A 57,671-nucleotide genomic window follows, 5' to 3' on the forward strand; every position below is an offset into this window, starting at 1 on the left:
CAAAAAAGGAATGCAGCTTCCTTATGATTCTGACAACAAACTTCTGGCTATGCTTGATTCGATTGAACAGACTGTATTCAGAAATGGTGCTTATTATTCAGAAGTTACCGGTGTTCAGAAAGAGCTTTTGAATGCTTTAGATATTCCTCTGCCAACACCTGAACCATATGGAAAAGTCGGTAAAGAGGAAGAAGACGTAGATGAGGATGATGACATCAGATCTCTTGATGAACTGGAGATCGTTTTAAACAAGCTCGAGGCTCAGGCAAAATAAAGGCAGGAGTTTTAGTCCTGCCTCTACTAGAAACCTAAACATATAAAAATTAACAAAGTTTAGGCATAAGGTTGCCTTTTGCTATTTTGTTGCATCTGTTTTAACATATTTTGTATTTCTTCCTTGTCCTATTCTTATTAAGAAGCCATTTTCGACAAGTTTTTTTAATGCAGCTTCAACAGATGAGCTTCCTATACTAGGGCATGAGACTAAGGCATCCTGTTTTGAAAATGGTCCGATCCTATTATCAGTAAAAGCCTTAACGATTTCGAAAGCGCTACTCTTTATTCCTGATTCATTTACTATAGTTACTCTTTTTTCAAATTCTCTGTAACAATATAAAATGATACCAAGCATGTATTTTATAAATGGAGTGGGATCGTTTCTTCCTTCATGCCAATTTACGTCAGCCTTCTGGAGTGCTAGGTAATAATCGTTCTTTGTATCGGCAATTGCTTTTTCAATACTTATATATTGTCCAACAAGATATCCAGATCGATACAACAGAAGTAGAGTTAATAATCTGCTCATTCTTCCGTTGCCATCATTAAAAGGATGAATACATAAGAAATCAAGAATAAAGCAAGAAATTAGAATCAGGTCATCGACAATTCCTAAACCAACTGTTTTTTGGAATGTATCGCAGAGATTTTCAATTGCAGTTGGTGTTTCGTATGGTGCAACTGGAGTGAATAGAATTTTTTTCTCTCCGTTTTTAAGAATCATGTCAATCTCGTTGGCAGTGTTTTTAAAGTGGCCTCCGAACGATAAGCTTGTAAATTGAAGCAAATCTCTATGCATTTGAAGAAGATAATTACTTTTAACAGGAATATATTGGTAATTCTCATGAATCAGATTAAGAACATTTCGATAACCAAGTATTTCTTCTTCATCTCTGTTTCTAGGAGTTGTTTTGTCAGATACAAGCTGTTTTAATCTGGATACTGTTGTAACAATACCTTCAATCCTATTTGATGCTTCAGTACTTTGAACTTTTGCAATATCAACCAGTCTTTTTAACTCTACCGGTTTTTGTCTAACGTAAAGTTCTTGCTTTCCTTTGTATTCGTGGATTTTTGTTAGATAAGATAGTATTTCATTGTCCCACGTGCAGGTTGAAAGAATAGTGTAATCGAAGGTTCTCATCTTAACGATTCTCCCAAAATAAAACTTATTCTCCCAAAAATATAAGTATTTGGGAGAATAATATCATGTTTGGGAGAAAAGAAATATGATCATCTCTTTTTTTTGTGCTGCAATATCTGAATTCAGGGATAAAAAACATACAAACAAGGAAATATAATCTCTAAAAGATAGATAGGCTCGATAAAGAAAGATAGAGCTCAAAAACGTGTAAAACGGATACAAAAAAAGCAACCATAAGGTTGCCTTCTAAGATGGTGCGTCGTAGTGGACTCGAACCACCGACCCCCACCATGTCAAGGTGATGCTCTAACCAAGCTGAGCTAACGACGCAAAAAGTGGTTCACATTATAGCAATAAATTCAAACTTATCAAGTACTTCGTGAATAATATTTTTTAAATGCGATATAAGTCGAAAATAAGAGTATAATCTGTCTGTTCGTTGCTCTATGCAAGGCCTTGTCGAGTGGTGCAAGGATAGTCATAGGGGACAATTTCTTTTTTTTATTATATGGAGCCTAGAGATGCAGGGTATGCATCGAGGTTTAGAAAATGCCAAAAATTACACTTCCTAACGGCGATATCAAAGAGTTTGATAAGCCAATCTCAATTTACGAATTAGCTTCAAGCATCGGTCCTGGTTTAGCACGTAACTGTGTTGCAGGAAAGATTGATGGCGAGTTACATGACGCATGTGATTTAATCGAAAATGACGCTACTGTTTCAATCATTACCCCAAAGGATAAAGAGGGTATTGAGATTATCCGTCATTCATGCGCTCACCTTTTAGGTCACGCAATCAAGCAGCTTTGGCCTAATACTCAGATGGCCATCGGTCCTGTTATCGACAACGGTTTCTACTATGATGTTGATATTGACCATAAGCTGACTGCTGAAGATCTTGAAGCTTTAGATGCAAGAATGCACGAGCTTGCAAAAACTGATTATCAGGTTATCAAGGAAGTTGTAGACTGGCAGAAAGCCTATGATACCTTTGAGTCTCGTAATGAGCCATATAAGAAACTGATCCTTGAAGAGAACATCGACAAGTCAGACAAGACCATCGGTCTATATCACCACAATGAATACATTGATATGTGCCGTGGCCCTCATGTTCCACACATGGGCTTCTGTCAGCACTTCAAGCTAACTCACTTTGCTGGTGCTTACTGGCGCGGTGATTCTAAGAACAAGATGCTGCAGCGTATCTATGGCTGTGCATTTGCTTCAAAGGAAGAATTAAAGTTATACATTCAGCGTCGTGAAGAGGCTGCAAAGCGCGACCATCGTGTATTAGGTAAGAAACTTGACCTGTTCCACTTCCAGCAGGAAGCTCCTGGTTTAGTATTCTGGCACAACGATGGCTGGACCATCTACCGCATCGTAGAAAACTTCATGAGAGAGATGCTTCACAAGTATCAGTACATCGAAGTTAACACTCCACAGATCATGGATCGTGTTCTATGGGAGCGTTCTGGTCACTGGGATAAATATGCTGAGAACATGTTTACCACCAAGTCAGAGAACAGAGATTACGCAATTAAGCCAATGAACTGCCCAGGTGCAATTCAGATCTTCAATTCACGTACCCGTTCTTATCGTGATCTTCCAATCAGAATGGCTGAGTTTGGTAAGGATCACCGCAACGAGCCATCTGGCTCTCTACATGGTCTGCTACGTGTAAGAGGATTCGAGCAGGATGATGCTCATATCTTCTGTACCGACAGTCAGATTCTTGATGTAGTTTCAGACTGTATCCGCATGGTATATGAAGTATACGATGTATTTAATTTCCATAATGTTGATATTAAGTTATCAACTCGTCCTGAGAAGCGTATCGGTTCAGATGAGATCTGGGACCGTGCAGAAAACGATCTGATCAAGGCTCTAGAGGCAAATCATCTTGAGTATGAACTACAGCCAGGTGAAGGTGCATTCTATGGCCCTAAGATTGAGTTTACTCTTCATGATTCTCTAGACAGAGCTTGGCAGTGCGGTACTGTTCAGCTTGACTTCTCATTACCTGCAAGACTAGGTGCAGCTTATATCGGTGAAGATAATCAGGAACACGTTCCAGTTATGATTCACAGAGCTATGTTAGGTTCTCTAGAGCGTTTCATCGGTATTCTAACCGAGGAGTACGCTGGTTCATTCCCAACTTGGCTATCTCCATGTCAGGCTGTAGTAATGTCAATTACTGATGATCAGGCTGATTACGCAAAAGATATCGTAAGAAAGCTGGATGAAGCTGGCATTAGAGCTAAATCTGATTTACGTAATGACAAGATTGGCTTTAAGATTCGTGAACATACCTTAATGCATGTTCCTTACCTTGTAGTCTGTGGCGCAAGAGAAGCAGAGCAGGGTAAAGTTGCTGTACGTACCAGAAAAGGTGCAGATTTAGGATCAATGTCAATTGAGGACTTGATCAATCTTGTAAAATCAGATATCATACAGCGCAAAAATATGCCTGATGCAGACGTAGAGATTGAAAAATCACGAAAAGCTGCTCAAGCAGATTAAGAAATTCGTTTCTTAATCATGGTCTTAAACTTATTTAGGAGTACTTGCTATAAACAACAACAGAAAAACCGGTAAGACTTTACAGAAGAACCGGATTAACAGTGACATTAGATGTCGTGAAGTGCGTGTTTTAGATGCTGACAATGAGCTGCTTGGCGTGATGCCTACAGCCGATGCATTAAAGATGGCTCAGGAACAGGGTATTGATCTTGTTGAGATTAGTCCTAATGCTGAACCGCCTGTATGCAAACTCATCGAGTATGGCAAGTATCTTTATCAGAAGAGTAAAGATCAGAAGAGTAAGAAACAAAAGGTTGTTCAGGTTAAGGAAATTAAATTCCGTCCTGGAACAGATGAAGCGGATTATCAGGTTAAACTACGCAACCTAATTCGCTTCTTAGAAGAGGGCAATAAGGCTAAGGTAACTCTGCGCTATCGCGGTCGCGAAATGGCTCATCAGTCCTTAGGTTTAGATGTTCTCAAGCGTGTAGAGAAAGATCTATGCGAAGATAGAGGCATTGCCAGTGTTGAGTCTGCTTCACGTGTTGAAGGTAGACAGGCAACTATGGTTTTAGCCCCTAAAAAGAAATAGTTACAGGGTTACAAAGTCCTAGAAATAGGCTCCTGTATCGTGTTTATTTATATGCAATAATGCGGAGTATACAATGGCTGGAAAAGTCAAGGTCAAGATGAAGACCGATAGAGGCGTTGCAAAGCGCTTCAAGAAGACTGGTAGTGGTCACTACAAGTGCCGTCACCAGAACTTACGTCATATCCTAACTAAGAAAACCTCAAAGCGTAAGCGTCAGCTACGCAACATGGTTTGTGTAAAGACTTGTAACCTACGCGCAATTGCACGTCAGTTACCATACGCATAAGTTGGAGGATTTGACAAATGGCTAGAGTAAAACGTGGTGTTACCGCACATGCTCGTCACAAGAAGGTTTTAAAGGCTGCTAAGGGTTATTACGGTGCAAGAAGCCGTACTTACCGTGTTGCTGTTCAGGCTGTAACCAAGGCTGGTCAGTATGCATATCGCGATCGTCGTCAGAAGAAGCGCCAGTTCCGTGCTCTTTGGATCGTTCGTATCAATGCTGCTGCTCGTCAGCATGACTTAAGCTACAGCCAGTTAATCAATGGCTTAAAGAAGGCTAACATTGAAATCGATCGTAAGGTTCTTTCAGATCTTGCAATCAATGACAAGGTAGCATTCCAGGCTATTGCTGAGCAGGCAAAAGCTGCTTTAAATGCATAAGCTAAAAGCTTCTGTATAAAATCTCAAATCTTGAGTTAAGTTTTAGCTCAGGATTATCTAAAGCGCCCTTCGGGGCGTTTTTTGATTATTCTGTCCTTTCTATTTTCAATTCTCATTTTATCCTCACCTTTTGCTTTAATTTTTGCAAGCAAATGCTTGTAGCTCTAAAAGTACATGAAAAATGTGATTTGATCTGCAGGTTTGATCAAAAGATACGATAATCTAATGTAGATACATTACAACATACAAAAATTCAGCTATACTTGTAGAAAAGTTAATCAGTAAAGGTTGACTTGATTTGATTAACAGTAGCAACTCTATCGGTAGTAATTTTTTAATACAGGCAAATCCTGGTAATCATGATTTATCTGAGTTTAGAAATAAGTCTAGATTATTATCGAGGATGGGAAGGAATAAAAGATGATTCTATTTTGTTTATTGTTATCACATTTTCTTCTAAACATGAAGGCTAAAAGAAATAAGAAACTTATTTCTTTATATAATAAAAATGAAATCCCTTGTGTTTAGGAGTAGTTTATGAGTCTTCAACAGTGTAGGCTTATTTTTGCAGAAACATTAAGACAACTTCAGGTTGAAGAAGGTGATCTTGGCGATGAAGGTATGTGGCAGATGCGTCTGAAGTACGACTGGATGCCATCCTTAAATTTCTGCTATATAGAGTCTAAGGATTCTTTACTGATTTTCTCGGAAGCTGGTTATATAGACTTTGACGGGGAAAACGATGTTTTAAAAGATGTTATGCACCGTCAGTTTCTCTTTAACAAGAGTAAGGGCGTTACTTTTTCTCTTGCAGGAGATAATAATGCTCTTACTGTTCAGCTGATGCTTGATGTTGGGAATCTTACTGTTAACTCATTTTCTGAGGCACTTCAGAATTTTGTTGAAGAAGTTCGCTTTGCGGTCTTTAAAATAAACGATATTCATGAAGATGATTACGGTTCAAGCTACGGTACAACCTATACAAATTCAATAATATTAGGGTAAATATTTCGGAGGTGGAATATGTCTGACCCAATTGGAAGAATCAGAGGATCTAATGTTTATAATGTTATCGAAAACGGTATTGATAATAACAATGAATCCGTAAAAGTACAGGGGGATTTAGGACCAAAAAGAGCTCCTAATCCTTCTGAGAGAAACTCTGAAATATCTTTCAAAGGCGGAGTTGTATACAATAACGCTCCAATTCCTGATAACTATAAGGCTGCCATTGAAAGCATAAGACAGGATAAACCAAGCAATACCTTTAAATCTGCGCTAGGTAGAGCTGTTCTATGGATAGTTAACCTATTTAAAGGGGTAAAATCTTCAAGTTCCCTTTCAACTGCGGCTAAACTTGAGGTTTTAAGAGGCAAAAAGCCAAATCCTTTACCAGATAATGTACAAAACAAAAACAGCCCATATCTTTTCACTAATGAACAGTTAGGAAATTTATGTGGTCTTACTAACGGCTGTAAGATTAAGTATTTTCACAATAATAATGATGATAACAAAGGGTATAAGGAAATTCTTTTCCCTCATGGAGAACCAAGATTATCTGATATCAAACAGAATCCTGAGCTACAGGACTGCTGGTTCCTATCTTCAATTTCATCTATGCTTCAGTCTGAAGGTGTGGAATCTATCTCAAGATTATTCTCTGAGAGTAAAGTTCCTGGGAATGTAGTTGTTCGACTTGGAACTAACCTCTATGATGTACCAATGGGTAGAATTACTGACAGCAGTGGAGACAAGTTTGGAAGTAACAGTGCCAACTGGGTTATCGCTCTTGAAAATGCTATGCTGATGCATCAGGCTCTATCTTCTGAGACTCCAGATATAAATAATCCCCGCTCTGTTGAAGACTATAAGTCTCAGATCAGAATGCCAATGAGATATCCTTCAGAAGGTCTGAAGGCATTGCATGGATACAAGCCTGATGGTGCACATGTTGAATTTAAGTCAATGGACTGGGAATTTCATACTGTCGAGAATGGTGTTTATCGTATCTCAAAATTGCTGGAGCTAGGAAAGCCTGTGATTATTGGTCATAGCAGACCTAATTCAGGAAAAATTGCTTTAAGAGATGGTATTGCTCCTGGTCATGCTGTTACTGTGCTGGAGGTTGTTCCTAACGGTTTTAAGATCCTTGATCCATATGGTCAGGTAAAAACTCTGGCAAAAAATAGTATCACTGATTACGTAATGCATTCAATCAGAGATATCAGTGAGCCTGATGATAAATATTCATTCTTGACTGCTGCTGTTCCTAAAGAGCCAGAACCAGAGATGCAGCCTGAAGTTAAACAAGCTGTTGAAAACGATAAAGACGATTTCTAAAAACATCATTTTTTAACAACTTTTGAGCCTCTATAATGTCGAGGCTCTATTTTTTGAAAACAATGAGAGGGCAGAGAGTTACAAATCAATAAAAGTGAGCTGATTCAATATTTTGGAAAAAAAACAGAAATAATTACAACAAACTCTCAATTTTCTAAATTGTAATTATCGTTATGACTGTATTTTTATCTAAAATGAAATTAGGGAAGAATTTTAGGGAGCTTGATTATTTATATAAACATTTAGAATTTATTTTCTGGTTTATATATAAAGCAGATTTCTGATGTTTGCATATGCTGATAAAAGAATAATGCTTTCTTCTAAGTTCTCCTGTGGTTTCTTTGTTCCTAGAAGAATCTATTCTGCGTAAGTTATGTATTCTTTAGGATTGGAAATTATTGTTTTAGTTTTGAATAAGGATATATAAAGATGTTTACTGAAGAAGAGCTGAATCAGAGCATTTTAGAAATCAATGAAATCGAAGAAGAGCTAAAGCGTCTTGATGCTCTTTATAACTCCGTAAAAGAACAGCTTCCAAAGGATGTTGCCAATATGGATACAAGAGATCTCCCTCATGACGCTGTGCTGGATAAGATGATTGATGAGGCTAAGCGTAAGGCTGAAGCTGAAGGAAGACAGCGTGCAGCTATTTATGAGGATAAGATTCGTCAGAAAAAGGGCGGTTCTGCAGCTAAGCCTAAGGCTGGTTCAAGACGCGGCATGATGGCCTAGTAGAAATTTTGTTTTATATGAAATTAAGGGGCAACTGCCCCTAATTTTTTTACCTTAATCAAATAGTTGAACCATTATGTTAAGTATATTTCAGGTGTCTTGCTATACTTGAAGTGTGTATGTTTTATTTAGGTGAAAAGAATGGATCCTGCTGTTATTGAGCTGATTAGACAATCAATGTTTCTGGTACTGATGCTTTCTTTGCCTCCTATTTTCGTGGCATCTATCGTCGGTCTGTTATTCAGTTTATTTCAGGCTATCACTCAGCTGCAGGAACAGACACTTTCATTCGGTATTAAGCTGATTGCCGTGTCAATCACGCTATTTCTTGCTGCAGGCTGGATGACCGGACAGATTATGCAGATTGCTCAGACGATCTTTGATAAGTTCTATCTGATTCAGTAAAAGAATGTAAAAGAATATGAACGAATTAGTTGTCTTGCTATTGGAATCTGGAAGCAGAGAGCTTGTTATCTTTGTTCTTCTGGCCATGGCAAGACTTATTGTTCTTATTTCCTTTACTCCTTTTTTCGCCCCAAAGATTGCCATGATCGTCAAGCTGCCTTTGTGTGTATGTTTCATACTGCCGGCTATTCCGATTTTTATGGTTCAGGCTGATCTTCACAAGAACATTGATTTATCTGCAGCTGTGATCTGTGCTCTACTGTTCAAGGAGATTGTTATCGGTTTTCTGATAGCCTTCATCTCGGGTGTTTTTTTCTACGCGGCAATGTCTGCCGGAATGATTATTGATAACCAGAGAGGTGCCAGTCAGGCACAGGGCGGTGATCTCCTGGATGAAGTTCAGAACTCACCTTTTGGCTCTGTACTGATGCTTTCTCTTGTGATTCTGTTTTATTCCACCGGTGCAATTATCGCGTACCTTACCTTTATTTTAAGTTCGTATACAGTGTGGCCTGTATATGAGGTACTGCCAGGAATTACCGGAGCCAAGGTTGCTGAATATGCTGGAATGGGACTGAATACACTAATGGCAACTGCTATGGTGATATGTTCACCTTTTGTAATCGTGGCGCTGATGACGGATATTTCGTTAGGTCTAATCAACAGATTCGCGCCTCAGCTGAATGTGTTTATTCTTTCAATGCCTATTAAGAGTGGATTGTGCGCAACATTGATTGTGCTGTTTATTCAGCCTTATATGGAAATAGGTGAAATCTATCTTAATAAGATGATAACAATGTTGACGTATCTTACTAAGCTGTTTTAAACAGGTAGGAGCCTTATTATGTTTTTTCAGATCTCGAATCATAGATTACAGATGAACTGGATTGGCTATTTTTTTAAGCTGGTTCTTGTCTTTGTAATCAGCTTCTGCTTTATACCTGTATCACATGCTGAAAATAGGGGTGAAGCCTGTCCACTTAACAAACCTCTTAAAGTAGCTGTTATGGCAGTGGGACTGCAGAAAAATACAACTACATACTTTACTCAGATTCTTAAGAATTTAGGTGAAGAAGGGATTGTTTCTAAAAACAGTATCCCTAGAACCATTGATCTGAGAAATAATGATGATTACAAAAAAAATATAACAGAGGCTGTAAAAGGAAAATGTCTGGAGTTTCCTGCTGAATATTCTTATATCTTCAACTGGGAGATAACAGCATTTAAGGAAAAAATAGGAGAGATTCGTTCTCTGATAAAAGAAAAAAAGATTGATTTTATCATTGCTATGGGAGATCTGACTTCAAAGTATCTGATTGAAGAAAAGCTCAATATTCCTATTATATGTTTTGATACTAATTCAACCAAAACTCTCAAGGAAATGGTCAGAAAGAACAGACTAGTTTCGATTCTTGACGATTCAAGAAATATAAAGGATGACATTGATCTTTTTTACAGGATGTTTAGCTATTCCAATATAGGATATTTAAGAGATAAAAATCATGAGTTTGATATCTATACCGCCTATGATGATGTCATGAATTATACAAAAGAAAAAAATATTCCAATTAAAGTTTGCGAGGGGGATTTCTTTATTCCTGATGTTGAAAAATCACGTTCCGAATTTTCCCGCTGTATGACTGAGCTTGCCGGCTCAAATATTAGCGCTGTATTTATTCCTGAAGTTGGAAATGGAATAGATATAAAACAACTTTATACTCAGATTCGACCTGTTTTATCAAAGAAAGTAGCAACCATCTCATACGATTCTAAAGAGCAGGTTGCAGCAGGCAGTCTTCTGAGTGTTTACGACCCGGATGAATTTACACGTGCTTCCTATGCTGCGGATTTAATTGGTGAGCTGATTTTTAATGCTTTTGACTCAAGCATTGTTATGAACAGAAAGGAGCTTTCGGTTCCGCTGTTTTTGGGTGTGAATCTTAAGACAGCTGCTCTTGTTCAGTGGCGTCCTGAATTTGATGTGCTGGTAGCTGTGGATGATGTTTTCCACACAACTAACAGTAAGTAACCTGTTTGCTGGATATTTCGGTGTGCATGAGAGATTCATAAGAATATGGATATAGGCTCGTTATCCTACGGAGGAGTTTATCTCCTCGGTTTTGTTCTGTATCTGCTGATGCCATCACTGGTTTTCCCTTTTAGCTTAAAAGTTAATTATTCTCTGTTTGCTGCCAATGGCGCAATTATAGGTGGACGTCTGGGATACGTGTTTTTTTATGAGCCTGTTTATTACCTGAATAATCCATTTGAAATCATTGAGCTGTGGAAGGGGGGAATGTCATTTCACGGTGGAGTGCTGGGGCTGGTAGCAGGATGTCTTCTGTGTACGTACCTTACAAAAAGCTCACGTGAACTGTTTTTCCGAGCTTTGGACAGAGCCTGTCTTATTGCTCTCGTGATTATACCTCTTGGCAGATGCTGTAATTACCTGAACGGGGAGCTTTGGGGAAGGATTACGCAGGTTCCATGGGGAGTGTTTTTTGAAGGTGCTGATGATAATCCTCGTCACCCTGTGCAGCTTTATGAGGCTTTTTTTGAAGGCCCTATGCTTGGTCTTTTGCTGTATTTTATGTATCAGAGAAAACTATTAAAAAGGCCTTTAACCATTTCCTGCTATTACCTTTTGGGGTATAGCTTATTTAGATTCTTTACAGAGTTTTTCCGTGAAGCTGATTCAATGGTGGGTTATTTTCATGGCTTTACTTTAGGGCAGATACTGTGTATTGCCGGTATTTTTATAAGTGTTTTTCTTCTGAAAAAAATCGGTCGTGAATTTGTTGAAAGCAGCTAATAATTTGATCTTAAATCATTTGTTGCAATTCACATTTACGAAAATAATACAGTCTCTGACTGTATATGGCATCTATAATCTAAGTGTATTTACCTTTTATAGCGTAAAGAGGGTTACAAAGTGGAAATTGTTATAAACACTTCTCCTGATAACGGAAGCATTTCTGTTATTGAAGTTGAGGGAAGAATGGACGCTTTAAGCGTTGGTGAATTTGAGGAAAAGGTAATTCCTCAGTGTTCTGTTGAAGGTATATCCGGCTATATTATCGACTTTGCAAAACTGGTTTACATCAGTTCTGCCGGCTTAAGAGCAATTCTGAAGGTTGCAAAACTGTGTAAGGAGCAAGGCCGAAAGGTAGCGATCTGCAATTTATCTCCTGATGTTCATGAGGTTTTTAAGATCTCTGGTTTCGATTTGATTGTAACTGTCTGTGATAATTTGGATAGCGCCAAGTCTGCAGTTATTTAGCACAGAGGTAATTTGCAATGATAACAGTTAAACTTCCTGCAAAGATTGAACAGCTCGAGAATATAAACGAGAAACTCAGAGCCTATATGACTGGTGAATTGGAGCCTCTGCTAATGAAGACTCAGCTGGTTGTAGAAGAGCTGCTTGCCAATATCTGTAATTATGCCTACGACGGTAAAAGCGGTAATGCTGAGTTCTCTGTCGGAGTTGTTACTTTTGACGGTGAGCCTTATATCAGGATTTCCTTTGTGGACGGAGGAAAACCATTCAATCCTTTCAAAGAAGAAAGAGATCCTCATGTTAAGGATTCAGTTGAATCAAGACCGGTGGGCGGTTTAGGCATTCATTTTGTAAAGAACATGTCTAATCACTACATATATTCCCGTCTTAAAGAGTGCAATGTTGTTGATATCTTCATTGAAGCTAAGGGATATAGCGGGAACAAGTAGTTGCTAAATGCAGATTGCAGTATTTAGCATTTCTTTACTATTGGATTGGATAAATGGGTAAATCTGTAGCAGCAAATGCTGGTATTAGAATGAGCTTCAAAACAAAGGTAATGCTTTTATCTTTGTGCCTACTCATTGTTCCTTTGCTTTTATTCTCATATTATTCCTATGGTACCCTGAAGGCCAGCATAGTTCAGGAACAAAGAGAATCCATATCTTCTGAGTCTGCTGTTTTAAGGGATTTTGTTCAGGAAAATTTTCAGTGGGTATTAAGTGAGTCAATTGTTCCACTCCTTTCCATCAGAAAAACCAATGAAGAGCAGCTGTTCATTGTAAAGAAAGGTATTAACCAGGCTATAACCTTCAACGATAATAATCTTATTGATATTGCCGAGTCATACATCTTAGGCGCAGCTAATTCAGAGAGAATTCAGACATTTATCTGTAAGGTTTCTAATCCAAATGAAGGTCTGTTCCTATCTTCAGAAGTTCGAGAGCTGTTAAATGCAAAACTTGGAACCCTTACTAGAAAAACTCTTGGAGAGCTGATTTACGAAAGAGATTTCGAGCTGAACAAATATTATCATTACTATTTTGTTCAGGGAAATAAGCACTATCTCGGTTCTTTAACCAGATTGAACTCCAGTTATGTCATCGTTCTTTTTCACGATATTTCTAATATCAGAGCCGATTATGACGCCAATGCTCTTGAAAGAGCATTTGCTGTTGACCTGGTGGGAACTATTTCCGCCATCAACAGAGTTGATCCTGAATCGACCAATATCTATGTTTTTACAGAAGACCGTAAAACAATCATCAGAAAGCTTGCATACAAACTACCAGATACTCTAACGGATGAATACCTTGAAAAGGCAAAAAAGGATGAGGTCTGGGAAGGTTATCTGGACAAAATGAACTATGCTTATATTTTCTATTTTAAACAGACAGGCTGGTTCTTTGTCTATACTATCAATTTCTCTAACAGTATTTCAGCATTGAACGATTCAATGACTCTCATCTGGGTAATATCTGTGCTCCTTGCGGTCTGCTGTGTATTTCTGTGTTCGAAAATTATGGGAAAGCCACTTAGTGCTTTATCTCAGATAGCAAAAACCGCTGGGTATATTGAGCGCGCAAACCTGACAAATAAAGATGAAATAGAGAAAATCTCCGGTATGCTGCAGTTCGATTCCAAAGATGAGATTGGAAATCTTGCCGAGACTTTAAAGGAAATGTCCAGCTCTGTTTCTGACAAGGCAATCGAACTTCTGTCTGCAAATGCTCAGAAGCGTCAGCTTGAAGGTGAGCTTAATGCGGCAAAGGAAATTCAGATGGGGATTCTTCCTGAATCCCTTGATCTTCGTGAATTCAGTCCTCTTAAGATTTCTGCAATGCAGTTTGCTGCAAAGGAAGTGGGAGGAGACCTTTATGATGCAATTTCCTTTGATGAGGACAGAGTCGCACTGGTAATCGGTGATGTTTCTGATAAGGGAGTACCTGCTGCTCTGTTTATGGCAATGACGGTTATTCTGATAAGAGAGTGTATTTCACTGAAAATGCCTGTAGAAAGGATTGCTCTTGAGTTAAACAAGAACCTGTGTCAGCACAATCCTAATATGATGTTCGTTACTCTGTTTGTGGGAATTTTAAATAAGAAGAGCAGAGAATTATCCTATGTTAACTGCGGTCATTGTCTTCCTTACATAATCAAGAATGGCAAGGTCGAAGCTATTAAGGGGCTTAGTGGCCCTGCTATAGGTGTGGCACCGGAATTTGAGTACAGGTCATTCTCTGTAAGTGTGCCTTCTGAGAGTAATCTGTTCTTCTACACTGATGGTGTGAGTGAGGCTCAGAATAGTGCACAGGAGCTTTACGGTGAAAACAGAATTGTTGAGTTTTTAGAAAATGTCAATGAAATGGATCCAGCTAAAATCTGCAGCAGAATGATGAATGAGCTTGTTTTATACAGAAATAAGGCTCCTCAGTCAGATGACATTACGATTCTTGGGGTAAAGATTTAGGATTTAAAGGGATATTTTTGTGTTAAGGCTTCCTTCTATGAGTTTTAAATCAAGACTTATAAGCTTGATACTGGTATTTGCTATGCTGCCTATTCTGGTGGTCGTAGCGGTACTCTACTACACTCAGACCGAGGCTTCATTTGAGAAGAACCACTTCTATCAGACTTCAAACAACATTATGTATTCTGAGATTTTTGACAGCTACTATTATCGTAATGTTGTTGCAAATCTTGTAATTCTAAACGGAAGAAGAGAGAAGTTAAGACTGATGTCTAAGGCTATTATGGATGCCTATAAGCTTAATGATGAAACATCAGGCATGATTGGCAGCAGCTCGATTATCCGTAACATTATGTTTGAAAGTACCAGAGCTGCAGGTCTTATGTCTTTCATTTTTGACAAGGCTAATCCTACTGAATCCTATTTTGTCAGAGCTGATTTCAGACGACTTTTAAAATATAAGACTATTCTCGGTGAAGATCTGGGAACTTATATCCGACAGCGCGAGTTTCATAATCCAGGCACTTTTCATGTTCTATCCGATGTAAAAACCGGAGATGTGTATCTTCTGAGCATGACCGCCATGGATTCACATCGTATTCTGGTAGTAGGCGAATTACAGAATGATCTCAAAGATAGTTTTCGTTCTGTGAAGAATCAGATTATTGAATCTCTTAATAATGTAATACAGCCTGAGGGTAGACATCTTACTTCCCAGAAGACTTTATTAACCTACATTGCTGATTTGGATGGTAAACAGGTAGCTCCTAAGAGCGCTGATGGAAGTGAACCTATGTATCTTGATGATGAGATACGCCAAAAGGTACAGAGACTCTTCAATCAGAAGTATAACGTAAGATATGATCATAGACTCAATGACATTGATTACCAGATGCTTATAACCTTTTACAATCAGATGGGGCTGCATATTGTATCAGCAACCCCAGTAAGTGAGATTCTGAGTGCTCAGAGAAGGGAAACCAATAAGTTTATTATGATCGCCTGTATTGTTGGTTTCTTTGCAATTCTGATTGCTCTGGTTCTTGTTTCTGATCTTGTAAAACCTCTTACTGTTGTTATCGCCAATACCAGGAATATTGCAAAGCTTGATTTAAGAGATATTGTCAGCGTAAGACGCTTCATCAACAGATTTGACCGAAACCGTAAAGATGAGGTTTGTGAAATATCCAATGCTATTGCCAAGATGACCACTAATCTTTCCTCCAATATCTGTAATCTTCTTGAAACTCAGGATCGCCAGCGCAAGATTGAAGGTGAGCTTAACACTGCAAAGGATATTCAGCTTGGTATTCTGCCTGATAATCTGGATAATCCTTCATTTGCGCCTCTTAAGATTAGTGGCAGTATGATCCCGGCCAAGGAAGTTGGAGGAGATCTGTATGATGTCATTGAACTTGATGAGGACAATGTGGCCTTTGTTATAGGAGATGTTTCAGACAAGGGTGTTCCTGCTGCGCTGTTCATGGTGATGACCGTTACCGTTATAAGAGAATGCTTCTCTCTTAAGATGTCGTCTGCCAGGGTTATGAACGAGGTTAACAAGGTTCTATGCTCCCATAACCCTAATATGATGTTCGTAACTCTGTTTGTATCGGTTTTAAACAAAAAGGATGGTACCTTTACCTATGCCAACGGCGGTCACTGTCAGCCTGTTCTATGCCATGACGGAAAGATAAGTCTGCTTGATGGATTAAGTGGTCCTGCTCCTGGAGTTGCGGCTGATTTTGAATACAGGGAATTTAGCTGCTCTATTCAGAAGAATACCAGACTGTTCCTGTATACTGACGGTGTCAGCGAAGCTCAGAATGAGTCTAAGGAACTCTTTGGTGAAGAGCGAATCAACAGTTGTGTACTGAAACATTCAGAGCTGGATGTAGCAGGCTTCTCCGAGAGTATGTTAAATGAGATTTCATCCTACAGAGGCACAGCTCCTCAATCTGATGATATCACCATGCTGACGATTGATTATCCTGCCTAGTTTTCTTTTCTCTGTGCTTCACAAATCAGTGATATCGGTGTTTGACCATTGCGATTTTCATTTTGAAAACAAAAAAAAGAGAGTGATATTAAATACCACTCTCTTAGCATGATTATAATGAATCTTAGCTCTTCAGGATGCTCTGCTGCAGCTGAGCGCCTGTCTTAATCATATCTGATGAGCCTGATACAAAGGCATTGTACTGACCCATCTTATCCTGCAGCTTAACCATCTGAGTCTGGTTGTCTGAGTTGCAGTTCTCAGCCTTATGCTGAAGGGAGGTAACCAGGTTGTCAATCTTGGTAGTATCCAGCTTGCCATTGAAGTCTGATGTTAGACCGCCTGCTTCCATTGCAGCAATTGCAGCGCTAAGTACTGACTTGTACTTCTGAATCTCATTTAGACCGCCCTTAAGCTCGTATTCCATATGAACGTTGTCATCACCACGAGTCATGTCAGGGAAGTTCTTCTTACCTACACGATCGGTCAGAGTCTTCATATCATTGTAGACATCCTTTGGCAGATTAAAGCAAGGATCCTTACGCTCATTGATATAAGGCTTTAATGTACCGTCCTTAATATCAGTTAACATCTTGTTGTAGGTTGCTTCTGCCTTATTTAAGGTTTCAAGCTCTTTTTTCATTGATTCAATATCTTTTGGAAGATTATAGTCACCGATGCTCTTGTCTTCCTTGAACTGTCTTAACTTGTCGGCAGCTTCCATAATTCTTTTTGCCTGATCGTTCTGAGACTTCATTTCGCTGATATATCTTGTTGCAGTATCTTTATTGGTTTTTGCAATCTCAAGCTGAACAAGAGCAGCTGCAGCAAAAGGGCTCATCTTTGTCAGATCAAGTCCTTCAATATTCATTGAGCCCATTGAGTTATTAATGCCGTTAATCTGTGCCATATTCTGTACCTTCTTAAATAGTTAGAGGTTATAGAACCTGTATAAAATAATTTACCTTTGTCTTTAGTATAGAAGTTAATCAGTTTTTGTAAAGTATAATTTTTACTCTACATTATAAAACTACGTTATTTGTTCAAATTTGTGACAGATGACAGATTTATAAGCAGTTTATTTTAAATAATACTCAATTAACTAAACAGAATTATTCTGAAAAAAGCGCTTTTGGGCTAATGGTTCTATTTTAGATTCCAGATTTCTTCTTTATGTTTTCCTCTTTTAATAGGATTTGTATTCATGAGCATTTCTGGTGTAGTGGAAAAATACAATGTCGTCGGAGGATAGTATTGTGAAGATGATTATGTTCTCATAATTCATGTGAATTACTTTAAAAACAGCCAAAAAAAGTGAACCAGGTAATCACTTAATTGATTATCTTTGAGTGTGCTGTCGATTCTATGATGGAATAGACTTTCTTTTACAAATATAATTGAATCTGTATAGACGTATATGAGAATAGGGAAGTACCAGGGAGAAGCTCAAAACAAAGGCTTCACCTTTTAGGAGAAGCCTTGTGTAATACGGGTAACTAATAAACTGTATTAGTTTCTCAGGATGCTCTGCTGTAGCTGAGATCCAGTCTTAATCATATCGGATGAGCCTGATACGTAGGCGTTGTACTGACCCATCTTATCCTGAAGCTTAACCATCTGAGTCTGATTATCTGAGTTGCAGTTCTCAGCCTTATGCTGAAGTGAGGTAATCAGGCTGTTAATGTTATTGGTATCCAGAGTCTTGCCTTTGCCTAGCATATCCTTTGGAATGGTACCATTCTCGACGGACTTGATCATTGAAGTCAGGAACTCCTTGTACTGCTTGATTTCCTTAAGACCATCATCAAGCTCATACTTGAAGTGCAGATTGTCAAAGCTGCCGTCTGCAGTTCTTACGATGTTAGGGAAGTTAGAATGACCAGCCTTGTTAACAAAATCATGAAGCTTGTCATCAGTGGTCTTGTCCATTGTGTATAGACCGTTCTTATCAGCTTTTAAGGTACCGTCAGCAATCTGAGCTTCCATCTTTTCGTAGGTTTTCTCAACGTACTCAACGTCTGCTAAGGTCTTCTTCATAGCCTCAAGATCTTCAGGAAGATTGTACTTTGCATATGCTGGATTGCTGTTGATAGCCTTTAGCGCATCAGCCTGCTCCATGAATTTTCTAGCCTGATCGTTCTGAGATTTCATTTCATTGATGTATCTTGTGGCAGAATCCTTATTGGTTTTTGCGATCTCAAGCTGAACTAAAGCAGCAGCAGTGAAAGGGCTCATGCTCTTTAGATCGATACCATCAAGGTTTATTGAGTTTGCGCCGTATACATTGTTAATCTGTGTCATAATCAGTACCTTCTAAATATTCGATTTGGTATAAAACCAGAAAAACTTTAACCTTTTAACCGAAGTATAGAACCATAAAATTTTTTGTAAAGTATAAAAATTGCTCTACATTGTATAAAAGTTTGATAATTTGATATGGGTCAAATAAATTATACAATTATGCTTTTTTAAGCGGAGTTCTCTCCTTTATATATAGTCCTGTATTTTTCTTGGAAAATCCCTGCTGAGCCTTGTCAGAACTCGTTTTTCTTGGTGTGGAAGTCCTCAAGCTCGCTCTCTTCCTTTCTTTCGATTTCAATTCTCTGCATTTCAAGCCAGATTTTCTTGTGTTCTTCAAGTTTATTAAGATCGGCTGTAGCTTTTTTAACAACAAGCTTGGCTTCATCACATTCTTTTTTCAGAGTAACCTCATTGTTCTTAAGTTCTCTAAGTTCATCCTGAAGCTTAAGTTCTCCAATATTAAGATTGGCAAGATCCTGTTTGAATTTTTCAAAGGCCTCGTTGCTTAATTCCTTGAACATCACGCTGTCGTAGCGTCTTACGGTTTCCTCTTCCTTCCAGACCTTGTAATCCTCTATTTCCTGGATTTTCTTTTTGATTGCATTCTGTGCCTGTTCGACCTTCTTTTTTGCAAGCAAAAGATCTCTTTGCGCCTCATCTACACGATGAGAGCGGAGTCCGATAAGTTTTGCCAGCGGATAGGTTGCCATCAGATCTTCTTTAATGCCTCAACGTAACGCAGTACCTTGGCTACCGGGATCAGCAGATCATCAGGGATCTGTTCACCTTCATTACCTTCTGCATACAGAGCTCTGGCTAGAGGAGGTTCTCTCATTACAGGAATATTCTCCTCCTCAGCAGCCTTAATCATACGTCTTGCAACATCATCCTTTCCTTTTGCAAGAATAACAGGAATGGGCTGTTTCTCCCTGTCATAATCCAGAGCAACAGCATAGTGGGTTGGGTTAACCACAACAACCTTTGATTTTTTTGTTTTGCCAAGGGTATTCTGGTTTAACAGTTCCTGATGCAGCTGTTTTCTCTTTGATTTAATCATAGGATCGCCTTCGGATTCCTTGAATTCTCTTTTAACTTCATCAGGCGACATCATATGATCCTTGGTGAATTTGAATCTTGTGTACAGAAAGTCTGCAAGTGCAACCACGATAAATGAGCCGATAGCAAAATATGCCAGTTCCTTGAGCATTACCGCCATCATTATCCATACATGCTGAACATCAAGATAGGGGAGAACAAAAAGCTGACGAAGGTTGTTTAACAGTGCAATCTTTACCGCAAAAGAGAGCACGATAACCTTTGCAACGTTCTTTGCAAAGTCGAACATATTCTTTTTGGAGAAAACCTTCTGTACCCACTTTTTAGGATTAAGGTTTTCCAGTTTGGGAGCTGCGGCTTTTGGAGCAAACAGAAAACCTATCTGACCTAAGTTGGCAAGCAGAGCTGCAGCCATGGCAATTATTACGACCGGTGCTGCTATTTTGAGCATGATTAAAAGGGTAAAGGCACTAAGACGAGGCCAGGCCTCCTCAAAAGGAAGCTTCAGCGAATCTTCTATGATTTTTCCAACCAGATCATGTAAAAGAGTAAAAATATCCCCAGATGCAACCATAAAAAAGGCTGCAACACACGTAACAATCAATGCTGAAGGCAATTCCTGAGATTTAGGTACATCACCTTTTTCTCTGGAATCTCTCAGTCGTTTGGGGGTCGGTTGTTCTGTTTTCTCGTCTGCCATATCAGTACCTGTCTATGACTATTTTAGATAGAAAAAGATTTTTAATATAGATTTGCGCTCAAAAGTAGTGAAATTAAGCCGAAAAATAATTCTTTTATAGAAAATTCTGTGATCGTGCACAATTTTTTATATATAGAGCAAAAAAAGTAAGAAAAGTTTGTATTATATTGTCTATACTATAAAAAAGATAAATTATTTTTAAATTTGCAATAAGCGTTCGGTTTATTGTAGTTATTTATGGTTAATATATAAATGATGGCAGCTGATATTTCAGTTATCACTGACCTGTAGAATTAGTTTGAGGTGTTTTATGTCAGATATTAATGGTATCCGCAACCCATCTGGTTTTGATCATCAGAATGTACCAGGAAATACCAGTACTAACGCTCCTGCTCCAGGAGGCATGATCAACGGGGTTTCTGTTGAGCCAGCTGATATTGAGAAGTCTTTATTCGAAGATTCCATGGAGGAAATGACTTTCTCCAAGGATAATTCAAAGCAGACAAAACTGGCCCTGCGTAAGCAGAAGAATGCTGATGCACGTCTTGCAGAACTTCTCAAGAAGATGCAGGCTGCTGTTGCAGAGAAGGTTAATGCCAAGTCAAAGACTGAAGACATCCTAAAGAGAACATCCAAAGTTGGTTGTACTCCTCGCGAGATTGTTGATTCTCTTAAGTCTTCAGGCGGTCATGATGCAGAGAACTATGCACTGCTTCTGCAGCTGATTTCCAAGGAGAAGGATCCTGTTAAGCAGAAACTGATGCAGGATGCCGCCAATGAGATTTTAGAGAAGAACGAGAGTGGCATTAAGGCCGTTATCAATGCAATGGATTTGTCCGAGGACAACTATGCAGGCCTGAGCTTACTTGATAATGCAGAGAATTATTCTGATTCTCTTCTGAATTTCAAAGACGGTATGTCCATGCTTCAGTTCATCAATGATAAGTATGGCGAGAAGTTTGAAGAAGGTCTTGATTTTATCACTAAGGCATTGAGTGCTGATCTTGAAGCAGCTCAGAGAAGTCATGAACCTGCATTCCTTCGTTCCGTTGCAGATGGTCTTGAGCAGACAAAGGTACTTTACTCATGCTTTGCCCATGAGGAAGCCATGCTTGATCGACTGGACAAGGTCCATAGTCTTGATGTCAAGGGATTTGATAAGGTCGAATTTGTAAGAAAACTTGGAGATCTTATTAAGTCAAGCTTTGTGTCTCCTGGTGACGTTAGAGATCTTTTAATTACAGTAAAAGCTTCGGATCCTGGTCAGGAAGTTGTAATCTGCCAGGAACTCAGCAAGACTCTAAAGGATCTTTCCGATGTCTTCTATGGGACTCCTGAGGCCAGAGAGCGTATCAATGAGGCCTGCACTGTATTGATTGATAATAAGATTCAGGCGGAGGATGAATGGCTGGAATCACAACAGTAGTAGATCCTGAAGTTGTCAGAAGAGAGTTGTATCGATTCGCTAAAAGAATAGGAATGGAGAACATTCCTGCTTTTGATGAGAACAATGCGTTAACCTTTGGTGTAGATGGCGCTAAGCTCTCTTTTGAGCTTAATGCAGATAGGACCTATCTAGCTGTAGGCTATGCGGTTACTCCTGAAATATCTGAAGTTGACCACTATCTTAGAATAGCACTGGCAAAGACTAAATACTCAGGTGGTTTTGTCTACAGTGCTTCTTATGTTGATCCTTTAATCATCTTTACAACTCAGCTGCCAAATCCATCAATTTCAGCTGAGAATTTTGAGAAGATTCTGTTCGGTTTTATAAAACTATGGAATGAGGTAAAGCATGGCAACCAGAATTAGTGGTAATTCAAGTCTGCTCAATTCCAATTTTGGTCTTGATCAGGTTCTGGATAGACCAACGACACAATCTCATCTTCCAAAGAACATGTCATATGTTCCTGTGGGCAATACTAATGTCCGTCTGGAAAATATGTACAAAAAACGCTCTGTTGATAAGCGAATGATGTCAAAGGCAAAGCCAAATATTGATAATCCTGATGAGCTTGATCCGGCTAATTTCGCAATGAATTTTGAAAATGCTGTAGAAAAGCTTGCAGAGTTTGATACTCCTGCAACCAATGATTTTTCTCAGGAAGTTGCAGATCCACTTCTGGAGAATCAGCTTCTTCTCAAGATTTATAAAGGCTTTATGGTTGGGGGTTAGTGTCTTAAATGCAAAAGAAGACTCTCAACAAAAAAGAAATCAGAGCTCTTGAAATGATTGGCTACCTTTTTCTCAATCTGGGGATTGTAAGGAAAGCCGAAAGTACAATTAATGCGATCTTAGTTGTTGATCCAAACAATACATGGGCATTTTATGCCAGACCTATTCTATATTTTCTAAAAGAGGACTATGAATCTGCAATCTACTATGCGGATATTGTCCTGCAGATGAAAAAAATAGATTACGATCTACTTGAAATAAAAAAACTAAAGGCCAGATCTCTGTTTATGCTTAACAGGCAGGCAGAATCCTCTAAACTTATAGAAGAGATAAAAAAAGAAATCGACAGTAGAGAAGAAGAGCCTGTAGCTTAAAAAATATAAGGATATCCGATGTCATTCATCAACTCCGCGAGAACATCTGTTGGGCTGGTCACCAAGCATGCTGATCTTATGCTTGTTGGTGCTGTTATTGCCGTTATTGCCCTGATGATTCTTCCAATGCCTACACCGCTGGTGGATCTTCTGATTTCCATGAATCTTGCGGTTTCATTCGTGATTATGATGATGAGTCTATACACGCCGTCAGTTCTTGGATTTTCATCTTTCCCTACAGTTCTGCTATTTACTACACTATTCAGACTGGGACTTAATATCTGTACCACCCGTCTGATTCTTCTGCAGGCTGATGCCGGTGAGATCATCTATACCTTCGGTGAATTCGCTGTTGGCGGTAACTTCGTTGTAGGTGCCGTGGTATTCATTATTATTGCTATTATTCAGTTCCTGGTTATTGCAAAAGGTTCTGAGCGTGTATCCGAGGTTGGTGCAAGATTCTCTCTGGATGCTATGCCTGGTAAGCAGATGTCTATCGATGCAGACCTGAGAGCCGGTTCCATTGACGGTGAAGAGGCTCAGAGACGCCGTGAAGAGGTTGGTCTTGAAAGTAAGCTTTATGGTTCCATGGACGGTGCGATGAAGTTCGTTAAGGGCGATGCTGTTGCCGGTCTGGTGATTGCTGCTGTTAACGTTATTGCCGGAACCATTATCGGTTCAAGTATGAATGGACTTGGTCTTTCAGACTCACTTAAGCTTTACGGTATTCTGACCATTGGTGACGGTCTGGTATCTCAGATCCCATCTCTTCTGATTTCAATTTCAGCAGGTATTCTGGTAACCAGATCCGGCGGTAAGGTTGATAACGTTGGTGAACAGATTGGTGGAGAAATCTTCTCAAGACCAAAGGCATTAAAGGTTGCATCTGCAATGGTGTTCCTATTTGCTCTGGTTCCAGGTTTCCCTAAACCTCAGCTGTTTTCTCTGGCTGTAATCATGTATATCATCTCCTATGGTCTTGAGAAAATGTCCTATCAGTCAAGTGCGCCTGAACCTGATATCAAGACTCAGCTTGTTGATAAGACCCTGGCTCCTGCAGTTAAAGGAAACGGTAAGAAAGCAAAGCGCAGCGGTAATGCCGAAGAGTTTTCTCCAATTGTTCCTATTATTCTTGATCTTTCAGATGACCTGTATGAGGCTTTAGATTATTCGGCTCTCGATGACCGTATGATTGAGCTGAGAAGTGCTCTTTATTATGATTTGGGCGTACCTTTCCCTGGAATCAATCTGCGTAATAATCCTGGACTTCCGGGCCTTTCCTATGCGCTTAACCTCGACGAGATACCTATTTCAAGAGGTATTCTGATGAAGGATAAGTTACTGGTTAGAGATCAGCCGGAAAACGTTAAGATGCTTGGTATTGATATTGAGCAGGGAGAGGATTTCCTTCCTGGTGAGAAGTCCTGGTGGGTTGATAAGAAGTATAAAGATGAACTTGAAAAGATCAATATTACTGCTCTGGACTTTGAAGATATTATAACTCTTCATACTTCTATTCTTCTTGCAAAACATGCCGGTGACTTCATTGGTATGCAGGAGAGTAAGTATATTCTCGACAAGATGGAGGAGAGAGCTCCGGACCTTGTACATGAGGCTACACGTTTACTTCCTCTGCAGAAGATTGCAGATATTTTCAAGCGTCTGGTTCAGGAACAGGTATCTATTCGTGATTTAAGATGTATTCTTGAGAATATTATTTCCTGGGCACCTCGAGAGAAAGACATCATTATGCTCTGTGAGTATGTTCGAGTTGGTCTGAAGCGACAGATCAGTTACCGTTATACAGCTGATCAGAATCTGCTGCCTGCAGTTCTGATAGATCCTAATGTGGAAGAGGTGATTAGAAAGTCAATCAGACAGAGTTCAGCTGGTTCCTTCCTGGCACTTGATCCTGACAGTACGAAGAAATTTATTGAGGAACTTAAGCGCATCAGATCAACCACCAATAAGAGAACTGTTATTATTGCCTCAATTGATATCAGACGTTATGTTCGTCGTCTGATTGAAGGTGAGTTCTATGATGTTCCTGTTCTTGATTATCAGGAGCTGACTCCTGAGGTTTCTGTTCAGCCTATCGAAAGAATCCGTTTCTAACTATTGGTACTCCTCACTTCTGGGGAGTATCTGTCTTAAATATCGCTTTTTCTCTGATTCTTTATTTTCTTAGTGAGCTTTTTTGTTTATCTTTTTGAAATATAAACAAAAAGGTGCGAATGTCACAAATTTTAACATTTGTTTTTATAAGAATTCTTCGTGCAATAAATCGTTTTTCTGAATATTTATTATTAATTTTTTTGAAACTACATATGTAGTTCAAAAATAAGAAAATCATTTAATATCAATAAATAATATGAATATATGTGTAACATTGTATCTACATAATAAAAAATGTGATCAATATAAAAAATTTGAATATATAGTAACAAAAATAGTTGAATTACTAAAGCGGATACTTATACTAGTAAATAAGAAAACTGATTTTTTGACAAGAACAACGATTTTTTTCTGACTTATGAGATAAATTTAAATAGCAGTGAAGGTAATTTGCATATGACCTGAAACTGTGTCAGACATAAAACCTGTTTTTGTCAATCATTAGGAGTTAATTATGACAGAAGAAGAGTTCCAGAAGAATTTAGATAAGTATGATTTCCTGTTAGATGGAATTCCAGAGAAGGAAGCAGTCAAGAGTGCTGTAGCTCTCTTTCAGAAGGGGGCAACCTTAGGTGAACTGGTTGGCCTTGATTCAGATAAACTGGAAATCATGTATGCATACGCTTATAACCTATATTCATCAGGTCAGTATGCAGATTCTGAAAAAATATTCAGAGCTTTGGTTGTCTATGATGGATCCAAGACCAAATACTGGGTAGGACTGGCAGCCTGTCGTGAAAACCAGAAAGCTTATGCAGAAGCTGCAGAGCTTTATGCAATGGGTGCAACCATGGGCGGATTAGAAGATCCTGAACCTATGTATTACTCAGCATTATGCAGATTAAAGGCAGACCAGAAAGAGAATGCCATTGCAGCTTTAGAGTTTATTGACATTATGGGTAAAGGCAATAAACCACACGATTTACAGATTAAGGCAAAAGCTAAGGCAATGCTTGAGACCTTAAAACAAGTTGAAAATAAATAGGAGCGTATATTATGTCTGACAAGGTAAATAATTATGCATCACAAAATCTAGATTATCAGGCTCAGCTTGCCGCCTTAACCGAAGACTACAAAGCTGGAAAGATTGATGCGAAAACTTATGTTCAGCAGACTGTTCTGCTTGAACTTAGAAATTTCAAGACACAGACTGACGTTGATAAGAACAGGACTCAGCTGGAGAAACCATCTGATAAGGCTCTGGGTGAGCTAAAGGACTTAGGACTTGAAGCTCTTCTATCCTTTATCTCAGGTGAAAACAGAAAAGCTTCAATGAAATCAGCTGAGAGCAGAATTGCTTCCAATAAGGCTGAGCGTGAAGCTAATTTCCAGAATACCATGGACAAAATCAATGAGAATATTAAGAAAGCAGAGGAAAAGGAAAAAGCTTCATGGTGGCAGAAGGCTTTGGGCTGGATTGCAAATGTTGTAACCGCAATTGTTGCAGTCGCAACCTTAGTTGTTGGCGTTGTGTCATTAAACCCAGCTATTATTGCTTTAGGTGTTGCTGCCTGCTACTTTGCCGCATCTAGTATTACAGCTCAGGCAACTGGTGTGGGACTGACAGAAAGAATGCTTGGCCCTGCACTGACTAAAGTTTTCGGAGAAACTGCTGCAAAACTTATTTGTACTGGTATTGATCTTGTTGGCGGCTTTATTTGTACTGCTTACAGTGGTGCAGGTCTTGTTTCTATGGTGAAGGCTGGTGCAGATACATCTAAGGCTACTGCTGAAGCACTGAAAACTGCAGCATCTATTGCCTCATATATCGATAAGACCAAGTATATTGCAACCGGAATGAACGGTGCAACTGCTATCGGAAGCGGTACTGCCGGCGGTTTTGCTACCTATTATCAGTATAAGGTTGATCAAGGTAAGATTGATCAGATGGCACTTAAGAAAGCTTTAGAAAAGCTTATGGTTGAAGATCAGGAAGTTCAGAAAACTGTAAAGCAGATTCTTGAATATTTCCAGCATATGACAGATGACGTTACCCAGGTTGTCAAAGACAAGAACAATACCATGACTAACGTAATGTCTGTAAGCCCAAGCGGTAATTTTGCATAGGTTTTTTGGGGGGGTATTATGATGGTTTTTGATTTTGAAGATAGAATTTTAGAGTTGGATTCTGCTTTATTATGCAATATTGATGGTGTCGGCAGTGGAACTCCTGTTCAGCAGGGTGGGGGTTATAATAATGAGGAAGATTACGACCTTGTTGATGAAGCTGAATTTGATAAAGTTTTGGATGCTGATGATGATTTAGACGTTGATGGTGCTGATGGTGCTGATGAGGTACCTGATGCTAAAAAAACTGAAGAATCAGCTGATCCAAGTAAAACTACACTGGATAAGCCTAAAAATCCTCCTTCAGTAGCGGATCATCAGGCTCTGATGACTGCAATGGCAAATGCTGATAAGACTGTTGGCAGCATTGTTGAACTGCTGCAGGCAATCATCAAGATGAATCGTGAAAGAAAAGATCTGGAAGTTAAGATGATGTGGACTGAATGTCAGAATATCTGTAATAACATTCAGGCTCAGGCAGACAAGATGAAGGCAGATGCTGTAAAAAGTCTGGTTATTGGTCTGGTAACTTCTAGTATAAGTGTTATCTGCGGTGCGCTGTCAGTTCGCTCAGCAGTTAAATCTGTTGCTGCGATGCAGTCGGCAACTACCAAACTTAATCAGGCAAGTGAAGGTGCAACCAGAGCTGCTAAAAATCTTGCATCAAAGAACTTTGACGCTGATAAGTCCGTTATTGATGCAAGACTTCAGAAATGGAGTGGTATTAATGAAGCTGTGAAGGGATTGAGTTCGATGGCAGGCTCTGTCAGTGACTACATGAAAGCCAATATGGAAGCAGATAACAAGAAGATTGATGCGGCAAATGAAGTTCTGCGTACCGCAATGGAAGAGATTAAAAAGGCTCTTGATGATGCTCGAAACTCCATTACCAGTGCTCAGTCTAACATCAATGAGCTTCTGCAGACTCATCGTCAGACTACAAATAAGGTTATGGGTTAGTATATGGAAATACATAATCCTAAAGAGGCCTTTGACTTCATCCTGAAAATAACAGGATGGAGTCCTGAAATAGGCGAACATGGAGAATACCTTGTCGAACTTGACAGTGGTGTTCTCTCTTTTTTTTCTCCTGATGCTGTCTGCATAATTATTCGACAGAAACTTAATTCTCTTCCTGAGGCTGAACCTGACATCAGCAATATGTGTCGTGATATTGCAAAACTTAATGCCGGTCTTGCAAAACTGGCTCGCTGCAGAATCGTTTTGGACGGTGAAGATGTTGTCTTAGAACAAGTTTTATCACCAATAGAAATAAATGAGTCACATATTGATGAAGTATTTGAAGATTTTCTAAACGACTTTGATTATATTAAAGGTAGATTAGAAAATAGCGTTTCAGTTTCTCCTTTCTCGGCTATGCAGTATTTTATTTAGAAACATGGACCTGCATATTCCCAGAGAGGGAGCTTTGGGGATGTATTTTGAAAAAGTTTCTTTGTATATTTTTCTCATTATGGGCAGTGCTGGCTACTCCGGCTCTAGCCTATAATTTTTCATCTTCATATTCTCATTATTCTGATGGCGAAGATCTTAAGAGTGTTCTAAAAGATTTTGCCCGAGTCATGAATAAGGATTGTGTTGTCTCCAACAGAATTACCGGCGTTGTAAGCGGCCGTTTTCAGGATGTTCCTGGCAATCAGTTCCTTGAAGGTCTGAAGATAGCATATGGTGTCCGTTACTATGTTGTAAATGACACTATCTATTTTTTCCATGAGAATGACTGGGAGCAGAAGCTTGTCAATGTCGGTACTCCACAGCAGGCAAATACTCTTGCCAATACTCTTGTAAACAGTGGTACAGTTCCTTCAGAGCTTCCACTTAAGACCAAGGGTAGTATGCTGGTTATTCAAGGACCATCCGATCTTGTTGCAAGAATAGATACTCTTGCCATTTCATTCAGTAAGAATCTGGATACCAAGAGTGTAATGCGCGTCTTCAAGTTAAAGCATGCCAAGGCAAATGATACTCAGATTTCATCTATGAACAGAACTATTGTGATACCTGGTGTCGCCTCAATTCTGCAGAAGATGGTCAATGGTGCAACTGTGGGCTCTAGCAACAGTATTATTCCTATGAAAGCTACTGTTTCAAAGCTTAAGGGAACAGGTCTTGCTTCAATAGGTGCAGCAGAGAAGACTGAGGATGAGGGGGCTAAGGCTCCTACCATAGGTGATGCAAATCCTGGCAATGATCAGGGCACTTCTGTAAATATCATGGCAGATACCAGACTTAATGCTGTTATCATCAATGATGCAGAATACAAGATGAGCTACTATGAGAAGGTTATCAAGGATATTGATCTTCCTGTAAAGCTGGTTGAACTGCATGCTGCGATTGTGGACGTTGATGTTTCAGCTGCTAAAGATCTGGGTATATCATGGCAGGGCAATAAGAGATTCGGCTCCTTTACCGTAGGCGGTGGTGTTGGCAAGTCTTCAAATCTAAGCTGGAGCGGAACCAATGCTATTACAAATTCAACCAATGGCGGTATTTTCTCAACTGTTCTAAATTCAGCATCCGCTCAGTTCTTCTCTGCAATCAATTTCCTAGAAGAGAATCAGCAGGCAAGAACTCTGGGCAGACCATCTGTAATGACTCTTGATAACGTTGAGGCAACCCTGGAGAATACAACCACAAGATATGTAAAGGTTGCAGGCTATCAGGATGTAGACCTCTTTAAGGTAGAGTCTGGTACTGTTCTTCAGGTTACCCCTCATATCATTGAAGGTCAGCCTGGTGAAAAACCAATGATTTCCATGGTTGTATCAGTACAGAGCAATCAGGATTCAAACGAGACAACATCTGCTGAAAGTGATTCAGTTCCTCCAATCAAGCAGACAAAAATCAATACTCAGGCTGTAGTAAGAGAAGGTCAGAGTCTGCTTTTAGGCGGTTACTATGTAGAATATAAACAGGATGATTCATCAGGAGTTCCTGGTCTTAAGGATGTTTCAGTTATCGGAAAGCTTTTTGGTACCGATTCTAAGACCAAGTACAAGAGAGAACGTCTGATTCTTATTACACCTAAGGTACTGGATTTAGGTGAAGCTCAGGCAATGCCGGATGATATTGATGATGCAGACTTTCAGGTCAGCGCAACTCAGGATAATTATCTGAAGCGTCCTGTTAAAAAGAAAGACAGCTCTGGTTGCAGTTCAAACAGAGCATCAAAAAATAACAACTGATTTGTATAGATAACAGAAGAACGATATGGCTGATTCATACACCTTTAAGGTGTTCACCGGACCTCACAATGGACTGGTATTTGATTTAAAACCAGGTTCATATAAGGTTGGTAAGGGTACAGATAATGATCTTATTTTCTCTGATGAGGAAATGGGAAGCTCTGCAGCTGTAATTGAGGTTACACCTTTTGACATAAATATTACCCTAAATGATCCGGCTCTGCTGGATGGTCAGACTGTGGAAGCTGGTCAGCTTAAGTGGGAAAGCGGAAGTTTCCTTCAGTTAGGTGATACTCTTATATGTTATCGATCTTCTTCTATTAAAGGTCCATGGGCCAAACCTGATTTTGCTTCAGAACAGCAGCCAGCTGATGCGGCCAGTGGCTCATCTCAGACAGAAGAAGGGCAGGGTAATGCAGTCGCAGCTGATGGTGAAGAGTCAAAAGCTGAAGGTGAAGAAGGAGCTGAAAATGCGGCTGAGGCTGAATCAGCAGCAGCTGCTGAAGCTGCTGTAGAAGAGAATAGTGCTCCTCCTACAGTTAAGGAGCTGCTTACCAACAGGTCAATTATTCTTACAGCATTAAGCGGTATCCTGCTGATAGTGCTTCTGGTTGCCTTAATGTTCGGTTCGACAATTTTCAAAACCAGTGAGCTGGAAACAGACCTTAATGCACTGAATAACATCATAAAAGAGAATAACTTCAAGGATCTTAAAACAGATGTGAATGACGGAATCATTGATCTTAATGGTTCTGTGGAATCCAAACAGAGATTTGCAAAGCTGGTTGAGGTTCTGCCTAAGCTCAAGACTACTCTGAATCTGAATGTTGAAGTTAGAGACGATGAGATTTTAGGTGTAGAAAGAGATTTCATGAATCTTGGCTATTATGTACGTGCTCACTACATCGATGATGGAAAGATTGGTGTTGATGGCTATATGGCTGATGCATATGTTCAGGCAGAGGCATTTAATGCTATGGAACCTCGTTATAAGGATAGACTTAAGGGCAGAATAATCTACAGAAATGAGCTTGAGAATTCGCTTAAGGATAACTGCGAACATAATGGCGTGCATAATATTCAGCTGGTTTTAGGTAAGGGCAGAGTTTACTACAAGGGAAGAACAACCCTTGAAGATGAGAACAATCTTGAAACAGCAAGATACCTGACAGCTGAGAAATTTGGCATACCATTGATGTTTACAAGATACGATCCTAAGGCAAGTTCAAGTGTTGAACGTTTAGACGGCACTGAGGTTGTTGAACTGAGTGCTGCAACAGATGAAAAAGTTACATCTTTGACAGAACGTTCTCATGAGACTAAAACCACAATTAAACAAGAGCAGAATGCGGATGAAACAGCTATACTTAGTGTAACGATGAAACCTATGAGATTTATTACACTTAAGAACGGAAGAAAGTATTTCGAAGGCGGTGTTCTCCCATCTGGCTTTGTAGTTACTTCCATTGACCTTAATAAGGTTGTTCTTACGAAGGGCAATGAAGTTAAAGAATTGCAGCTCAAATAGAAATAAGGAAAATAATTATGGTAACCACACAGACTAAGGATGATATTTCAATGCTGGTTCAGCTTGGAATGGCTGCCTGCATGAATGGCGATGTTTACAACGCTAGAAAAATGTTTGAGAACCTATTAGAGTACGAGCCTGATTTGAGAGCTGCTTCATTAGGCCTTGCTTTCTCAAGAATCGTTACTGACGAATTTCAGGAAGCTGAAGATATTTTAAATGGACTTCCTGAGGATGATGATACTCTTTCTCTAAAGGTTATTTCGTTAAGTCTACAGCGCAACAGCGATGAAGCTGGAAGTATTTATAACAAGATTAAAGACAAGCATTCTCCTGAGGCACTTACTGCAAAGCAGTTTATGGATTACAGTGCGGACAGGTAGCAGATAAATATAAGGACGTGTCGATTATGAATTACAATCTAGGGCAGAATGACGTTTTTAAAGCCTGGGAAGAAAAAGACCAGAAAGTCTTCTATAATTTGGGAAAGGAGTACTCAACCTGGTCCTTTGATCTGAAGAAGGCTATGGATGAAGGTTTGGATTCTGTAACATTCAAGAAGCTTGCTGCTTTGAAGAATGCTGTTGATATTGCAGTTGATATCTGTAATCAGCAGAGTTGATTGGGTTGATTAAGTTTTTACCCTGGAGATAATTATGGATTTAGCTTCACTTGGTATTTCATCTTTACAGAACAGAATGGACCAGCAGAAAGCAACTCTTGAAGAGGCAATTGCTAAGGTTGGTAGTGGTTCCGGAGAAGACCAGCAGAAAGATATGATTATGCTGCAGTTCCAGCTCGGTCAGTATAACGCTATGGTTGAGACTGTATCTAACATTACAAAATCAATGACAGATATGCTAAAGAGTCTTGCTCAGAAGGTTTCTTAAGCTTGTTAGTGTTAGCTGGTTGTTTTGTATGTAAATGGCCAGCTGAGATTTTTGTTTACATGAAAATGGGAATGCCTTAAAAAGCATTCCTTTTTTATTTGTGTGAAATTTATCAAGTATATTCATGTTGTTCTCTATAGCTGTCTTATCTATTTCTATACTGAAAAAGACAAGGTCAGAAATAAGGTTGCTATCCTATATGTCGTTTAAGAAATCCCTTCTGGCGATAGCTGTATTTGAGGTTATCTGCTGTTCAACTCAGGCGGCAACCGTGAAGTATGTGGATACTTTCGGTAAACCTATGTTTGCTCTTAATTTCGTTAATGACTATGCTCGACAGGATGAGGAAGGAAATCTCTGGAGTCTAACTGAAGATCATAGAAATGCAATTGTCGATGCTGCCTCCATCTGGGGAGAACTGTTTGCTAAAAACAGTAGTAATACCACCTATCTGCCAATATCAGTAAAGCTCGCGTATGAAGCAGGTAATATGAACAATGCCTCAGCTGGCTCTGAGGTTGACGTTAATTCTACTTATACTTTACTTCAGAATGGTATTATCACAGGTAGGATTCTTGATAATAATCTCGCTGAATATACGATCAATCAGTCAACCAAAATTGGCTACATGCCATATTTGTACCCTGTTCCTACCATGGAGGTAACACAGGAGTTAACTACAACAACCTTCCATGAACTTTCTCACGCTCTGGGTATTTCATCTGAGGCTCCTACACTTAAGCTGCTAAAGACCCAATGGGATGATATAAAGGAAGATCCTGATAGTGAGGATCTAGTTAACTTACTTAAGGAAAATCACTATTTAGATGAAAATAACGAGTTTGTCGATAATCCTCCAAATCCTCTTGCAACTACAGGGGGTTCAAATAATATGACCGCCTTTGCTTCGCATCTGTGGTCTTTCATGAAGATAAATGGAAATTCAGCAGTAGAAAAAACTAACGAGGCTCCAACACAACTTAAATATTTATCTTGGCTTTCTTATTCTGAAAATCCAGTTGCAGACTCATTTATTGTAGGTCCAGGACAGAAAAGTGGTGTTTACTTTATAGGCCCAAATGTTACTGCAGTATTAAACGATGCATTACCTGGCGTTCCTGTCAATGGTATGGAAAAGCGTAATGGTTTTGAACTTTCTCATTTAGAACTTGCCCACAGTATGATGAGTCATCAGAATTATCGTAATTACGTCACTCTGATGGAAGCGGAGATGGCTGTATTTCAGGATATCGGCTATAAAATTGACAGACGAAATTTTTACGGCAGCTCCGAATACCGTAATGGACAAAACTACACAAACACTAATCCTTTTTATGCCCGTAATGCAGAGGGTACAGCATATATTGCAGGAAAGCCTAATACCGCAACTTTAGGTGTAGGTTTTCATCTGTATGGTTCAAATAACATTGTAACCCAGGCAGCCGATCTATTAGCTGACGGAAGAGGCGGTACCGGTATCAGATCAGACGGTTCTGGAAATACAATTATAATTCCATCCTCGACCAGAATTACTGCAAACGGTGATCATGGCACAGGTATTCTTATGTCCTATGGTAAAGACAATACCATTGTAAGCAGGGGAGCCATTGAAGCAACAGGGACAGGTGGAAAGGCGGTAGCCTTTGATTTTGGCGTAAATATGCTTGGCGAGGATGAAGATAGCCGCGGCTCCTACATGAGAACAGTAGATGGAAAAAAAAGTGATATTAGTGGTGAAGTCGATGGATATGAGCTTAATCTTAAAGGACCACTGGTAAGTACATTTGATCTCTCAGGAAGTCTTGAAGGAAGATATGCCTCAATCTATATTGCCGATAATGCGTATGTTGAACAGATTAATGTGTTGAAAGGCGCTTCCATCAAAGGAGATATTATATCCGAGTGGGATCCTAAAGATAAAGATATCAGTGACAGCGCTCCCCAAAATTTGTATATCGATCTGAATTTCGGTTACGGAGTAAAGGCAGATGGAACATCCACAGGCTCAGGAGACAGCTCCTTTGCCATGACTCTGGAAGGTTCAATTGCAGGTTATAAAAGTCTAAAAATCAATCATGCAGCAGGTACTCTCAACATTGAGGGAACTGTTGCTGCCTATGATTTGGTCAATAGCGGATATCTTGCCATCAAAGATGCTTCTGATGATAAATACTGTGCTGATATCAAACATGATTTTACAACCACCGGAACATTAGAAACCGGCTTCTATGCTGACAGTACCAGTGACAAGATAAAGGTTGGAGGTTCGGCTACTGTTGAAGGCAAATGGGTTTTAAGACCAAATCTTGATTTCTACAGTAATAACGCTAAGATTTCTCCAGAGTTTCCTGTAGTTGCTAATTCATGGGATCGCGATAGTTTTGCTTCAGTCGATATTGTAGGGGCTTTTTCTCCAACTCTGAAGATGCGACTTTCTGATGCAACTGATCCCAACAGTCCGAAAGTTGAAATGTACCGTGACAGTGATGCCTACTCCAAGTATGCAGATACAGGAGCTGATGCACAGGTGGGTAGCGCCCTGTATGAGATTGCCTCGGTAGCCCATGGAGATATGCAGGAGCTGATAACAAGTCTGGATTTCTCTGACATGCAGGGTAAGAGTGTAACTTCAGCCCTAAAGCAGTTAGGACCATCAGCCTTTGACTACGGTTCTATGACAGCCTTAAAGGACAGTACCGCTGTAACCGGAGAGCTTATGCGTCATATGCAGTGAACCATGCTCAGCTCCAGATACAACAATCTCTACAACAGCGACAGTCTCATGGCCTCAAACAGCTATGATTTAAACTCAGGAATTAAAGGTGTTTCAGACCGAAAAATAATAGGTTTTGTCATACCTTACGGTGATTTCACCAAACAGAGCGGTAACAACGGTCTTGATAACATGAGAAGCTACTCAGGAGGTGTGGTCTTGGGAGCTGAGTGTGTCAGAGACGATGGTGTAACCTATGGTATCCATGGTGGTCTGAGTATCAGAAATACCAAAGTAAAGGCGGAGAATGTCAGCAAGATAGACAGTCAGGGACTGTTTGTAGGTCTTCACGGCAGTATCTCTCCAGAGGAATGGGGCGGATATTATGCAGAAGGACAGGTTAAGGCAGGCTGGTACGAGAATCAGTCCAAGCGTCATATTGATTTTAACAACTACTCGAGAAGAGCCAAGGGTGATTACAGTACCTACAGTACCGGTCTGATCTTAGGTGGAGGCTATGACTTTACCTACGGAACCTTAAGTTTCGGTCCTATGGCCTATACAGAATATAACTTCATACATAATCAGGGCTTTACAGAAAAGAGCGGAGGAGGCACCAATCTGAAGGTAAAATCCTCAAATGCAAATTCTCTGCAGACCACTTTGGGAGGACATCTGCTGAAGATGTGGTCTCCATCTCAGGAGATAGGACTGAGTGCAGATTTCAGAACTGGCTTCAGGCATGAGTTTCTGGATGATGACTTTAGAACCAGAGCCTCATTCAGTGATTACGGCGCCTACAGCTTTGAGTCCTATACCAAAGGAGCAGGCAGAAACAGTATCTTCTGTCAGTCAGAGCTGACCCTTGAGAACAGGAAATACCGTACCTTTGCCTCACTAACCTTTGGTTATGAGCATCACAGGAATGCTGATATCTACAACGTCGGTATCAAGGCAGGACTAAGGTTCTGATAAATGGCAGGACAGTATGGAATGCTGTCCTGCTGAATAAGCCTTCTCTTCAATTCCTGTACATGATGATTTTCATTCCTCTAAAGCTGAACAGTAGTGTCTGCATTTGCAATCTCTTGCTTTGTAGAATGTCAATCTGTGAAGTTCTTCAGATAATCTCTAAAAGTCAGGAAAAAATCCATAGAGATAAATAATCTCCCGTTAGAATATGAATAAAACAAACATAATAATATGGAGTCTGCTATGAATGAACAGGAGCTGGTTGAAGCCTTTGGAAAGAGAATTGGCTTACCTGGACTCAGTCTAGGTGATGAGCAGTGCTGTGCGGTTACCTTTGACCAGGATGAGGTCATAATTGATCATGAGAATAACCATCTTTTTCTGTTTTCTGAACTTGGTTCTGCATCTGGTCACGAGAAACTCTATACAACCATGCTTGAGGCAAACCATTTAGGCCAGTCCAGCGGATTTGGTTCCATTGGTTTAGATCCTGAACGAGGATGTTTTACTCTGACCCGTGTACTTGTCGGACCTTATGATTTAAAGCTTTTTACTGAGCAGGTTTCTCTCTTTGTTAAAAACGTCCGTTACTGGAAGCGTTATCTAACAGAAAACTAGTGGAAGATAGGCTAATAAAATGAATTACACAGAACTTATTGATACTTTTGGAAATCGAATCGGAATAGATGGACTTGCCTTTTCCAGGCAAGGCTCGTGTTCGGTTAGTTTTGATGATGATGAGTTAATTTTCGAACTGAATGGAAACCGATTATTTGTTATATCTGATATTGATATAGCTGAAGATGAAAGTGAGGCATTACACAGGGTAATGCTTGAAGGTAATCATTTTGGACATAAGACCGGTTTTTCCTGCCTTGGACTTGACCGCAGAACTGGTAGCTACACTTTAAGCAGGGTTTTTGAAGGGGAAATTGAAATAGAAACTTTTATGAAGGAAATTGAATTGTTTGTCAGAGCGTTACGTTATTGGAAACAGTATCTTAATGGCGGAACAACAGAACAGAAAGAAGAATTCTCATTTTCTACAAACGTGATTTTTCCCTGAATAAAGTGTTCTACTTAACAAAATTGGATTCCTGTTCTATTTTTTTTATTTTTTGTTTACTATAATGTAACTACATAAGTAAAAGAAGAAAGCAGGGAGTAGACTATGTCTGATCCAATTCTCAATAACAATATCAATAATAACGTCAATCAGATCAATGATAACGCCAATATTCAGCCTAATGAGAATTTAAAGCTTGAAGATCTTCCTTTAGAACTTTTAAAGCCAAAGGAAAGTCTTGGGTGGAAAATATTCAAAAACTCTCTGTTTATATTAGGTGGTGCAGCGCTGACTGTTCTGACAGCTGGTTTTTCTGTTGTTGTATATGATATCTATAAATCAAAGATTGCTTCCACACCTTCTTTTAAAAGAATGCTTGAAATGAACACAGGCGATCCTGAAGATGAAAAAAAAGAAAAGAAGATACACTGGAGGTATGAGCCAAGTAAGGATTTTTTGAATGCTCATACCGATGATCTGAAAAAGCCTATCAAAAAAAATGCTTTGTCTCTATTCAACAAAGCTATTTCGCTGAGTGCTCCTTCTACAAAGAAAGGAACTCAGGAACTGTGTAATCTTATGGCTGAATTCAAAGATGGGCATCATGAGAATGACTGGATTTTCGATAAGCCTGTTGCAGAGTTTACCAAGCATGTTGGAAATGACATTGCAGATAAGATTATCTCTAAGAAATTAGGTAAAGAGTATATTCTTGATGTTGAGGGGCAGCGAGAGCTTACACTTAAAGCGGTTGTATGTCGTAAACTTACAATAGATTGTGGTGGTCCTGATGGAGTAGCCAAGGCCTTTGAGGGCAAGACCAATCAGGAGTGTTACGATTTGATTGTCAAAACTCTAAATAGACTGGCTCAGCCTTATGCCGAGGAAATTAATCAACTGCATGCGAATAATCAGGTAAATCAGCCTGAAAATCCAGTAAACCAACCTGAAAATCAGGAGAATCCTCCAGCATAAAAATATTCTCTATAGAAAGGAAATGGTTCTGTACTGAGTTCAAAGGACTCGGATCTTTTTGATCCTCTGTACTCTGAGTTGTGTACGGAGCCGTTTTTCTATCTTTGTTCAACGTCTAATCTTATAGTTTGGATAAAAACATCTTCAGCTTATGTGTCGGCTGCTCTGCATTTTTAGAAATTAAAACCATGGAATTACCTTAATTTTGAGGAAATTAAGTGGCTGAACCTCTCGGTGCAGTCTAGAATTATATAAGACAGTTGCGAATATAAGCTTAGGATATTAAGAATAAGGACTAACCGTAAATGGACGTTGCAAATATCGACAGAATGTTAGAATCTCTGGACTCTCCCAAAATAGCAAAGTTTGGCACGAATCCTCTGTCATGCACATCTATACCAGGTTTTGGTTCTCTGTTTATATGTTTAAGAGCTAAAACTCTTATGTTTTACACCAGCATAGAGAGACTGGGGGCCGAGAGTAAAAACTTTCCCGCACTTTTTGAGATGATTTTAACTTCAGATGTCTCTGGTGGCCGGTTCAACAATCTAAGACTTGCTTATGACAGTGATACCACTGTTCTGTGGCTTTGTTATGACATCAATCTTGATGATGTTACAACTATGGTTCTCAGAGATACTGTCAATTCTTTTATCAATAATGCCAAGAGCTTTAAGAAGCTTTTAAAAACTCAGCTTTTGGATGTTGTTATACAGACTTTAAGAGCCGGAGTCGGGCAGAATGATGATTCATTTATACTCTCTCCAGAGATGGAGCATGCTTGTGCGTTAAGTCTTGCCTGTTCGAATGTAGGTGCTGAGAGAAATTATGAGCAGAACAAGCCAGTTCAGACTTCCCCTGAGGTACAGGCTCAGCTTAAACAGTCAATTACTGCACTATCTGGTGGTGCAGCCGGAGCGCCTTCAGGTGGAGCTCCTGATAGTAATGAGCCTGAGCTTGTCAATGTAATGATAGCTCAGAGTACGTTTATGCTCGCCTAGACTTTTTGAATATTATACAAAATCCCGACAATAGCTTTTCTTTTAAATCAGCCTTAGGAAGTAGCTTATTATCACACTGTTTATAGGGTCAGCCAGCATGAAACCTACTATAGGTAATAGAAGGTAGGTCTTAAATGATGAGCCGTATTTTCTGGTAATTACCATCAGAGTTGCAACAGAGCTTGATGGTCCTCCCATACCAACGCCGATTGAGCTTGCAGAAAGAACCGCCGCATCGTAATCTCTTCCTGTCATAATATAAACAATGAAGAAAACAAAGAACATCAGCAGTACAAACTGGGCTATAAAAACTGCAATCTGAACCATATTTATATAGTTTAACTGCCAGAGTGCAAGTGCCATAAAGTCCATGGCAAGATACAGAGAGAGACCTATACCACCAAGATAGTTGAGTTCACTGGTGTAGAATGTATAACGACCGGTCTTGATACTGAGATTACGAAGAATTATCGCAATCAGCATTGTTCCTATATAGTATGGAATGGATGCTCCAATTGTTGCGAAAAGATCACATGCAGCAGAGCCAATTCCAACTACAAATATCATCTGAAAGCATGCTTTTGCCAGTTTTGTGGAAAAGGGAAGGTTTGCGTCTGCCGCATCAGAATTTTTCTCAACATAGATCTTTTCAGATGCTGGCTTCAGTTTGTACTTTAATATGAGGTAACGGCCTAATGGTCCACCGATAAGTCCAGATACAATAATACCTAAAGTACATATTCCAAAAGACATGTTCTTACCGTTGGCAAGTCTTAAGTCTTCGAGAAAATCTCCAAACTGTTCAGTGATGCCAGAACCTCCCGCCATCGAAATTGAACCTACAGTAAAGGCCGTTAGAGAGTCGAAGTTAAATGTTGAGGCCATAAATAGACAAAGAGCATTCTGACAGATAATAAGTACAACAACACCCAGAAGCAGAATCATAAATGTCGAAATACTTCGTTTTATCAGACTAAAATCAATCTGAAAACCAATTGCGGTAAAGAAGATCACCATGCATAGTTTTTCTATGGAATCGCTGGTGGTAAAAACAAATCCTGCCTTATAAAAGCAGCAATTAACGATGGATATGACCAGTCCTCCCAGAACCGCAGAAGGAATACAGTACTTTTCTAACAAAGGAATCATTTTTTTTATCTGCAAACCAAGGAAGAGAACTACAACAGCCAAAGCTGCTGTCTCATACATATTAAGGCTAATAATTTCCAGCATTTTCTGTCCTTAGTCCGAAGCGGCTACAATATGAATATCAAATAGAGGGCTGCTATGATCAGTCTCTTTTACATTTATGTCGTGATTCTTATAGAATCTGACTGCTCCAGGATGAAATCTCAGAGCTTTTATTAAAGGCTCTGCCGCATCTTTTATTTCTATTATCTCTGAATTCATAGCAATTGAATAATCCTGCTGTGAATTTATGTCAAATAGGGCTCCCATCAGCTCTTCAATCTTGGAATTATCAACTCCGTTATGCGCCTGAAGCAGAATATTTATGATAACGGTACCAACCGCTTCATTCTGTCCGTGGTACTGCTTAGGGAATATTTTCGCTGAAGTAAGATATTTCTCGTACTTGCTTATACTTCTTAAGTGGTCCTGCTTTATAGAAAGGAATTTCACCTTTATGGAATTACATAGATCCTTTGCATATTCGGACGGGATCCTGTCAAATAGGAATAAAGCTTCAGCCTCCTTGTTTTTTAACATCTCCACAGCTTCTTCAGGATTTTTTATCACAAGCTTTCTTGCTTCTCTTTTTATGCCATGGTCTTTTAAAAGTTTATAGGCCACATCTTTTGCACAGTTGTCATAGCTTCCGACCACAACTGTTTTTTCTCCAAGATCTGAAATATCCTCATAAGGAGAATCTTCTCTTACAATGGCATGCAGTGCTTCATCGATAACTCCTGCTACCGTTGAGTTGTATACAGAGATATCATCTCCGTCGTTTACAACCTCATAATTCTTCTCGTTGATACTGCCTGCAACATAGGCAGGATTGATTTTTGTGACAGTTATAAGAGCAGTATCAAGTGCATATGCATTTATAAGTGCAAGATCGATAATTCCATTATTTAAAAGCCTTAGAGAAGCATTGGAATCTTCAGTATAAATAGGCTTTAGTCTGATGCTTGCTCCGGATTGTTCAAGCTTGTCATTTAATTTTTCTGTGTATTTGCATAAATCACTATCCGGTGCACCGACACCCACTCTCAGTGTGTTATCTTCCTTACAGCCGGTTAATATCAGTCCACAGACAATTAAAGCAAGTATTCTCTTCATGTGAATCTCTCAGAGTTAAACTCTAAATATTCAAATCTCTTCAATGTGGTTAATTGAGTAAATAGGGAAGAGTAATTTCATTATTTATTATTGTGAAAATACGGATTCTCTAGATAAACAGTAACTCTTTAAAAATTATAAGAAAACGATTCGTGAATAGATAATTACAAATTGGTGGATATCACCTGAGATCACATAAAAAACATGATATACGTGACTTAGGCTAACTATTGGAGCCCAATTCTGCTGAGTTTCTGTATTTACAGCTGGCAGACTTGAATGACAAAGATTTGAGATAGGTAAATGTAACAATGTTCAGGAAAGATGCTAACGTATAGCATCTCTCCTGCTCTTCTTTTCTATTTGCTTCCGAAGATACTTCCCAGAACACCTCTTACAATGGTTCTTCCAATTGATCTTCCTATTGAGGAGGTAATGGTTCTGCCTGTAGTTCTTATAATCTGATCTACTACAGTAGGATTAGATCTCGAGGCTCTTTCGCTCTGTCTCTGCATTGCTGCCTGATGACGCTCCTGAGCCATACGAAGTCTTTCTTCCTGAATGCGTTGACGCTCCTGTATTACAAGCTGTTTCTGTCTTTCTTTTTCCTCAATGGCTCTTTGAGCCTCTTCTCTGTCAGCAAGAGCCTTCTGAGTAAGAATCTCATATGCAGACTCTCTGTCAACTGCAGTGTCATAAATACCTGCAAGCAGAGATGTTCTAATCAGATTCTTCCTCTGAGCATCGTCAATTGGTCCAACCTGACTTTGAGGAGGAACAATAAAGCTTCTTTCAACAATCTGTGGAGAGCCTTTTTCATCAAGGAATGAGACCAGAGCTTCTCCTACAGCAAGTTCGCCAATCGCTTTTTCTGTTGAAAATTCAGGATTAGCTCTGAATGAATCAGCTGCAGCCTTAAGTGACTTCTGATCTTTTGGTGTAAAGGCTCTCAGTGCATGCTGAATCTTGTTACCAAGCTGACCTAAAACCTCATCAGGAATATCAGAAGGATTCTGACTGATAAAGTAAACTCCAACACCTTTTGATCTGATAAGTCTTACTACCTGACAGATTTTCTGAAGAAGTGATGGCTCAACATCGTTAAACAGCAGATGAGCCTCATCAAAGAAGAATACCATTAAAGGTTTTTCCTTATCTCCTCTCTCAGGAAGCTTCTCATAAAGTTCTGATAAAAGCCACAGCAGCACGGTTGAATAGATTTTTGGATTGTTGATTAGCTTCTCTGATTCAAGAATGTTAATCTGTCCGTAGCCGTTCTCATCGGTCTGCATTAAATCTTCAATATTAAGCTCTGGCTCTCCGAAAAACAGATCACCACCTTCATCCTCCAGACGTAGAAGTCCTCTCTGGATTGCACCGACACTGGCTGATGAAATGTTTCCGTAATGTTCCTGATATTTTGCCTTTTCATCAGAAACATGCTTGAGCATAGCCTTTAAGTCTTTTAAATCTAAAAGCAGCATTCCGTTATCATCAGCTACTCTGAAGACTATGTGCATTAGTCCGCTCTGAACTTCATTGAGATTTAGAATTCTTGAAAGAAGCAGCGGTCCCATACTTGAGATTGTGGTTCTAAGTGGGTGACCTTTTTCTCCGTAGACGTCAAAGAAGGCTACAGGAAATCCACGTGATTCATAGCCAAGATCTCTTAATTGCAGCTTCTCGATTCTTTCTACTATCTTGCCAGATGGAGATGATTTTACCGCGATACCTGATAAATCACCTTTTACATCTGATAGAAATACAGGTACACCAAGCTGACTGAAGCTTTCTGCCATTGTCTGAAGGGTAACAGTCTTACCAGTTCCGGTAGCACCTGTGATTAAACCATGCCTGTTTGCCATATTCGACAAAAGATAAACTTCCTTATTGTCATCCTTTGCGATTAGAATCTTTTTATCCTGTGTAATCACTTTAACTCCAAATGTTCTTCGAAAATAATGACGTTCGATTCATATTAGGATATTTACTTTTTAAATTAAGTGATTAGTAGCAAAAAAAGACCAAATTACTTTGAGTTTTAATCCAGATTTAAAGATAAATTACTTACAGTTCACTGATTATATGGTGAAAAGAAACATATGCTTTTTTTGGCTAATTTTCTCCATTTTTTTGTGATTCTTTTATGCCTTCTCTTGTTTGAAAGTCTTTACCAAAATCAAGTTTTTGAGAAATATATGTAAAATTAAGAGATTAGTCTCAAAAAAAGAACCAAATATCTTTGATTTTCTAATCGCTTAGACTGAAAATCATCAAATGACAAACTATAATTTTTCTAGAGAGCGTGTAATTGTGTTTGTTGTTTTTTTATAAGACAGGTAAACCGCTTTGAGGCTGTGAAAATAATTCTGGTTTTTCTGTTTTAATTCTGACGTAAAGAAAATTATTATGAAAAAATTTGCGGTTATTCTGACTATACTCTTTTCTCTGTTTCTTGTTGGATGTAAAGAAACACTTTACTCCGGAATCTCAGAAAAAGATGCTAACGAAATGCTTTCTGCTCTGTTAAGACGCGGAGTAGTGGCTGAAAAGGTAAGTGAAGGTAAAGGCCTTTACCATATCGCCGTTGAGCATGAGGATATGGTTAGAGCTTTAGATATCATCAAAGAAAATTCTTTACCTCGTACTCCATTTAAGAGTCTGGGCACAGTTTTCTCCGGCGACTCAATGATTTCATCTCAGCTTGAGGAGCAGGCCCGTTTCGCATTTGCACTGTCTCAGGAACTGTCAGATACTTTCTCAAAGATAGACGGTGTGCTGGATTCACGTGTTCATGTAACTTTAGTTCAGCATGAGCAGTCATCAGGTATTACTACTCCTCCTTCTGCAGCTGTTTTTATCAGACATACTCCTAATTCACCTGTCGTGAATATGGTTGGTGCAATACGTGAAACAGCAGCCAAAGCTGTTCCTGGTCTGACCAGAGAAAGAGTTAATGTGATGCTCGAGGATTACAGAGAGAAGATTCTGCCTCCTGCTCTGAAGACTGTTCCTTGGTATCTGACAACTTCAGCTCTGCTTTCATTTGGCATTATTGCAGGTCTACTGCTGTCTTGTGCGATTATCTTTGGATTAAGGTTCAAAAAGATTATTTCTCTTGAGCTGAACCTGCCTAAAAAGGCAGAGACTACTGCAGAGCCTAAAGCAGATAAAGAATCACCAAAGTAAGTGATGGAGTTCTGCTATGAACAGAGAATTTGCTCTATCACTACTAACTGAGAAGAGAGATCTTCTCAAGAAAATCCTTGAGTATAACCATCTTACTGAAAAACCAGTGCTGCCTGACGAAATTATGAACAGCAGCAGCGCTCAGCGTTTTTTGGATAATCATGCTCTTATAAGAAAGCTTTCAACTGTTTCTGATGTTTTTTTTGAATTTGAGCAGCCTGCCAGCAGGCTGTGCTTCTGTTCTGAAGAACAGCTAGAACAGCTAAGCAAGCTTCTTTGTGCAGCTATCTGTTCACAGATTCTTGTTTCTGATATTAAAAAAGAGCAGGTTATCATGTACAGAGAGTATCTTGGAGAGGAAATATATTCCTTTGGATTAAGACGTGGAAGTCTTTATATTCCTCCGCATCTTAAAAGCAGAATTGTTTCTTCGTTTTCGTCAAATGAAGAGGCGGTAAAAGGTTCCGGTAATGCGGTGCTTTCCAGTATTATCAGCAGGGCTTCTGCTGAATCTCAGGAAAAAATAGCATTTAAACCTGAATCATCCGTCAGACTGGATTTATCTGACAGCGATGAAAAGCTGCTCTTTGAATGTACTGTAAAAATTCTCTGTCTGGAGATTGATGAATCATGTCAGAATATTTTCAATTAAAAGACACTAAAATGTGGAACGTCAGACCTGGTTCCAAGGTCATCAAGGCTGCTGAGTATTCTCTGCTGTCAAATGCCAATGATCTTGTGGATAAGGTTAAGGAAGCAGCTGCTGAAGCAGGAGAACAGGCTAAGGCAGTTTATAAAAAGCGTTATGACGAAGGTTATGAAGTAGGTCTTGATGAAGGTAAGTCTGTATACACTGAAAAGCTGATGGACATGGTTATGGGGCAGGTTGACTCCATTGAAGGTCTGGAGCGACAGATTGTCGGTGTGGTTATGGATGCTGTAAGCAAGATTATTGGTTCCTTTGAGCATAATGAGCTTGTAACCAGAGTTGTTCATCAGGGACTGAATGCAGTAAGAGGAAGCAAGAGTATTCTGATGCGAGTGTCTTCTCAGGATGAACGTATTTTAAGAGAGTCTCTGCAGAATTATCTGGTAGGCCGTGACAATCCAACCGGTTATATAAACATGGTAGCCGATCCTAATCTTAAGGTTGGAGACTGCCTGCTGGAAACAGAGCAGGGTGTTGTTGAGGCCAGTCTTAACTCACAGCTTAAGATTCTGCAGCGTAGCTTAGAAAATCATATCAAGAGGAAGTAAATGGCCCTTGAATATATAGGTCAGATTTTAGAAGAAGCAGTACAATCTACCGCAACCGTTGAGATTCGAGGAAAAGTAGAAGAGGTTGTCGGTACGATTATTCATGCAGTTGTGCCTGAGGTTAAGGTCGGAGAGCTCTGTCTTTTGAGAACTCCTGGTCAGCCAGGTGAACTGAGAGCAGAGGTTGTAGGCTTTTCAAAGAATACAGCTCTTTTAACTCCCTTAGGTGATCTTGAGGGTATATCATTTCATACAGAAGTTATTCCTACGGGGCACGTGTTATCTGTACCTGTGGGACCTGAGCTTTTAGGAAGAGTTATCAATGGTGTAGGCGATCCTGCTGACGGCAAGGGCCCCCTGAACACTCATCATTTCTATCCTGTATATGCAGATCCTCCTGCAGCAATGACCAGAAAGCTTATCAGTAAGCCTATAAGTCTTGGTCTTAGAGTATTAGATGCCATGCTTACCTGTGGAGAAGGGCAGCGTATGGGTATATTTGCTGCTGCAGGTGGTGGTAAGTCAACTCTGTTATCTCAGATTATTAAAGGGTGCAGTGCTGAAGTCTGTGTTCTTGCGCTTATTGGTGAGCGTGGTAGAGAGGTTAGAGAATTCATTGAGCATGATTTAGGTCCGGATGGCCTAAAAAAGACTGTGCTGGTAATTTCCACTTCTGACAGATCTTCAATGGAGCGTTTGAAAGCTGCCTATACTGCAACTTCTGTTGCCGAATATTTCAGAGATCAGGGAAAGAGCGTCCTTCTGATGATGGACTCTGTAACCCGTTTCGGACGTGCTCAGCGTGAAATCGGTCTGGCTGCAGGTGAGCCTCCAACCCGTAGAGGTTTCCCTCCATCTGTATTCTCAACTCTGCCTAAGCTTATGGAGCGCGCCGGTAACTCTGATAAAGGCTCAATTACAGCACTGTATACAGTTCTGGTAGAAGGTGATGATATGACTGAGCCTATCGCCGATGAAACCAGATCCATTCTGGACGGTCATATTATTCTTTCAAGAAAGCTGGCCTCAAAGAATTTCTATCCTGCAATTGATGTGATGGCTTCTGTAAGTCGTGTTATGAACGCGATTGTGACAAAGGAGCACAAGGAGGCTGCAGGTAAGCTTCGTAACATCATGGCAAAATATCAGGAAATTGAGCTTCTGGTTCAGCTTGGTGAATATAAGGAAGGTTCTGATCCTGAAGCAGACTATGCTCTGCATAAGATCGGCGAGATTAACGATTTCCTAAAGCAGGGCTTAGGTGAGACAACTTCCTTTGACGAGACCATCTCAAGGCTTATAAGTATTGTCTCCTAGAGCTTAGTTTGCATTTTCCTGCTGCAGTCTGTGATAGATTGCAGTAACTTTTTTTACAAAGTTCTGTGTTTCTTCAAATGGAGGAATTCCTCCGTATTTGTTGACGTTGCCCATGCCTGCATTGTAGGCAGCCAAAGCGAGAGACAGGTCTCCGTCATACATATTGAGAAGCTGTGCCAGATATCTGGTACCTGCACTGATATTCTCATTTGGATCGAACGGATCTTTTACTCCAAGCTCATTCTGAGTCTTTGGCATTAACTGCATCAGTCCCTGAGCTCCACACTGTGAGACTGCAGTTACAACTGCACCTGATTCAACCTCAATAACAGCTCTGATAAGCTCTTCTGGCAGCAGATTGGTTTCTGCAGCCTCAGCAATATAATTTTGCCAGTCTTTGATTCTCTTCTTAACATCTTTTGAGGTCTTTGGTCCGTATGAAGGCATAACCATATGATTGGCTCTCAGAAGATATGCATATTTTGAAAGCTTATTGACATCCAGTGTATCAATGCGACGTTCTACGGTATTTTCCTGATTGAAAGGAACCGCATAGACTTCTGTTTCCTCAACATTCAGAGTAACCTGAGCATAGGCACTTTGGATTAGTAATCCTAAAACTGCAGATTTCAAAAGCCTGGATTTAACGAACAATTCTATTTTCCTTTTAGTTGCCAAGAGCCTCTTTTACTGAGTTCAGATCTGGCTTGATATCTAAAATCAGATCGAATCCAGAAATCTTAAAAACATCTGAAACAGTCTTTGTAAGTCCGCATAACACCATTTTTTTACTTGTATTTTTACAGGTTTTTGCGGTCTTTAATAAAACGCGTAAGCCTGCTGAGCTGATGTATTCAAGGCCTGCTAGATCGAAGATTAGAGAACTGGTGCTGTCATTGTGAGTTAACGGATCTATCTTTTCTTCCAGTGCAGATGAGCTTAAAGCATCCAGTCTTCCATTGATACTGATAATTTCTGTTCCTGACATTGAGTTGTCATTCAGATGGATTTCCATTTGTTTTCCTTAAATATTCTTTTTAATTTTTCTCTTATTTTACCAAAATGACCAAATAAAAATGTTTAGTTTTTTGTTTCTGACGGAAAAAAGTCCCATTAACTCTGGAGAAGTCCTGTTATGGGGGGGGATGAAGATTTTCTTGTGGTATATTCTGTAAATGAACTGATTGCTGACAGCAATATCTTAATTTTTTTTATCTAAATTAAAATTCTACTACTTTTGTCAAAGTTTGTATGAATTTTTGACCTATAATATTTAATATGTTTGATTGGTTTCCCACGTAAGCGAGCTAATATGATTACAGATTACGATGAATTCAAACGACTTTTGAAAGAGTCGTATCCTAATACATCTGAAGGATCTGATGGAGTTTTGTTTCTGACAATGGACTCTATCAATATTTCTATTGTTCCTCTCCCAGGTGATCCCGGTGCCGTTATGTTCAGACTCAGAGTTCTTGATTTAAAGGACATCGGCCGTCCAGGAGAATTTGCAAAGGCAGCTCTGAAGGGTAACTTTTTCTGGTCAGGCACCAATGGAGCAACTCTATCTGTGGGAAATGACAATGCTCTTTATCTGACAGAAAGACGTTATCTTGGAGAGTTTGTAAATACCCAGAGCATTGAGAGCTGTCTAAATGAGTTTGCCTACAGTGTCAATGACTGGCGAATGAGAGGTCAGACCTATGCTTAGAGATCAGTTTGCTTCAGTTTTAAAGGAATTCGGATCTCTGGTCATGGAGGATCTGACCCTTAATGATGACGGAATTACAACCGTTACTGTAGACAACGATATTGTTGTCAATCTTCAGTATCTGAATGATTCTGATACTGTTCTGATTTTTTCTCCTGTAGGTGCTTTTGGAGATCTTAATGCAGCTGACTCAGGAGAAAAGGCTCTGGCACTTTTAAAGCTTAATGATTTAAGCGGTCCTTCCTGCGAAGTTACTCTGATGCTTGATGGTGAAGGTGAACTGGTTCTGGCCGCTGACAGACGCAGTGCGGGGACAATCAGTTCCACTGATGCCCTTGCAGCCTGGGTGGAGCTCCTTGTTCGTTCTGTTAGAAGTACAAGAGAATATTTTGCAGAACATTTCCCTCTTTAGAGCTGGGAGGATGAGGTATGAGTGATAGTTTAAACAATGTTGGCTTACGTTCTGGTGTGGGGTTGTTCCAGCCTGAAGGTGATAATATCGTTGTCAACAACCAGTCCAAGAATAATCAGCAGCATCTGGATTCTGTAAATGTAAAACAGGTGAATAGTCAGAATCAGCCTGATCCTGGTCTTAACTCTTATCTGAATGGAAACTCAAATTCATCATTTGTTCCTGGAAGAGGGCAGGCTAATATTTTTGCCAAGGGCATGAGGTTATTTCCGGTAAGGACTGGGATTTTTCTGATGCAGAAAATTTAAGAGATCTGGCAAAAGAGTCTTTTAATAATATTAAGGATTCTATTGATGGCAAAGGTGTTCTGAATGAACTTGATACCAATGTATCTTCCGGAGTAAACAATTTCCTCAAAAACAACGAAAAGCTGAGTAATGCAGGCAAAGAAGAGATTCTCAATGATCTGACCTCCATAAAGGAAGATCTCAGAAAACTTAAGGAAGCAAGAGCCAAGCTTACAAAAGGACTATCCTCCAGCTCAGGTGAGAATGATCCTATTGGTGATCTTCAGATCATGAGAAAAAACCTGCGTGTTTTCCGTTACGAAACCCAGAAGATTCTAAACAAGAATAATCCTCTTTCAACTCAAATGGATTTCTTTGAGGGAAAGCTTCGCAGCATTCAGAATTTCTTCACCTTTGGAATCAAGGATCATGTAAAAGAGCAGGATTTTGCTGATATTGCCTCTTTAGAACAGCAGCTAAGAGATAAGCTTGAATCTCTAAATAGCAAACTAAAGCAGACAGATCCTAATGCTGAACAAATCAAGGTTCCTGATGAATTCAGTCTTGATTCAACACTTGAGCAGACTCTGGAAGCATCTCATCGTACCAACGATCAGATCCGTCTATTTGAGAAGAAGTATTCCCAGAATACAGTTCTAAGAGAGATTATTACTCCTTATACAGAAAAGGGTGGACACAGAACAGTTGAGTTTACTGCAGGAGTAGGAGCATTTATCGGTCTGGGACTGGATGCTGTTACTGCAGGTGTTCGCGCAGGAGCTCGTTTCAGGGTGACAGGTGAAATCAGCTGTAAAGGTAAAGGTCATCCTATTGAGGTTACCTACAGAATTGGCGGCGGACTTGAAGCAAAAGGAGTTGCCAAGTTCGGTAATGAGGAAGCCAAAACAGGAGTCAAGGCTGAAGCTTCAGTCGGTGGTCAGATTACAAAGTTTGTAACCAGAACCTACCCATCTATAGATGATATGCTACTTGATATTGATCGCTGCAGCCTTGCAACCTCAAGAACCATTGGCAGCGCGATTCTTGGCGGTGTGACGAAGATTGGTAAGGCCATTGGTAACTTGGGAGTTAAATTCTTCAGTTTCCTAGGTCGTCACTCAGGTGAAGTTATGCAGAGCAATGCTGAATATCTGGATAGCTTAAAGAATCGAGGTGTTATCAACGCTCTGGACGGTATTCTTGCTAAACGCGCAAATCCTCTGATTGTTGCCGAACATCAGGGCTGGACCGGTCATATTCAGGGACAGGCTCAGGCTACATTCGGCCTTGGTATGACGGGAGATCTTACTGCAAGTGCATCAGCAGAGCATCAGAGAGATTTCAGTGTTAAGTCCAAAATATATGTACCTTTTGGCCGAATGGTTACAGGTGCAACTGATGAGAATGCCTTAAATCAGCTCTTAAGACCAGGTGCTGACGGTATAACTGTGCCTGTGCTTCCTGATGACAATGCAGATCTGGCTAAACTGTTCGATGAAACTATCGACAGTATAAAGGATAGAAAGAAGGTAACTACAACAGACTGGGCAGAGGTTGCAAATCAGGTTAGAACCTTAATGGTTGCAACAGAGCTTCGCTGTCGCAGAGGCCTTATTTCAAGAGCTGAGGCCGATAGACTTTTAAATCGTATGACCTCTCCATCGGTTAAATTCCCTAAGGATATTTTCCGTGAGTATCTGATGGAGGGATCTCCTGCAGGAAAACCTGCCAAGATCCGTACTTCAGCTCAGGTTAAACTGAAAATTTCAGTGCTTAATGATTCTACTTCAGGTATGACATCTGGCATAGGAAATGTCTTTGTAAAAGCTGTTGCTGATGGCGCTGTAAAGGAATTACGCAGTCAGGCAGCGCTGGATTCCTCATACCAGTATGTATATACATCAGAGAAACCAGCTCCTTCAAGTCAGGATATAAGACCATGGGAACAGGATGTTAAAACAAGTCATGCTATTGTTGTTTCAGATAATGCTCCTTTTAGCGCGATAATTGATATTGCTTCAAAAATTTCGGCTAAAAAGGGAGAACCTCCTGAGTTTAAATCTGAAAATTCCAATTTCGATGATGTAATTGAGACAGGCAAAGATCTCGCAAAAGGTGTAGTTAAGAATGCTACAAAGAAAATGGTTATCAGCACTCTTATTGCCAGAGCAAAGGAAGGTGCCAAGGCTGCTGTCATCGATTATCTGTCCAAACCAGAGAATATCGAGAAGATTTTTAGATTTATCGAGAAGAATGCAGGTTACGCCTTTGAGAAGATTATGAACATCGTCGAGTGGGTTGCTACTCATCCTGAAGTTGCATTAGCCGTTGCCGAGCAGGCTGTTGCCATGTTCAAGGGAGCGACCTCTCTGATTGAAACCGAAACCACCAGAACCGTTAGATTTAACTACATCAACGGTGAAATGGAGTCTGTTTCGATTTCTTCAAACAAAAACTCATCTTTCGGTGTCAATGTAGATCCTTTGGGAGTAGGTCTTGGTGTGGGATTTGATGTTAAGTACACTGTTTCAGAGTCTCTGAATGACCGCGGTATTCTTGTTAAGCCTACATTAAATACTCTCCTGTCTACGACTGAGAGCTATATGCTTAGTGATACATCTGTTAAAACTGTTGAAAACAGCGAGGCTCTTAAGAATTATCTTGCAAGAAACATTGTTCCTATCAAGGAAAATCTTGCATCCATCATTGGAAGTGACAAGTCAGGTGAAACCTACAGACAGGCAATGTTGCTGGCTTCTAATGATGAGCAGCTCAAAGAAAAACTTGAAAACTCATGGGACAAACTTATGAATATGAACGAGAATACACCTAACAATGAGCTTGTAGATGCGCTTCATGATTTTCTGATTGCAACTAACAGAGCTTATCGTATAACTCTTCCTGTGGACGATGAGATAAGAAACAGCTTTGCTGATTCGAGCGAAGATGATCAGTCAGAGGTTTCACGAGATTCTTCTTTTGTACTGCTTGAAGTCTGATAAATTAGCAAAGTTACGATAAAAAGGTTTGCGGTGAAAACTGCGAACCTTTTTTTGCGCAGTAATTAAAAATCAGTTTAAAAATGTTTTTTGTAGCTATAAAATTACATTTACGTGAATTTCTTCTCAGTTATTTTTTTTACATCATCCATAATACATATTAACAAAATGTATAAATACATCTCTATAGCACGAATGTCTATATGAAGAATGTAGTCACAGAGACTGGTGATAATTATGAAAAAGTTCGTAGTGCAATAAAGCTATACAATTATTCCTATGGATTCCAGTCTGACATAAGGTCATTTTGTTTAAGTTGTGCGCTTAATGAAAATGGAAGCTTATGGTAAAGGTAAATTATAAGTCAATCATTTTCGTAATAAGGGCTATTCAGGCAGGCATGAGGATAACACCAATAACAAAGCGCAGAGTAAGTTATATGCATTGCCTAGACTAAAGGAGAATAAAGTGCTTGAACAGTACATCCGCAATTATTTTTTAAATATAGGACTAAAAAATCAGTACGCTGATGAGCTGAAACCCCAGGAAGACGGCTCTTTTCTGCTGCTTTTTGATACCAGAATTATCTGCAGTGTCGAAGAACAGCATGAAGAGGAGAACACTGTATTTGTATTCTCCATGGTACTTAATACAGAGGAACTGTCCAAAAGTGAGCTTTTAGAGAAGTATGCCTATTTCAGCAACCGTCTGAATTTAAGTCCGCTCGCCAGAAGAGCAAAACTATTCATCCTGCAAGAGAAAAATGCAATTGGACTTACCTACACTATAAGCTGTATCAGTTTGGAGCAGCAGGAGTTTAATCAGGCGGTAACTCTTCTGGCTAAAACTGCTGTATTTATGGCAGGAGACAGTAATGTTTATCCTACCGCAGAGAATTATCCATATGCTGACAGTACACAGAGATATCAGAAGATTCTATCTTCATTGAATCTCTCTTTAGAGGATTTAAGAAATAATTTTAACCGTCTGGATTTTAAAGATGGTTTCGGTGTGTTGCTTGAATTTCATCAGAATGCAGGAGTACTCAAGCTTACCAATGTATTGGATTGTGCTCCTAGTGAAGATGATTTTATAAATCTGTTAAGCTTCAATGCTGAGCAGAATACAGAACAGCAGTTTAATATTCAGGCAGGCAGACTGTTTATAGAACAGTCTTTGGATCTTATGAATGCAGATGCTAAGCGTTTCTATTTTATTCTGGAGCGTCAGCGAATGCTTGTAGAAAAGCTTAACAATGAATTCAGTGCAGTAATTAAACAGGAACAGGGCGGTAACAGCCTTGATGAAATGATGTCCAATCTGTCTGTTTAAAGGAGGTAAAAAATGAGCGAAAACATCAATCTGTCAGGTCTCAACAATAATCAGTTAAGAGACTATGATTTCAGTGCACATCAGAACCTGATGACCGACCAGCAGTTTGAGGAACTGATTACAAAGGAAGGTGAAATAACCCTTGACTCCGAAGGCCATTTTAAAGTCATAAATCCTCCTGCAAGCCGTGACAATATATTTATAAGCTTTATCAAGAAGATTTTCGTCAGAGGTTATGCTGAAAAGGAAAGACAGCTCGACAGAATGGAGCTGCTGCGCCAGAATGCTCATTTTAATGATCTGCTTAAGCAGCGTTTAAAGAATTATGCTACCTCTCAGATTGGCGAAACCAAGATTATTCAGTCAGCAAAAAACGTCAATCAGTCAATAGATGCGCATTTTAACCAGAATCTCCATTTAAAAATGGAAAATCTCAGAGAGATGATTCAGACTATCAAGAGAAGCAATGATTCTGTTAAGCAGTATTCAAAGACACTGCTTGATGACAATAAAGGCTACTCCTCTGTTATCTTCAAGGGTGAATCCTTTGGATTAAACGGTTTTTTAAAGAAATTTGCTCCTCAAAACAATTTCTCATCCGTTGCTTTCCTTGATTCCCTCATCCAGAAGGCTGTAGATAATCCGGAGCAGTTTGAAAAAATCGGACAGAAGAATAACGCCTTAAAAATGAAAACTCTTCTTTCCTAGGCAAAGCTGAGTGGTTTTGACCATGAGAAGGTAAATGCTCTTATAGCAAATATTACCAGTACGGTCAGAATCAAAATCAATGAATTCATCCAGACCTCTCTACTAGAAGGAGAAGATCCTAAGGATGTTGCTCAGAAAGTTTTAAATGCCGTGGACAGTCTTACTTCAGGAGCGGTATCTATTGATGAAGTTTTTGATGAGGAAGGCGCTCTGGGAGGAAAAAATAATAATCAGGTTGATGCTGCAGATGATTTACAGGTTCTCTCTGTTGGTAATGACAGTGATGAGAACTTGAAATCAAATACAGATAAACTCAAGCTGGCTTTTCCTCAACTTAATTCAAAGCAGCTTGCACGTATTATCAGTTTTAACAGTAACGATCCACAGAAAGTTGACAATTATATTAAGGTTGTCCAGGATGTTGGCAACAATAACACTATGGCTCCAACTATTACCAAGCTGTTGGATAATGCAGATAAACTGAAACTATCTTCTATGCTTGCTGATGCAGATTACCTGTTCGATTGTATTAAAAAAGGCTTTGTAAACGAAGAACTGACTGCAGATAAAATTTCTGAGTGTTTAAAGATAATGGTCAACTTCGATATGATCTCAGATCCTGATGGAAAGCTGGCAAACGTCAACTATGAGAACATGACTGAGAAGCTTTTCCCGGCAGTGGAAGCTTTTTTAAAGGAATATACTGAAACTCTGAATCAGGATATACAGAAGGCTGAAGCCAAAGGAAAAGTTCTTGAGGATCTTCAGCAGAGAACATCTCAGAAAACCAATCTGCAGATACTCTTTAATGTGTTTAAAGAAGCAAAAGATCAGATTATTACAGGAAAGATCGGCAGTACGGTTTCAAATACTGGCGAAGTACTTGCTGAGAAGGAAAAGCTTGAGAAGTTATCAAATCTTAAGGCTATTCTCAAGTTAGAACTTCCAATAAATCCTCCTGAGATAAAGGATGCGTTGAAAATTTTCCCATCTGACTTAAGAGCGGGAATTGCAGTAACGCTTAAAGCGTTCGTAATCGAGCATATTTCAAAACATGGATATACTCTAAATCAGAATGAGCATTGCAACCTTAGGGACATTGCAGACCATTATGCAGACATTCTAAGGAATGATCAGCTGCTGATGTCAGTGATTAGTCCAAAAAATATCAACAGAGCTCATTTAAGACAGCATGAAGATATGTTTATCAACGATAATTTTATCGGAATAAAACAGACTTATTTAAACGGACTAAATCTTATCGAGAATAATTGGCATAAGAATCTGGATGCTGATGTAAAAAGGAATGTAATCACTAAAATCAATGATACTAATATTGCAAATATCGGAGATGAGGAACAGAAGGCCCAGAAAGTTCATGAACTTTTAGAAGGACAGATTGACGAGAGTTATCTTGGTTTTATAACAACCTACCTGATGCAGGGAGGAGCTTCAAGATACCTGTCAGGAACAATGAATAATCCAGACCTTCCAAGTCTGATCCCAGGTATAAAATTCCAGGATATAGTTATGAATGGAATTTCAATAAGTGAAAAGCCAACCCACCAGGTTGATATAAATAACGGCAAGGTTGTTATAACAACTCAGGTTGAGCCAAGACTGGTTCTGTTACAACATTACCAGCAGCTTGATGTAAGAACACCACCAGCACTGTTTTACACTGTAAAATACGAAACCGCAATAGACATGAGTAAAGGTGTTGATCAGGACGGTTTTCCTTTAGGTATACAGACAAAAATCAGTTTTGTAAAAAATAAATAGCCGGTAACCAACCAAAACTTCGATAATTTTTATATTGTTAGTTTTCGGCTGAGGCAGGAGTAAAGCTCCTGCCTTTTTTGGTAACTACAGTTGCAGTCGGTAGTAGAAAAACACTAGTAATATGTGATGGTTATTCCATTTTTATATAAAACGGCATGCTTTATAAAAGTAGACGCAATATTTTAGAAAAAATATATTATACTTAAAACAAAAGTAAGAAAAAGGAATCTGATTTTTAATGTATCTCAGCTTCCGTAACCGAATACTTCAGCGAGGACGCAATTATGACTATTTCAGTAGGTTCAGCATCATATGTAAACGCAATCAAGGGCACTGAGTTCGAAGGCATGTCAATCCAGATGATGGCTGCTATGGTTATGCTTGAGGTTGGCGCAACCAAGAAGAAGGAAGCTGAAAACAAGATTGCTGAAATGAAGGCTCAGAATGACAGAGCCAAGCAGCTGAATAATCTGCTTGACAGAATGAATGCTCAGCTTGGTGCTGTTACAAAAGATGAGGATGATGATAAAAAAAAGAGAGGTGAGATTCTTGGTCAGTTTTATCTTGAAGCCAGAGCTCTTGGTGTAGATACCTCCAATTGGGAATTCTCAAAGTATGAATTAAACAATGGTGTAGAGAAATATACGTTCAAAGGCAAAACAGCTGAACAGATAAGAGCCATAACCTCCCAGATTCAGCACATGGCTGAGAACTGCAACTCCGACAACCAGACACAGATGGTTAAGCTGCAG

The 57,671-nt window shown here is 39.5% G+C and carries 58 protein-coding genes and 1 tRNA gene (1 of these 59 running past the window's edge); 48 read left to right on the plus strand and 11 right to left on the minus strand.

What is annotated here, in order from left to right; genetic code table 11:
- Positions 1–274, plus strand: a 274-nt coding sequence (locus B5D46_RS12105) for a hypothetical protein (protein ID WP_078928116.1), incomplete at its 5' end; no start/stop codon positions are given.
- An 81-nt stretch (positions 275–355) separates the two neighbouring features.
- Here B5D46_RS12105 and B5D46_RS02720 read toward each other — a convergent pair.
- Together B5D46_RS02720 and B5D46_RS02725 are read right to left on the minus strand one after the other, a co-directional pair.
- Positions 356–1,420, minus strand: a complete 1,065-nt coding sequence (locus B5D46_RS02720; protein ID WP_078928117.1) for a Fic family protein — start codon at positions 1,418–1,420, stop codon at positions 356–358.
- A 252-nt stretch (positions 1,421–1,672) separates the two neighbouring features.
- A tRNA-Val gene (locus tag B5D46_RS02725) sits at positions 1,673–1,750 on the minus strand.
- 219 nt (positions 1,751–1,969) lie between these two features.
- Between B5D46_RS02725 and thrS the strand changes: the two genes are divergently transcribed.
- The 15 genes from thrS to B5D46_RS02800 all read left to right on the plus strand — a co-directional run bounded on the left by thrS (position 1,970) and on the right by B5D46_RS02800 (position 16,421).
- Positions 1,970–3,940 carry a threonine--tRNA ligase gene (gene thrS / locus B5D46_RS02730; RefSeq protein WP_078928118.1) on the plus strand — a complete coding sequence of 657 codons (1,971 nt, stop codon included), beginning with the start codon at positions 1,970–1,972 and terminating at the stop codon, positions 3,938–3,940.
- Positions 3,941–4,034: 94 nt separating this feature from the next.
- Entirely contained in the window at positions 4,035–4,532 is a 498-nt protein-coding gene (infC, locus tag B5D46_RS02735; protein ID WP_037972402.1) for a translation initiation factor IF-3, read from the plus strand.
- A 73-nt stretch (positions 4,533–4,605) separates the two neighbouring features.
- Positions 4,606–4,818 carry a 50S ribosomal protein L35 gene (gene rpmI / locus B5D46_RS02740; protein ID WP_031491618.1) on the plus strand — a complete coding sequence of 71 codons (213 nt, stop codon included), beginning with the start codon at positions 4,606–4,608 and terminating at the stop codon, positions 4,816–4,818.
- 17 nt (positions 4,819–4,835) lie between these two features.
- The gene (gene rplT / locus B5D46_RS02745; RefSeq protein WP_031491617.1) at positions 4,836–5,195 is read left to right on the plus strand and encodes a 50S ribosomal protein L20; all 360 of its coding nucleotides are present in this window, start codon (positions 4,836–4,838) and stop codon (positions 5,193–5,195) included.
- A gap of 537 nt (positions 5,196–5,732) precedes the next feature.
- Positions 5,733–6,200, plus strand: coding sequence for a type III secretion system chaperone (locus B5D46_RS02750; RefSeq protein WP_078928120.1), 468 nt, complete (start codon positions 5,733–5,735; stop codon positions 6,198–6,200).
- A gap of 18 nt (positions 6,201–6,218) precedes the next feature.
- Entirely contained in the window at positions 6,219–7,535 is a 1,317-nt protein-coding gene (locus B5D46_RS02755) for a hypothetical protein (RefSeq protein ID WP_078928121.1), read from the plus strand.
- Positions 7,536–7,964: 429 nt separating this feature from the next.
- A complete protein-coding gene (locus B5D46_RS02760; RefSeq protein ID WP_078928122.1) occupies positions 7,965–8,267 on the plus strand; it encodes a hypothetical protein in 303 nt (100 codons plus the stop codon).
- A 141-nt stretch (positions 8,268–8,408) separates the two neighbouring features.
- Positions 8,409–8,672 (plus strand): type III secretion system export apparatus subunit SctS, encoded by a 264-nt coding sequence (sctS, locus tag B5D46_RS02765; RefSeq protein ID WP_078928123.1) that lies wholly within the window; start codon positions 8,409–8,411, stop codon positions 8,670–8,672.
- 16 nt (positions 8,673–8,688) lie between these two features.
- Positions 8,689–9,498, plus strand: coding sequence for a type III secretion system export apparatus subunit SctT (gene sctT / locus B5D46_RS02770; protein ID WP_078928124.1), 810 nt, complete (start codon positions 8,689–8,691; stop codon positions 9,496–9,498).
- Positions 9,499–9,516: 18 nt separating this feature from the next.
- Positions 9,517–10,701, plus strand: coding sequence for a hypothetical protein (locus tag B5D46_RS02775; protein ID WP_078928125.1), 1,185 nt, complete (start codon positions 9,517–9,519; stop codon positions 10,699–10,701).
- Between the two features lie 45 nt (positions 10,702–10,746).
- Complete coding sequence (gene lgt / locus B5D46_RS02780; RefSeq protein WP_078928126.1) at positions 10,747–11,484, plus strand: prolipoprotein diacylglyceryl transferase; 738 nt, start codon at positions 10,747–10,749, stop codon at positions 11,482–11,484.
- A 120-nt stretch (positions 11,485–11,604) separates the two neighbouring features.
- Positions 11,605–11,952 (plus strand): STAS domain-containing protein, encoded by a 348-nt coding sequence (locus B5D46_RS02785; protein ID WP_078928127.1) that lies wholly within the window; start codon positions 11,605–11,607, stop codon positions 11,950–11,952.
- A gap of 17 nt (positions 11,953–11,969) precedes the next feature.
- Positions 11,970–12,401: an ATP-binding protein gene (locus B5D46_RS02790; protein WP_078928128.1), complete on the plus strand. Its 432-nt coding sequence runs from the start codon at positions 11,970–11,972 to the stop codon at positions 12,399–12,401.
- A 53-nt stretch (positions 12,402–12,454) separates the two neighbouring features.
- A complete protein-coding gene (locus B5D46_RS02795; protein WP_078928129.1) occupies positions 12,455–14,422 on the plus strand; it encodes a SpoIIE family protein phosphatase in 1,968 nt (655 codons plus the stop codon).
- Positions 14,423–14,459: 37 nt separating this feature from the next.
- Positions 14,460–16,421 carry a SpoIIE family protein phosphatase gene (locus tag B5D46_RS02800; RefSeq protein ID WP_078928131.1) on the plus strand — a complete coding sequence of 654 codons (1,962 nt, stop codon included), beginning with the start codon at positions 14,460–14,462 and terminating at the stop codon, positions 16,419–16,421.
- A gap of 124 nt (positions 16,422–16,545) precedes the next feature.
- On the opposite strand, the gene B5D46_RS02805 is transcribed toward B5D46_RS02800, so the two are convergent.
- The 4 genes from B5D46_RS02805 to sctU all read right to left on the minus strand — a co-directional run bounded on the left by B5D46_RS02805 (position 16,546) and on the right by sctU (position 20,478).
- Positions 16,546–17,331, minus strand: a complete 786-nt coding sequence (locus B5D46_RS02805) for a hypothetical protein (RefSeq protein WP_078928132.1) — start codon at positions 17,329–17,331, stop codon at positions 16,546–16,548.
- 599 nt (positions 17,332–17,930) lie between these two features.
- The gene (locus tag B5D46_RS02810) at positions 17,931–18,722 is read right to left on the minus strand and encodes a hypothetical protein (RefSeq protein ID WP_078928133.1); all 792 of its coding nucleotides are present in this window, start codon (positions 18,720–18,722) and stop codon (positions 17,931–17,933) included.
- Between the two features lie 233 nt (positions 18,723–18,955).
- The gene (gene sctO / locus B5D46_RS02815) at positions 18,956–19,432 is read right to left on the minus strand and encodes a type III secretion system stalk subunit SctO (protein ID WP_078928134.1); all 477 of its coding nucleotides are present in this window, start codon (positions 19,430–19,432) and stop codon (positions 18,956–18,958) included.
- Entirely contained in the window at positions 19,432–20,478 is a 1,047-nt protein-coding gene (sctU, locus tag B5D46_RS02820) for a type III secretion system export apparatus subunit SctU (protein ID WP_078928136.1), read from the minus strand. The genes sctO and sctU overlap by 1 nt, the downstream gene beginning before the upstream one ends.
- A gap of 310 nt (positions 20,479–20,788) precedes the next feature.
- On the opposite strand from sctU, the gene B5D46_RS02825 reads away from it, so the two are divergent.
- The 20 genes from B5D46_RS02825 (at position 20,789) to B5D46_RS02920 (ending at position 39,621) form a co-directional block, all read left to right on the plus strand.
- Positions 20,789–21,904, plus strand: coding sequence for a TyeA family type III secretion system gatekeeper subunit (locus tag B5D46_RS02825; protein ID WP_078928137.1), 1,116 nt, complete (start codon positions 20,789–20,791; stop codon positions 21,902–21,904).
- Positions 21,883–22,290 carry a type III secretion system chaperone gene (locus B5D46_RS02830; protein ID WP_078928138.1) on the plus strand — a complete coding sequence of 136 codons (408 nt, stop codon included), beginning with the start codon at positions 21,883–21,885 and terminating at the stop codon, positions 22,288–22,290. The genes B5D46_RS02825 and B5D46_RS02830 overlap by 22 nt, the downstream gene beginning before the upstream one ends.
- A complete protein-coding gene (sctX, locus tag B5D46_RS02835; RefSeq protein WP_031491601.1) occupies positions 22,274–22,654 on the plus strand; it encodes a type III secretion apparatus assembly protein SctX in 381 nt (126 codons plus the stop codon). The genes B5D46_RS02830 and sctX overlap by 17 nt, the downstream gene beginning before the upstream one ends.
- A gap of 8 nt (positions 22,655–22,662) precedes the next feature.
- On the plus strand, positions 22,663–23,028 hold the full coding sequence (locus B5D46_RS02840; RefSeq protein WP_078928139.1) for a tetratricopeptide repeat protein: 366 nt from the start codon (positions 22,663–22,665) through the stop codon (positions 23,026–23,028).
- An 18-nt stretch (positions 23,029–23,046) separates the two neighbouring features.
- Positions 23,047–25,143, plus strand: coding sequence for a type III secretion system export apparatus subunit SctV (sctV, locus tag B5D46_RS02845; protein WP_078928140.1), 2,097 nt, complete (start codon positions 23,047–23,049; stop codon positions 25,141–25,143).
- A 514-nt stretch (positions 25,144–25,657) separates the two neighbouring features.
- Positions 25,658–26,188 carry a SycD/LcrH family type III secretion system chaperone gene (locus tag B5D46_RS02850; RefSeq protein WP_078928141.1) on the plus strand — a complete coding sequence of 177 codons (531 nt, stop codon included), beginning with the start codon at positions 25,658–25,660 and terminating at the stop codon, positions 26,186–26,188.
- Positions 26,189–26,199: 11 nt separating this feature from the next.
- Positions 26,200–27,270, plus strand: a complete 1,071-nt coding sequence (sctE, locus tag B5D46_RS02855) for a type III secretion system translocon subunit SseC family protein (protein WP_078928142.1) — start codon at positions 26,200–26,202, stop codon at positions 27,268–27,270.
- Positions 27,271–27,288: 18 nt separating this feature from the next.
- Positions 27,289–28,230 carry a hypothetical protein gene (locus tag B5D46_RS02860; protein ID WP_078928143.1) on the plus strand — a complete coding sequence of 314 codons (942 nt, stop codon included), beginning with the start codon at positions 27,289–27,291 and terminating at the stop codon, positions 28,228–28,230.
- 3 nt (positions 28,231–28,233) lie between these two features.
- Positions 28,234–28,665 carry a type III secretion system chaperone family protein gene (locus B5D46_RS02865; RefSeq protein WP_074837798.1) on the plus strand — a complete coding sequence of 144 codons (432 nt, stop codon included), beginning with the start codon at positions 28,234–28,236 and terminating at the stop codon, positions 28,663–28,665.
- A gap of 47 nt (positions 28,666–28,712) precedes the next feature.
- A complete protein-coding gene (gene sctC / locus B5D46_RS02870; protein WP_078928145.1) occupies positions 28,713–30,476 on the plus strand; it encodes a type III secretion system outer membrane ring subunit SctC in 1,764 nt (587 codons plus the stop codon).
- Positions 30,477–30,501: 25 nt separating this feature from the next.
- Positions 30,502–32,004 carry a type III secretion system inner membrane ring subunit SctD gene (sctD, locus tag B5D46_RS02875; RefSeq protein WP_078928147.1) on the plus strand — a complete coding sequence of 501 codons (1,503 nt, stop codon included), beginning with the start codon at positions 30,502–30,504 and terminating at the stop codon, positions 32,002–32,004.
- A gap of 17 nt (positions 32,005–32,021) precedes the next feature.
- A complete protein-coding gene (locus tag B5D46_RS02880; protein ID WP_078928148.1) occupies positions 32,022–32,387 on the plus strand; it encodes a tetratricopeptide repeat protein in 366 nt (121 codons plus the stop codon).
- Positions 32,388–32,413: 26 nt separating this feature from the next.
- Positions 32,414–32,626 carry a hypothetical protein gene (locus tag B5D46_RS02885; RefSeq protein WP_078928149.1) on the plus strand — a complete coding sequence of 71 codons (213 nt, stop codon included), beginning with the start codon at positions 32,414–32,416 and terminating at the stop codon, positions 32,624–32,626.
- A gap of 34 nt (positions 32,627–32,660) precedes the next feature.
- Positions 32,661–32,894 (plus strand): EscF/YscF/HrpA family type III secretion system needle major subunit, encoded by a 234-nt coding sequence (locus tag B5D46_RS02890; RefSeq protein WP_078928150.1) that lies wholly within the window; start codon positions 32,661–32,663, stop codon positions 32,892–32,894.
- Positions 32,895–33,093: 199 nt separating this feature from the next.
- Positions 33,094–35,628 carry a hypothetical protein gene (locus tag B5D46_RS02895; RefSeq protein ID WP_078928151.1) on the plus strand — a complete coding sequence of 845 codons (2,535 nt, stop codon included), beginning with the start codon at positions 33,094–33,096 and terminating at the stop codon, positions 35,626–35,628.
- A gap of 3 nt (positions 35,629–35,631) precedes the next feature.
- Positions 35,632–36,579 (plus strand): autotransporter outer membrane beta-barrel domain-containing protein, encoded by a 948-nt coding sequence (locus tag B5D46_RS02900; RefSeq protein WP_078928153.1) that lies wholly within the window; start codon positions 35,632–35,634, stop codon positions 36,577–36,579.
- Positions 36,580–36,822: 243 nt separating this feature from the next.
- Complete coding sequence (locus B5D46_RS02905; protein ID WP_159443004.1) at positions 36,823–37,197, plus strand: type III secretion system chaperone; 375 nt, start codon at positions 36,823–36,825, stop codon at positions 37,195–37,197.
- Between the two features lie 19 nt (positions 37,198–37,216).
- Positions 37,217–37,645, plus strand: a complete 429-nt coding sequence (locus B5D46_RS02910) for a type III secretion system chaperone (protein ID WP_078928155.1) — start codon at positions 37,217–37,219, stop codon at positions 37,643–37,645.
- Positions 37,646–37,750: 105 nt separating this feature from the next.
- Positions 37,751–38,620, plus strand: a complete 870-nt coding sequence (locus tag B5D46_RS02915; protein WP_078928156.1) for a hypothetical protein — start codon at positions 37,751–37,753, stop codon at positions 38,618–38,620.
- A gap of 305 nt (positions 38,621–38,925) precedes the next feature.
- A complete protein-coding gene (locus tag B5D46_RS02920; RefSeq protein ID WP_078928157.1) occupies positions 38,926–39,621 on the plus strand; it encodes a type III secretion system chaperone in 696 nt (231 codons plus the stop codon).
- A gap of 42 nt (positions 39,622–39,663) precedes the next feature.
- On the opposite strand, the gene B5D46_RS02925 is transcribed toward B5D46_RS02920, so the two are convergent.
- The 3 genes from B5D46_RS02925 to B5D46_RS02935 all read right to left on the minus strand — a co-directional run bounded on the left by B5D46_RS02925 (position 39,664) and on the right by B5D46_RS02935 (position 43,859).
- On the minus strand, positions 39,664–40,854 hold the full coding sequence (locus B5D46_RS02925; protein WP_078928158.1) for a sodium/glutamate symporter: 1,191 nt from the start codon (positions 40,852–40,854) through the stop codon (positions 39,664–39,666).
- 9 nt (positions 40,855–40,863) lie between these two features.
- Positions 40,864–41,925, minus strand: a complete 1,062-nt coding sequence (locus tag B5D46_RS02930; protein ID WP_078928159.1) for a TAXI family TRAP transporter solute-binding subunit — start codon at positions 41,923–41,925, stop codon at positions 40,864–40,866.
- Between the two features lie 359 nt (positions 41,926–42,284).
- A complete protein-coding gene (locus B5D46_RS02935) occupies positions 42,285–43,859 on the minus strand; it encodes a helicase HerA-like domain-containing protein (RefSeq protein WP_078928160.1) in 1,575 nt (524 codons plus the stop codon).
- Positions 43,860–44,334: 475 nt separating this feature from the next.
- Between B5D46_RS02935 and sctJ the strand changes: the two genes are divergently transcribed.
- From sctJ to sctN, 4 genes are read left to right on the plus strand one after another with little or no spacing between them, the layout of a single operon-like run.
- The gene (sctJ, locus tag B5D46_RS02940) at positions 44,335–45,114 is read left to right on the plus strand and encodes a type III secretion system inner membrane ring lipoprotein SctJ (protein ID WP_078928161.1); all 780 of its coding nucleotides are present in this window, start codon (positions 44,335–44,337) and stop codon (positions 45,112–45,114) included.
- A gap of 16 nt (positions 45,115–45,130) precedes the next feature.
- Positions 45,131–45,766, plus strand: a complete 636-nt coding sequence (locus tag B5D46_RS02945) for a hypothetical protein (RefSeq protein ID WP_078928162.1) — start codon at positions 45,131–45,133, stop codon at positions 45,764–45,766.
- Between the two features lie 11 nt (positions 45,767–45,777).
- Positions 45,778–46,371: an HrpE/YscL family type III secretion apparatus protein gene (locus B5D46_RS02950; RefSeq protein ID WP_159443005.1), complete on the plus strand. Its 594-nt coding sequence runs from the start codon at positions 45,778–45,780 to the stop codon at positions 46,369–46,371.
- Positions 46,372–47,688, plus strand: coding sequence for a type III secretion system ATPase SctN (sctN, locus tag B5D46_RS02955; protein WP_031491579.1), 1,317 nt, complete (start codon positions 46,372–46,374; stop codon positions 47,686–47,688).
- Between the two features lie 3 nt (positions 47,689–47,691).
- Here sctN and B5D46_RS02960 read toward each other — a convergent pair whose 3' ends face one another.
- Both B5D46_RS02960 and B5D46_RS02965 read right to left on the minus strand, forming a co-directional pair.
- Positions 47,692–48,342 carry a lytic transglycosylase domain-containing protein gene (locus B5D46_RS02960; RefSeq protein WP_327192104.1) on the minus strand — a complete coding sequence of 217 codons (651 nt, stop codon included), beginning with the start codon at positions 48,340–48,342 and terminating at the stop codon, positions 47,692–47,694.
- A gap of 13 nt (positions 48,343–48,355) precedes the next feature.
- Positions 48,356–48,703, minus strand: coding sequence for an STAS domain-containing protein (locus B5D46_RS02965; protein ID WP_078928164.1), 348 nt, complete (start codon positions 48,701–48,703; stop codon positions 48,356–48,358).
- 297 nt (positions 48,704–49,000) lie between these two features.
- Here B5D46_RS02965 and B5D46_RS02970 point away from each other — a divergent pair, with 297 nt between their 5' ends.
- The 8 genes from B5D46_RS02970 to B5D46_RS03005 form a co-directional block, all read left to right on the plus strand.
- Positions 49,001–49,399 carry a type III secretion system chaperone gene (locus tag B5D46_RS02970; protein WP_078928165.1) on the plus strand — a complete coding sequence of 133 codons (399 nt, stop codon included), beginning with the start codon at positions 49,001–49,003 and terminating at the stop codon, positions 49,397–49,399.
- The gene (locus tag B5D46_RS02975; RefSeq protein ID WP_078928166.1) at positions 49,392–49,811 is read left to right on the plus strand and encodes a CesT family type III secretion system chaperone; all 420 of its coding nucleotides are present in this window, start codon (positions 49,392–49,394) and stop codon (positions 49,809–49,811) included. Before B5D46_RS02970 ends, B5D46_RS02975 begins: the two co-directional genes overlap by 8 nt.
- 17 nt (positions 49,812–49,828) lie before the next feature.
- Positions 49,829–50,119 (plus strand): hypothetical protein, encoded by a 291-nt coding sequence (locus tag B5D46_RS02980; protein WP_078928167.1) that lies wholly within the window; start codon positions 49,829–49,831, stop codon positions 50,117–50,119.
- 269 nt (positions 50,120–50,388) lie between these two features.
- Complete coding sequence (locus tag B5D46_RS02985) at positions 50,389–53,097, plus strand: hypothetical protein (protein ID WP_078928168.1); 2,709 nt, start codon at positions 50,389–50,391, stop codon at positions 53,095–53,097.
- Between the two features lie 468 nt (positions 53,098–53,565).
- Positions 53,566–54,429, plus strand: coding sequence for a hypothetical protein (locus B5D46_RS02990; protein ID WP_078928169.1), 864 nt, complete (start codon positions 53,566–53,568; stop codon positions 54,427–54,429).
- A gap of 12 nt (positions 54,430–54,441) precedes the next feature.
- Complete coding sequence (locus B5D46_RS02995) at positions 54,442–55,137, plus strand: hypothetical protein (RefSeq protein WP_078928170.1); 696 nt, start codon at positions 54,442–54,444, stop codon at positions 55,135–55,137.
- A 150-nt stretch (positions 55,138–55,287) separates the two neighbouring features.
- On the plus strand, positions 55,288–56,919 hold the full coding sequence (locus tag B5D46_RS03000) for a hypothetical protein (protein ID WP_078928171.1): 1,632 nt from the start codon (positions 55,288–55,290) through the stop codon (positions 56,917–56,919).
- A gap of 284 nt (positions 56,920–57,203) precedes the next feature.
- Positions 57,204–57,671: the 5' portion of a hypothetical protein gene (locus B5D46_RS03005; RefSeq protein WP_078928172.1), read on the plus strand. The gene runs 93 nt beyond the window's last position; 468 of the gene's 561 nt are visible here — the first part of the coding sequence; the start codon lies at positions 57,204–57,206; its stop codon lies beyond the right edge, outside the window.

Source organism: Succinivibrio dextrinosolvens DSM 3072, from assembly GCF_900167015.1.
Classification (GTDB): Bacteria; Pseudomonadota; Gammaproteobacteria; order Enterobacterales; family Succinivibrionaceae; genus Succinivibrio; species Succinivibrio dextrinosolvens.

Excerpts from the sequence above, each read along its gene's own strand:
- rpmI (WP_031491618.1), top strand. The coding sequence starts at position 4,606 with ATGGCTGGAAAAGTCAAGGTCAAGATGAAGACCGATAGAGGCGTTGCA.
- sctT (WP_078928124.1), top strand. The coding sequence starts at position 8,689 with ATGAACGAATTAGTTGTCTTGCTATTGGAATCTGGAAGCAGAGAGCTT.
- B5D46_RS02810 (WP_078928133.1), bottom strand. The coding sequence starts at position 18,722 with ATGACACAGATTAACAATGTATACGGCGCAAACTCAATAAACCTTGAT.
- B5D46_RS02985 (WP_078928168.1), top strand. The coding sequence starts at position 50,389 with ATGAGAAAAAACCTGCGTGTTTTCCGTTACGAAACCCAGAAGATTCTA.
- B5D46_RS02850 (WP_078928141.1), top strand. The coding sequence starts at position 25,658 with ATGACAGAAGAAGAGTTCCAGAAGAATTTAGATAAGTATGATTTCCTG.
- B5D46_RS02945 (WP_078928162.1), top strand. The coding sequence starts at position 45,131 with ATGAACAGAGAATTTGCTCTATCACTACTAACTGAGAAGAGAGATCTT.
- B5D46_RS02775 (WP_078928125.1), top strand. The coding sequence starts at position 9,517 with ATGTTTTTTCAGATCTCGAATCATAGATTACAGATGAACTGGATTGGC.
- B5D46_RS02860 (WP_078928143.1), top strand. The coding sequence starts at position 27,289 with ATGATGGTTTTTGATTTTGAAGATAGAATTTTAGAGTTGGATTCTGCT.
- B5D46_RS02905 (WP_159443004.1), top strand. The coding sequence starts at position 36,823 with ATGAATGAACAGGAGCTGGTTGAAGCCTTTGGAAAGAGAATTGGCTTA.
- B5D46_RS02805 (WP_078928132.1), bottom strand. The coding sequence starts at position 17,331 with ATGGCACAGATTAACGGCATTAATAACTCAATGGGCTCAATGAATATT.
- lgt (WP_078928126.1), top strand. The coding sequence starts at position 10,747 with ATGGATATAGGCTCGTTATCCTACGGAGGAGTTTATCTCCTCGGTTTT.
- sctU (WP_078928136.1), bottom strand. The coding sequence starts at position 20,478 with ATGGCAGACGAGAAAACAGAACAACCGACCCCCAAACGACTGAGAGAT.
- B5D46_RS02890 (WP_078928150.1), top strand. The coding sequence starts at position 32,661 with ATGGATTTAGCTTCACTTGGTATTTCATCTTTACAGAACAGAATGGAC.
- B5D46_RS02965 (WP_078928164.1), bottom strand. The coding sequence starts at position 48,703 with ATGGAAATCCATCTGAATGACAACTCAATGTCAGGAACAGAAATTATC.
- rplT (WP_031491617.1), top strand. The coding sequence starts at position 4,836 with ATGGCTAGAGTAAAACGTGGTGTTACCGCACATGCTCGTCACAAGAAG.
- B5D46_RS02950 (WP_159443005.1), top strand. The coding sequence starts at position 45,778 with ATGTGGAACGTCAGACCTGGTTCCAAGGTCATCAAGGCTGCTGAGTAT.
- B5D46_RS02865 (WP_074837798.1), top strand. The coding sequence starts at position 28,234 with ATGGAAATACATAATCCTAAAGAGGCCTTTGACTTCATCCTGAAAATA.
- sctX (WP_031491601.1), top strand. The coding sequence starts at position 22,274 with ATGGCAACCAGAATTAGTGGTAATTCAAGTCTGCTCAATTCCAATTTT.
- sctS (WP_078928123.1), top strand. The coding sequence starts at position 8,409 with ATGGATCCTGCTGTTATTGAGCTGATTAGACAATCAATGTTTCTGGTA.
- sctO (WP_078928134.1), bottom strand. The coding sequence starts at position 19,432 with ATGGCAACCTATCCGCTGGCAAAACTTATCGGACTCCGCTCTCATCGT.
- B5D46_RS02915 (WP_078928156.1), top strand. The coding sequence starts at position 37,751 with ATGTCTGATCCAATTCTCAATAACAATATCAATAATAACGTCAATCAG.
- B5D46_RS02970 (WP_078928165.1), top strand. The coding sequence starts at position 49,001 with ATGATTACAGATTACGATGAATTCAAACGACTTTTGAAAGAGTCGTAT.
- B5D46_RS02925 (WP_078928158.1), bottom strand. The coding sequence starts at position 40,854 with ATGCTGGAAATTATTAGCCTTAATATGTATGAGACAGCAGCTTTGGCT.
- B5D46_RS02895 (WP_078928151.1), top strand. The coding sequence starts at position 33,094 with ATGTCGTTTAAGAAATCCCTTCTGGCGATAGCTGTATTTGAGGTTATC.
- B5D46_RS02750 (WP_078928120.1), top strand. The coding sequence starts at position 5,733 with ATGAGTCTTCAACAGTGTAGGCTTATTTTTGCAGAAACATTAAGACAA.
- B5D46_RS02975 (WP_078928166.1), top strand. The coding sequence starts at position 49,392 with ATGCTTAGAGATCAGTTTGCTTCAGTTTTAAAGGAATTCGGATCTCTG.
- B5D46_RS02980 (WP_078928167.1), top strand. The coding sequence starts at position 49,829 with ATGAGTGATAGTTTAAACAATGTTGGCTTACGTTCTGGTGTGGGGTTG.
- sctE (WP_078928142.1), top strand. The coding sequence starts at position 26,200 with ATGTCTGACAAGGTAAATAATTATGCATCACAAAATCTAGATTATCAG.
- B5D46_RS02880 (WP_078928148.1), top strand. The coding sequence starts at position 32,022 with ATGGTAACCACACAGACTAAGGATGATATTTCAATGCTGGTTCAGCTT.
- B5D46_RS02795 (WP_078928129.1), top strand. The coding sequence starts at position 12,455 with ATGGGTAAATCTGTAGCAGCAAATGCTGGTATTAGAATGAGCTTCAAA.
- B5D46_RS02995 (WP_078928170.1), top strand. The coding sequence starts at position 54,442 with ATGAGCGAAAACATCAATCTGTCAGGTCTCAACAATAATCAGTTAAGA.
- B5D46_RS02910 (WP_078928155.1), top strand. The coding sequence starts at position 37,217 with ATGAATTACACAGAACTTATTGATACTTTTGGAAATCGAATCGGAATA.
- sctN (WP_031491579.1), top strand. The coding sequence starts at position 46,372 with ATGGCCCTTGAATATATAGGTCAGATTTTAGAAGAAGCAGTACAATCT.
- B5D46_RS02885 (WP_078928149.1), top strand. The coding sequence starts at position 32,414 with ATGAATTACAATCTAGGGCAGAATGACGTTTTTAAAGCCTGGGAAGAA.
- sctD (WP_078928147.1), top strand. The coding sequence starts at position 30,502 with ATGGCTGATTCATACACCTTTAAGGTGTTCACCGGACCTCACAATGGA.
- B5D46_RS02800 (WP_078928131.1), top strand. The coding sequence starts at position 14,460 with ATGAGTTTTAAATCAAGACTTATAAGCTTGATACTGGTATTTGCTATG.
- B5D46_RS02825 (WP_078928137.1), top strand. The coding sequence starts at position 20,789 with ATGTCAGATATTAATGGTATCCGCAACCCATCTGGTTTTGATCATCAG.
- sctJ (WP_078928161.1), top strand. The coding sequence starts at position 44,335 with ATGAAAAAATTTGCGGTTATTCTGACTATACTCTTTTCTCTGTTTCTT.
- B5D46_RS02830 (WP_078928138.1), top strand. The coding sequence starts at position 21,883 with ATGGCTGGAATCACAACAGTAGTAGATCCTGAAGTTGTCAGAAGAGAG.
- B5D46_RS02900 (WP_078928153.1), top strand. The coding sequence starts at position 35,632 with ATGCTCAGCTCCAGATACAACAATCTCTACAACAGCGACAGTCTCATG.
- B5D46_RS02920 (WP_078928157.1), top strand. The coding sequence starts at position 38,926 with ATGGACGTTGCAAATATCGACAGAATGTTAGAATCTCTGGACTCTCCC.
- B5D46_RS02840 (WP_078928139.1), top strand. The coding sequence starts at position 22,663 with ATGCAAAAGAAGACTCTCAACAAAAAAGAAATCAGAGCTCTTGAAATG.
- B5D46_RS02760 (WP_078928122.1), top strand. The coding sequence starts at position 7,965 with ATGTTTACTGAAGAAGAGCTGAATCAGAGCATTTTAGAAATCAATGAA.
- B5D46_RS02790 (WP_078928128.1), top strand. The coding sequence starts at position 11,970 with ATGATAACAGTTAAACTTCCTGCAAAGATTGAACAGCTCGAGAATATA.
- sctV (WP_078928140.1), top strand. The coding sequence starts at position 23,047 with ATGTCATTCATCAACTCCGCGAGAACATCTGTTGGGCTGGTCACCAAG.
- B5D46_RS02930 (WP_078928159.1), bottom strand. The coding sequence starts at position 41,925 with ATGAAGAGAATACTTGCTTTAATTGTCTGTGGACTGATATTAACCGGC.
- thrS (WP_078928118.1), top strand. The coding sequence starts at position 1,970 with ATGCCAAAAATTACACTTCCTAACGGCGATATCAAAGAGTTTGATAAG.
- B5D46_RS02755 (WP_078928121.1), top strand. The coding sequence starts at position 6,219 with ATGTCTGACCCAATTGGAAGAATCAGAGGATCTAATGTTTATAATGTT.
- B5D46_RS02720 (WP_078928117.1), bottom strand. The coding sequence starts at position 1,420 with ATGAGAACCTTCGATTACACTATTCTTTCAACCTGCACGTGGGACAAT.